Raw genomic sequence first — 56,172 nt, forward strand, 5'->3', positions numbered from 1 at the left:
CAAAATGGAGAAAAAACATTGGATGCTAAACCTGTACATGCCCTCAAACGCTACAAACGCACTTTTTCTACTCATCTAAACTGTCCGAAGTATTGTCAGAAAACAGGCCGAAAACAGAAAGTCAAACCTTCCGCCAACGGCGCAGTTAAAGATAAGAGAACCGTTGCAACACCGCCACGTACCCCGTACCTTCGCTAGACTATGAGTACACCAGACAAACGCCTCTTTCTGCTAGATGCCATGGCGCTCATCTACCGCGCCCACTTCGCGTTCAGCAAGAACCCCAGAATCAACTCCAAAGGCATGAACACCGGTGCCGCGCTGGGTTTCACCAACACGTTGGTAGACCTGCTCAACCGGGAGAAGCCCACCCATATTGGCGTGTGCTATGATGCGCCCAGCAAGACGTTCAGGCATGAGAATTTTGTGGAATACAAGGCCAACCGGCAGGCCATGCCCGAAGATATTGCCATTGCTATTCCGTACGTGAAGAAGATTGTGGAGGCGTTTGGCATACCGGGCATGATGCTGGACGGCTACGAGGCCGATGACATCATTGGCACGCTCTCCTGCAAAGCCGAAAAGGCCGGCTATGACGTGTTCATGATGACCCCAGACAAAGACTACTACCAGCTGGTCACCGACCATGTGTTTGTGTATAAACCGGCGTTTCTGGGCAACGCTATTGAAATCATTGACACGCCCAAAGTGCTGGAGCGCTGGGAGATTGCCAACGTAAAGCAGGTCATTGATATTCTAGGCCTCATGGGCGATGCCGTAGATAACATTCCGGGTATTCCGGGCATTGGTGAGAAAACCGCGAAGACTTTGATTCAGCGGTTTGGGAGCGTGGAGAACCTGATTGCCAATGCCCATGAACTGAAAGGCAAGCAGAAGGAAAACGTGGTGAACTTCGCCGAGCAGGGCTTGATGTCTAAAGAACTGGCCACCATTCACCTGGACGTTCCCATTGATTTTGACGAGGAAGGCCTGCGCTATGACGGCCCGGACACCGAGAAGCTAGCCGCGCTGTTTGACGAGCTGGAGTTCCGGCAACTGGCCACCCGCGTGCTGGGCACCGCCTCGCCGGCCGTTCCCAAGCCCGTGAGCAATAAACCAACCGTGGGCAGAGGCGTAAAATCCAGCGTGCCTACGGGGCAGACGTCGTTGTTTGGGGCGGTAGAGGAGCCGGCAGCGCCGGAAGTGGGTGAAGCTTCTGAAGCGGTCATAGATGACCTCACGCCGCGCGTGCGCAAAACCATTGACACCACGCTGCACGAGTATCACCTGCTCACCACGCCCGAGCAGCGCGCACAGCTCCTAAAATACCTGAAACTCCAGAAGGAAATCTCTTTTGACACCGAGACCACCAGCGTTGACCCCATCACGGCGCGTCTGGTAGGGTTGTCGTTCTGCTATTTGCCCGGCGAGGCGTACTATATTCCGGTTTCGCCGCAGGACGAGGAGGCGGCGTTTGACCTTGTGCAGGAGTTTAAGGAAGTGCTGGAAAGCCCCAGTATTACCAAGATTGGGCAGAACATTAAATATGACCTGGTGGTGCTGCAGCGCTACGGCATTGACGTGCAGGGACCGCTCTATGACACCATGCTGGCCCACTACCTGCTGGAGCCCGACATGAGGCACAACATGGATTTGCTGGCTGAGACGTACCTGAACTACTCGCCCATTTCCATTGAGACGCTGCTGGGCAAAGGCAAGCACCAGCTCACCATGGATAAGTTGCCGCCGCTGCAAGTCTACGAGTACGCCTGCGAAGACGCTGATGTCACCCTGCAACTCAAAAACTACTTTGACCCACTTTTAGAAAAACAAGGCCTAAAACGCCTTTTCCATGACGTGGAGAACCCGTTGCTGGCCGTGCTGGGCCACATGGAGCGGGCCGGCGTAAGTATTGACGCCGAGGCCCTGGCCGAATCTTCTATTTCATTGGAAACCAGCATTAAAGAAATTGAGCAGAAGATTTTTGAGCACGCGGGCATGGAGTTCAACATAGGCTCGCCTAAGCAATTGGGCGAGGTGCTGTTTGACAAAATGCAACTGGGCGGCTCTAAAATCAAGAAGACCAAAACCGGCCAGTACGCCACCGGCGAAGAAATCTTATCAAAGCTGGCCTTTGAGCATGAGATTGTGCAGCTCATTCTGGACCACCGGCAGTTGACCAAGCTCAAGAGCACGTACGTAGATGCGCTGCCGCAGCTGGTGTGTTCAGAAGACAACCGCCTGCACACCTCGTACAACCAAGCCGTGGCGGCCACCGGCCGATTGAGCTCCACCAACCCCAACCTGCAGAACATTCCAATCCGCACGGAGAAAGGCCGCGAGATACGCAAAGCCTTTGTGCCGCGCGACGAGAACCACGTGCTGCTTTCGGCTGACTACTCGCAGATTGAGCTCAGGATCATGGCCCATTTCAGCAATGACGCCACCATGAAAGAGGCGTTCCAGAAGGGGCAGGATATTCACGCGTCTACCGCGGCCAAGGTGTTCCACGTGCCCGTTGACCAGGTGACGTCAGACATGCGCCGGAAGGCCAAGACCATCAACTTTGGCATCATCTACGGCATCTCCGCCTTCGGCCTGGCCGAACGTCTGGCGATCCCGCGCCGCGAGGCCGCCGACATCATTGAGGCCTATTTTGTGGAGTTCCCCGCCGTGAAGCAGTACATGGACAGCGCCATCAACCAGGCCCGTGAGCAGGAATACGTGGAGACGCTGCTGGGCCGCCGCCGCTACTTACGTGACATCAACAGCCGCAACCAGAACATACGCGGCTACGCCGAACGCAACGCCATTAACGCGCCCATTCAAGGCACCGCGGCAGACATCATCAAGATTGCCATGATCAACATTGACCAATGGCTGCGCAACGAGAAACTGGCCACCCGCATGATTCTGCAGGTGCATGATGAACTGGTCTTTGACGTGCCCAAAGAGGAACTGGCAACCGTGCAGCCCAAGATTGAGGAACTCATGAAAACCGCCTTGCCGTTAAGTGTACCCATGGAGATTGGCCTGGGCACCGGTGACAACTGGCTGGCTGCGCACTAGGCGTTTTTGGCCTGTTTTTGGAAAAACAGGCCAAAAACAGAGAGCCATAAAAAGAAGAGGGGGCCTTTGGCCCCCTCTTCTTTTTGATAGTATTTTGTAACTAGAAGTTAATTCTTCCTGAAGGTAATGCGTCCCTCATACGTGTTTCCGCCAAAAGACTCCTTTATGCTAAGAACTAGTTTTGATTTGGTCAGATCTTCAATTGTAAAGGTAACATCGTCATCACCTTCCATGATCAGTTTGTCGCCTTTTACCCGGTAGTCTCCGGTCTCATCTGTCATGCCATCTTCCACAATTTCAAACTCCCCATCGTCAAAAATCCATACAATGTCATCATCTGGATCTAACATCTCCATCTTATTTTCCAGCATAGAGGTCATTTTCCAGGCACCCTCCAGTTCTTTAGAGTTGAATGATTTTTCATCATCATCGCTGCAGCTGCTGAACGCAAATACAAAAGCCGCCAGCAATAGAAGTAAGTAGTTCTTTTTCATACAGATGTTTTCATTAGGTTGTTGAAACTGCTGCAAAAGAACTACATTAAACATAATAGGCAATGCGGGCATAATCCTATTTTATGCCAGAATGCTAAAAATACTCAGAAGTAAGTAGTGGGTTTGGGGAGGGGAAAAAAGGTTGATCTGTACTAAGGGTACCCTCAGCCTTGCTGAGGGCAAAGTACCATCTTTTAAATTTTTGTTAGCGTCTATAGGGCTTTTAGGGCAACCTTGCCTTTCACCGGAGTGCCTTGATAGGTTTCCTGAAAGGTGCCTTTGAGGGTGGTGGCAGAAGATTCAGTCACGGTGAGTTTAATCTCAGAGATGGGTAAGCCTAAGTCAACCCCTGAGAGGGTGAGGGTTGTGCCGCTTATGCTCCAGGCTCCCTGTTCTTGCTGCGCATCATCTGGGTTGCATTTGCTTGGCCCTTCATCCAGGAGCAGTATATTGTTATCTTTGAATTCCAGGGTGTTGTCTTTTTCACAGGTGGTCAGGTCTTCATAGAAGTCTATAGGGAGAGGGCTTGTCACTTTTGCCTCTGCTAACTGCCACTTCTTATTCACCAGATGGGCGGCCGCGTTGTCATCTTCATCATCGCTGCTGCAAGCGGTGAAAGAGAGCATTGAACAGAGTAGAAGAAAGAGAGAAGAGAGATTTTTCATAAGGCTTTTTTTTAAAATATATTCCTGAAACGGCTGTAAAGATATTCTAAACTAGAAAGCTATACGTAACTGGCAAAAAAAGAGGCTCAGGTACTGCCTGAGCCTCTTTTTTAAAGGTATTCCGGTAAGAGGTTACGGGATCAGCACCGTACGGAACTGGGTAACGTCTATGGTTGGAATAGTAGACTTGTAATGGGAGTTAATGGTATTTATTAATTCATTTGCTACAATGGCGTATCCTCGTGGAGTTAAATGGATGCCGTCTAGGGAGAACAAATTACCCGTGATGAAGGCAGGGGAATAATTTACGCCATTCAAACTAAAGCCAGGTTTGATTCTATTAAAATAAGCATTCATGTCTGCAAAAGCTACTTTTTTTGTGGTAGCCGCAGCTGATAACATGCCATTGAAACGCTGTGTAGCCTCCTTTACCGTTTGCGTTTCAGCTTCATCTAGTACCTCTTGGTTCTTAAGCGGATTCAACGGCGAGAAACCGTGAGGAATCTGTTGTGGAACTCCTGTCACAGTCTCTGGCGTGCCCACGGTAGAGGTTAACAATACATAATCGGTTGCTTTCGCTTCCCGTACGGCACCTGCCCCAGTGGTGATATAAAGTTTGGCATTGGCGGCTTGTGCCTGCATCATAATGCCAGCGGTTGCCTTAGTTGTGAAATAAGGTACTGCTGTAACATCTGGTATGTTGATGATAACTCCTTGTGCAGGGAGTACTGCCAGCATGGCGTTTAAGCCCGTCTGGAACTCCTGATCTGTAGAAATAGGGCTCATTCCTCCTGAGGTAGCATAGCCTAAGACGTCATTGTTGCCTAACCACATGGTAAAGAAAGTAGCTTTGGTAACAGACGCTACTTTGTTTACATAAGGCATCAATGCTCCCGTAGGGCTAACCTGGTCAGAAAGCAGCCGCTCATAGTATTGGTTAAACCCTTGCGGGTTGTTGTAGCCATACCCTGGGGTTACTACGTCTTTCATTTTAATGCCAGGAACCCCTAAATTCTGAACTTCATCTGTGAATTTAGTGAGTAGAGGTGTTTTGCCGTCTGCCCCTACGCCCCTTACTGCTAATTTTGTAGTCACTGACTCTGTAAGGGGTAAGCCATTAGAGAAGCCAGTTAACCTCAGATAGCCGGAGCCATTAAACTGCTCGTTTGAGAAAAGAGGCTGCACAAATTGACCTCCTCCCGCATAAGAGAACTGGTAGGCCAGAATATTAGGATAGGAGTTCACCTGCCCTTCTAAGTAAAGGCCTCCGTCCTGAAAACCGGCCGTTAAGGAATTCCCTATGGCCACATACTTAGACAGATCAAGGGGCCCTGCGCTAACCGTAATTTCCTTTTCTTCAAATTCAGGCTCACAGCCTGCAAAGAAGAACGCACTGGAAAGAATGACAGCCGTTCCTATTTTATGTAATATATTTTTCATGATAACTCAGAGAAGAAATTAGAATTTATAATTAACCCCAACACCCGGAATGTAAGCCACAGATTTGAAGGTACCGGGTACCCCACCAGATTTGTCAGCCAGGTCTGTACGCTCCTTTTTATTGATATAGCTGAAGGAGAGGTCAAGGTCTATTTTTTCACTCAACGCCAGGGTCATACCGGCAGACACGCTTCTTGAGTCAGCGTCTGGGGTCTCTGGGGTAAGGTAACCTGTTCTAACGGGAGTTTGGTCATAATACCCGCCTGCCCGCACGGTGAGCATATCAGACACTTTGTATTGGGCACCAATGCGGTAAATGTAAGCGTCTTTGTAGTTGCGCGGCGCGTCACTGACGGTGGTCTCAACTGGTGGCGCTTGCCCTACCCGGCCGTTGAAATCAAAGCGCAGGGATTTGTAAGCCCCCCACCCTACACGCTGCACATCAATACCAATGGTCAGTTTATCTGTAGGCATGATACCAATCCCCAGGGTAATGTTATCTGGCAGCGGAAGCGTGGCGTCAAATTGATTAGCGGTAAACTGAGCCGCTACCGGGGCAGCGCCCGGCGTGATGAAAGTGACATCTCCCCCCTCAACGGTGGCGTCAATCTCTGAGCGGTAAGTCAAACCAATAGAAAGCTTTTCAATGGGCTGCACCAATATGCCCACGTTGAAACCAAGGGCAGTCTTGGCTTTTCCGTCTAACTCAATATGGCCTTCGCGGCCAGAGGCATCAATCAACGGAATGGAGCGCTGCAGGTTCACGCTTCCTGTAGAAATGACCAGACCGGCCCCAATGCCAATCTTGTCAGTGATCTGGTAGCTGACCGTAGGCTGAATAAAAATGGTCTTTAAGGTAAGTTCATTCAACCCAAAGCGGCCCTGCCAGGCATTGCCCCAGGTGACCGTGCTGCCATACGGCGTGTAGACCCCAATCCCGAAGCGCCACGGGCTCTCAGCCGCGCCATAAGAAGCGTACACCTGAAAAGGCGTACCCATAGGATTGTCTGTGCGGGCCTCAGAAATGCCGGGGGAAGGTTCACGGTATGCAATTTTAGACGTCAGGGCGCTGATACCAACTTGTACACCGTTTTGTCTAAGCCGGGCCAAAGCCCCAGGGTTAAAGAAAATGCTGCTTTGGTCTAGCGCAAGTCCGGTGCCCACATGCCCCATGCCTATCTGCTTCTGCCCTTGCAAGTTAACCTGGTAGCCGCCGGCATTGGCGATGCCCACCGTAAGGGCGGCGCTCCCCAATAAGGCTAGTAATTTACTTCTCATGCGTTTGCTTGTTAAAATTGGTGGATTGGGTTTAATGATTTGATAACCAAATATAGAAAAATAGAACAGTTATTCTTATAGTGTTATGCATAAGCACTATTTTTTTTAGAAATATTAACCGCCCCACCTTCCCCTTTTGATTTTCATTACAGGCCTTCAACGCAGAATTCAACCCGGGGGTGGGGCGTTTTCTACTGAAAAATGAAAGAAAGAAGGCAGAGGGGCCACCTCTTTTCTGCGGGTTTCGTTAAGCCATGTCTGGAAAAGAGATAATTGTATGTATGATGTTCTGATAGTGGGCGGTGGCCCCGCGGGGCTAAGCGCCGCCATGTTGCTGGGCCGCTGCATGCGCAAAGTAGCGCTGTTTGATACCGGCGTGTACCGTAACTCCTTCTCTGACGCCATGAACGGCTTTATTACCCGTGACGGCACCCCGCCGCAGGAGTTCCTGCGCTTAGGGAGAAAAGACCTGGAGAAGTATGAGGTAGCCTTTAAGCAGAAGCGCATTGTCAAGATCTCCAAAGAGGGAGACATGTTTGAGGCCACAGATGAAGAAGACCAGGTCTATCTCTCCAGAAAGGTACTCCTGGCCACCGGCCTCTGTGACAGGTGGCCTAAGCTGCCCGGGGCAGAGCCCTTCTATGGGTCCAGCATTCACCACTGCCCCTACTGTGACGGCTATGAGTCTAAGAACAAGCCCTTGGCGGCCTACGGTAAAAACCGCGATGCCATTGGCCTCTCCCTGTCTTTGAAAACGTGGAGCAGTGACGTGATGCTGTTCACAGACGGCACCAACAAACTCACCCGCGAAGACCGCGAGCTCCTGGCCAGGAACGACGTCAAAATCAACACCGCCGGCATTGAGCGGCTAGAGGGCGAAGGCGGACATCTGCAGCGCATTGTACTCAGGAACGGGGAGGTGGAGAACCGGGAGGCCATGTTCTTCTCCACCGGCTCAGACCAGCACTCAGACCTGGCGCAGCAGCTGCACTGTGACTTTACCAGCAAGGGAGTGGTGAAAACCTACAAGCACCAGATGACCAACGTGCCGGGGCTGTACGTGGCGGGAGACGCCGCCCGTGACATGCAGCTCGTGATTGTGGCCGCCGCCGAAGGCACCAAAGCCGCAGTGGCCATCAACATGGAGCTGCAGAAGGAGTTCAGGAAGTAGCTTCTCATGCCTGTCTACAACGGGTGCCTTTTTCTGTTTTAGGGCTGTTTTTCAAAAAACAGCCCTAAAACAGAAAAAGGTATGCAAATGCCAGCAGAGGGCACAGTTATACAGAGCAGCTGCGGGCGGGCCGGTATTTTTTGTGTCGCGAGCCTCACCAACGCGGGTCATTAATTTCTTACTGATGGCTCTGGGCAGTATTTCTGGCCCATGTACGCTTAAGCGGGCAGAGCGGCTGTTTTAGACCTGTTTTTGTGAAATCAGCCCTAAAACAGTAGCGCACGCATCTGCTTGTGCCAGAGTAGAAATGGTTCTCCCCGCCAGAAAGGGTATGCCCGTCAAGGCCCCCAGTCAAGCCATTCCCTGCCGGGGGTGAAAAAGTACCACTTTCCCGTTCGGGGCAATGCTCACGTTGCATAATAGGGAGAGTGTATCCTGTTCTGGAGAAAAGACGGCGGGAGTGCCTACTTGGTCTTTGCCTTCTTCCGCTGCTGCGAAACCTTTCTGAAGCTGCGGTCTTGCAGGCAGTATTCATGGCCTTCTACCAACAGGTGCATGGTCAGGTTTTCAATGGCAATGGGCTCCCCTTCCTCCACCTCATCCAGGTTAGAGTAACGAACGTGCGCGCCGTCAATGATGGTGATGACCCCAGACCCAAAAACCTCTACGTGCCGGTTCTGCTTGATAATAATGCCGGTTTCCTCCCCCAGGCCAATACCCACAAACTCGGGGCGTTTAGAGACTGCGTGCGCCAGCCGCCCAAACCGGCCCCGCTCGGTGAAGTGGGTGTCCAGAAACACATTGCTGATGAAGGAGAGACCGTCTGTGGTCTTGACTTCGCCCTTGAGCAGGGAATAATACCCGTAGCCCTCGTAGATCATGCGGGTAGACATGGCGGCCGCCCCGGCGCTGGTGCCAGAAATAGTGATCTCATCCTGCAGGTACCGCTCCTGCATGAGCCGGTGCAGCTGGGTGCCCCCCAGAAACTCCTTTAGCCGGAGCTGGTTGCCGCCCGTGAAGAAAATAACTTCGGCGTTGCCAATGCGGGTCAGGTTCTCGGGTTTGTCTGCGGCATTGGCTTCGTCTATGTGCATGAACCGCACGTTGCGGCAGCCTAGTTCTTCAAACGCCTCTTTGTACGCCTGCCCGCTCTCCAGCGGCTCCAGGGTGGCCGTGGTGATGACCTCAATGTGCGAGTCTGGGCTGCAGAGCTCAGATTTGATAAGCTCAATCAAGACGTCGTCATCTCCGCCGCCCAGTGCAATCAACGTACCTTTGGGTTCTTGCATATAGTGTTTTTTCTTCTGTTTCACGTGGCGCCTCCGGGCTGCCGCCCCGGCAGAAAAGAGTGGTTGCCGTAAGGCAGGCCCGCGCCAGGCCTGAAAGTAAGCAGGAATCACCGCAGCCACCAAACGCCGGAACCTCTTTACGCAAACGGCCGCCGCCAAAGTTCTGTTTCTGGCCTGTTTTCCTGAAAACAGGCCAGAAACAGAAAAGAGGGAGAACATCTACTTTGCCGTTTTCCCGTTTAAAGGGGCAAAGGCCGTTCTGCCTCTCACCATACCACCCACAGACATTCCTAGATATGAAAATTGAGCAGTTTGAAGACAAAGGGCTTGCCCACTACTCTTACATCATCATGAGTGATGCAGAGATTGCCGTGATAGACCCCGCGCGTAACCCCAAACCCTATGAGGAGTACGCCATGCTGCATGACGCCAGGATTGTGGCCATTATTGAGACGCACCCGCACGCAGACTTCGTGAGCGGGCACCTGGAGCTGTCTGAGGCCAAGCAGACCCCCATCTATGTCAGTGGGTTGGCGGGCGCAGAATACAAACACACGCCCTTTGATGAACCCGCTGAGCTCAAGGTGGGGCAGGTGACGCTGCAGGCCATGAACACCCCCGGCCACTCTCCAGACAGCATCTCTGTTCTGCTGCGCAACGAGGAAGGCAAAGCCCAAGCCGTCTTTACCGGTGACACCCTGTTTATTGGCGATGTGGGCCGGCCCGACCTGAGGGAGACCGTGGGCACCGCCACCGCCACCCGCCAGGAGCTGGCCCGCCAGATGTACCACTCCACCCGTGAGAAGCTCATGGCGCTGCCAGACCATGTAACCGTGTACCCGGCCCACGGCGCCGGCAGCCTCTGCGGGAAAAACCTGAGCAGCGCGCCCTCCAGTACCATAGGCGAGGAGAAACGCACTAACCCGGCCCTGCAGCCCATGAGTGAAGAGGAGTTTGTGGCTTTCCTCACCGCAGACCAGCCTTTTGTGCCCGCCTATTTTGCATACAACGTAGAGCTAAACCGCCAGGGAGCGCCCAAGTTTGATACCGCCGTGAAACAGGTGCCCCTGCTGCAGCCTGACCACAAGCTGAAAGACGAAGTTCTGATTGTTGACACCCGGCCGCAGGAGCAGTTCAAGCAGGGGCACCTGCCCGGGGCCATCAACCTGCAGGACGGGCCCAAGTTTGAGACCTGGCTGGGATCTGTCATGTGGCCAGATGAGCAGTTCTACCTGATTGCCGAAGACGAAGAAAAGCTCAAGGAAATCATCAGGAAAAGCGCCAGCATTGGCTATGAACCCAACATTCTGGGGGCCTTCTGCACGCCGCCGCAGGTCCAGACCATCGCAGAGCCCGCCCTGGACATGGCCGCCTTCAGAGCCAACCCAGACCAGTTCACCATCATAGACATCAGGAACCGGAGTGAGGCCCGCGGGAAACAGGTATTTGCCCACGCCCTGCAACTGCCCCTGCCAGAGCTGCGGGAGCACCTGAGCGAAATTCCCCGGGACAAGCCCATTGTGGTGCACTGCGCCAGCGGGTACCGGTCAGCGGCGGCGGCCAGCATCATTGCCCACGTGGTAGAGGAGGTGCCCGTCTATGACCTCGGCGAAGCCGTGAAAGAATTCAGTTAAGAGATCAGTAAAAGCCTGTTGGCAGTTTACACATAGATAGCCCAACCAGTAAGCGCTGTTTCAGGTTGGTTTTTAGAGGCGAAAACAGGGAGCAAAGGGTGCTTCTATCCCGTTTTCAGAGCAGCCTGGCAGCGCCATGGGGCGAGGCAACCGCCAGGTCAGGTTCTTGTGAGGCCCGTTCGCAGCGCAAAAGACAAAGGTAAACAGGCTCTAGGGGTGAGGTTCTACCCAAGGTGTTTTTGAGCTTTTTGGCAGTGCTGCAAAGGCAATAAAAGCGGGAGGCCAGGTTGCGGTAACGGCCAGTTGCAGCGCAAAAAGTAAACAGTGTCTAAAGACTTGTGCGGTCTGGCAGCACCTTGAACTGCCAGGCTTACCTATGTGGCAGGAGTGGGAAAGCCAGCTGGTTTTACAAAAACAGGCCTAAAACGCCAGCTGAGAGGGCATTGGGCGGCGGCTATTTTTAAAGAAAAGCAATTCTCTGTAACTTCGGGGTTTCTAACGCTGCCTGCACCCCACGCTTTCCCATAGGCGGGGGCGTCAAACAGGTGGCGGCATGTCCACCCCAAAAAAGAGGGGTCTGTTCCTGCGGGGAGCGGCTTTTCACGTGTTGCGTATGTCTTTTTTGCCTAGGGTTCTTTCCCTGTTTTCTGCTGTTGTTTTTCTCGCCGCCACGGCCTCTGCCCAAATCCTGAACGTGGAAAAAGCGCGGGTGGAGCGGGACTCCTCCCACTACTTTACCGGCAAGATAGGGGTGAACCTGAACCTCTTCAACCGCGCTGTGGGCAAGGAGGGCAAAACCGACCATTTCATTGGCTTAAACGGCAGCGGCAGCGGCGGCTACGTCTCTGAGCACAACACCTACCTGCTGCTGGCTTCTTACAACTACGTGCGCCTGAAAGGCGAAACCCAGATTGAGACGGGTTTTGTGCACGGGCGGGTAACGTTTAACCGGCAGAACTGGCTCTCTTATGAAACCTACGGGCAGGTGCAGTATGACTACAACCGGGGGCTGGAACTGCGGGCGCTGGCCGGGGCCGGCCTTAGGTTTGCCGTGGTGCGCAAAGAGAATATCAAGCTGAACCTGGGCACGGGGGGCATGTATGAGCACGAGCGGTGGCACAACCTGGAGGAAGAGCGTTATATCAAAAAGCACATTCCCAAGATGTCTAACTACGTGAGTGTGCGCTTGCCTTTGAACCCGTACCTGGAGATGAGTTCTATTCACTACTGGCAGTTTGGCTATGACCAGCCCAGCGCCATGATGCGGCACCGGTTCAGCGGCGATCTGTCCATCACCATGAAGATCAACAACCGCCTGCAGCTCACCACCAACTTCTCGCACACCTATGAGAACCGGCCCATTGTGCCCATTCCCAACTACCTCTACAGCCTCACCAACGGCATTCAAGTGAGTTTTTAACTGCCTGTTTTTGGCCTGTTTTCTGAAAAACAGGCTAAAAACAGAAACCCAACCGGCTGCGGCTGTTCTGCCAAAATTTTACCGGCTCGCGCCGAAGGAATCAGCTCTGGGAACCGGTTGCGCGTAGCAGGAGCACCAGCGCTCTACGCTCCCGCTGGCCAGCCACCTCCCTGACAGGCAGAACGGGTAAAGCTGCAGATCATAAGATAAAGTTGGTGAAAAGGTCCTCCAGACGCTACGGGGGCTTTTGAGATGACGGTACTGCCCCCTCGGCGGCAGCCGCTTCAGGGAATTTAAAAATCCATGCCGCCCCTTCGGTTGGCCTTCTTCTGCCCCTGCTTCTGTTTAGACTGCAGGCGTCTTTCAATGGCGGCTTTTGATGGTTTGGTGCGTTTGCGGGGCTTGGGGCGGCGCAGGGCCTGGGCCAGGGTCTCATACAGCTTCTGCACTACCCCCTCCTTGTTGTCCAGCTGGCTTCTTGACTCCTGGCTGGCCAGGTGCAGAAAACCGTCCTTGTTCAGGCGCGGGCCCAGTTTCTCCAGCAGCAGGGCTTTCTGGTCAGGGGTGAGCAGCTCTGAGTTCGCAATAGAAAACCACACCTCCACCCGGCTGGCCACCTTGTTCACGTTCTGGCCGCCGGGCCCGCTGCTGCGCGATGTCTGGAAGGTCAATTCTGAGGAAAGGTCTGGTAGCATAAGCAGAAGTACGTAAGCCGGCGGCTTAGGGCGGTGGTGTAACGTCTGGCCAAAGGTAATAGCAACGGGCGAAGAGCACAGCCCCGGGCCCCAGGATTGCCCCGGCCCCGGCGCAGGCGGAAAAGCCTCACGCGGCGGGTACTTTGCGTTTTGGAGCTGTTTTGGCCAAAACGGCTCCAAAACGCAAAGTACATCTTTCTGGGGCCAATGCCTTATTTCTTCTTCTTGTTCTTGCCGCCGCCAAAGATACCCTTGATGATCTCCATGGGCCCCGGGGGCTTCTCTTTGACCAGCACGTACCTGATAGAGAAGGCGCCGCCCAGGTTGAACCATGTCTCATGCCGCAGGTGGAACGCCGGTTTAATGTCTCCCGAGAGCAGGAACGGCAGCCCGTTGATCTTGTACTCAATGCCGGCTATGCCGTCAAAGCCGTAGATGGCGCCGTAGTCTTTCATGTTGCCGGCGTGCACGCCCCCGCCCAGGTAATAGTTGAAGCGCTGCCCCAGCATGGGGAAGTGGCGCTCAGCCAGAGCGGTGACGGTGACTTCGCGCGGAGCGGCCGTGACCAGCCCCTCCAGGGTGGTTTTCTCCAGAATCTTCTGCTGTACCGTTAGTCCCACCTCTTCACTGCCTAAGCGCAGGCCGGCCGCGGTTTTGTACCGCTGCGCCCACGCAGGTGTGCAAAAATAGAGGGAGAGGCCCAGCACCGCCAGTAATAGCTTTTTCATAGGGTAAGGTACGCAAGTAATCAGAAATCTGCTGCGCCTGAGGCGGCATCTTTCACTACAACGTCTTAACGCAGACGGCGGTGTGGCTGGTAGAGAATTTCTTGCGTCCTTTTACTTTCGTGTATGTTCTCTGGCTGCTGTTTTCGGGCTGTTTTCCTGAAAACAAGCCAAAAACAGACACTGCTGCGTGCGCCAGGGCAGCGGGATTTCTGGGCCAGCCCGCCTCCAATATGCACGGCCGGTGCAGGAAAATTGGTGGGCTGAGGGTTGGCGGCAACTGTCTGTCGGGGTTGTTTTTATGTTTGTACGAAAAAAGTCGTAGTAAATATTTTCTTTTTACGAAAGTGTTCGTATAATTGCCTACGAAATAGATCGTAGTACAGCTGCCGCCTTACATATGCCCGAAAACAAAGCACCCCTGAAACCCACTGATACTGAACTGGAGATTCTGCAGATTCTGTGGCAGAACGGCCCCAGCACCGTGCGGTTGGTGAATGAAGAACAGAACAAAACCAAAGAGACCGGCTACACCACCACGCTTAAACTCCTGCAGATCATGTTTGAGAAGAACCTGGTCACCCGTGATGAGGAAAGCCGCTCCCACCTCTACCAGGCGGCCGTGACCGAAGAGGAAACCCAGCAGAGCCTGCTCAACCGCTTTTTAGACACCACGTTCCGGGGATCTGCCATGAAGCTGGTCATGCAAGCCCTGGGAAACCGCAAAACCTCCCCAGAAGAACTAGATCAAATCCGTCACCTTTTAAAGAAACTGGAAGATGAATCCTCAGCATCTGATTCATGATGTACTGCCCCAGGAGGTATTACACGCCCTGGGCTGGACGCTCCTGCACTCACTCTGGCAGGGTGCTCTTATTGCCCTGTTGCTGGCCGCCCTGCTGGGGCTCATGCACCGCCATACCGCCGCCACCCGCTACCACGTGGCATGGGCGGGGCTGGTAGCGCTGCTGCTGGTCTCCGGGGTGACCTTCTTTCAGCTGTATGAGCCGGCTAAGGGTGCCGCCGCCGCCCCGGCAACGGTAGGCGCCACAGCTGGGGCGGCATTTTCTCAACCCGTTGCTCAGGCGCAGCCCATGGGGATATTGGAGAAGGTTTGGGCGCAGGGGCAGGCGTACTTTGACCAGTATCTGCCGCTGGTGGTCACGCTGTGGCTGCTGGGCATGCTCATCATGGGCCTGAAAGTGTTGGGGGGCTGGGTGTATGTGCAGCGGCTCAGGTCTTACCGCACCCGTGCCGTCTCTGAGGTGTGGCAGCAGAAGACGCGGGAGCTGGGCCGGCAACTGGGCATTGGCCAGCTGGTGACGGTGGCTGAGTCTGCCATGGTGCAGGTGCCTATGGTCATTGGCCATTTTAAGCCGCTTATCCTGTTTCCGCTGGGGGCCCTGACTGGCCTCTCTACCGCTCAGGTAGAAGCCATTCTGGCGCATGAACTGGCGCACGTGCGCCGCAAAGATTACCTGCTCAACCTGCTGCAGACCATGGTGGAGACCCTGTTTTTCTTCCACCCGGCCGTGTGGTGGATCTCTGACTGTGTGCGCACCGAGCGCGAACACGCCTGTGATGACCTGGCCCTGGCCCTCTGCGGTGACTCGCTCACTTACGCTTACGCCTTAACCCACTTAGAAGAAATGATGATGAAAAAGAATGGAGCCTCTCCCCGCCTGGCCGTGGCATTTTCTGGCCGCCGGAGATCCTTGTTAAGCCGCATCACCCGTCTGGTGCAGAAATCTACCCTAAGGCCTACTTTCTCAGAAGGCTTCCTGGCCAGTTGCGCTGTAATTGCCGGGGTGCTGGTGTTCTCCGCCAGCGCGTGGGCCAATGAGCCCGTCCAGAACACGCAGGCCCAGGGGCAAGCCCGTGAAGAAGCGCCTGCCGTGCCCCAGGGTACCACTGCCACGGCGGCTTCTGCCATGGTTGAGCAGATGGAGGAAGGGTTTACCCTGCAGCAACTGGCAGACGGCCTCATCATTGTGCAAAACAAGAAAGGCAAAGTGGTGGAGGTGTACGTGAACGGCCAGCGGGTGCCTAAAGATGAGCTGGGCAAGTACCAGGACCGCATTGAACGGCAGCTGGCCGTGGCCAGGCAGGGCAAAACCCTGAGAAATGAAGCCGAGGTGGAGCAGGCGTTGCAGCACGTAGAAGCTTCACTGGGCGCGCTGGAGGAGAACACCAGTATGCCACCTGCTCCCTCTGCGCCCCTGCCGCCTGTTCCCGGCGTGGCCATGGCCCCTGCTCCGCCCACCCCGCCGGGCGCACATGCCATCAGCCTCCTGCGCGCACCGGTTCCCCCTGTGCCTCCTGTGCCGCCGGTAGCTCCGCTGCCAGATGATGAGGAAGCCAACCGGCGCTACCAGCAGTCAATGAAGAAGTACGAGGGGCGCATGAAGGAGTACCATGCCAAAATGGAGGAGTACCATGCGCGCCAGCAGGAGTTCGCCGCTAAGCTGGAAGCCAGCCAGGCCAGTCGCTCAGGGGAGCACAAGCAGCGGTTAGCCGAACACAATGAGCGCATGAAAGACCACAACAAACGCATGGCTGAACACGCTGCGCGCATGAAAGAGCACGAGGAGCGCATGAAAAAGCACAACGCCATGGTGGAGGCGCTGAAGGCTGCCCTGGTAGAAGACGGCCTGATCAAGTCAGCCGACGACAACTACGAGTTCACCATGGATAAAACGGGCCTCACCGTCAATGGCCAGAAGCAACCAGACGCCACATTTGAGAAGTACAAGAAGATCATGCAGCAGGCAACCGGGGAAGACGTGGAGAAAATGTTCAAAAAAGACGGCGCCAGCTTTAAGATCAACTCTAAGCACACCCTAGACAAGAAGTAGCCACCGCGTGGTTGGTTACCACCATGTTTTGGAGCCTTCCTGTCTGTTTCCGGCCTGTTGTCCGTTATTTCTGTTAGTCTTTTTTAGTCTGTTTTTGGGCTGTTTTTCTAAAATCAGCCCAAAAACAGACTAACGGGAGACCTCCTGCCATTTTCTGACAATTTCCTGATTTTCTTCCCAGCGCTTGTCTACAGTTTGACTTTGCAGGTGAAAGCCGGGGCAAAAGGTTCCTCTATCCCGTTTTTAGAGCCGTAAACGGCCCGCAGTAGGGCGAGGCAACCGCGAGGTCAGGTTCTTTGGGGCCCGCTTGCCAGGGCAAAAGAAGAATATCAAACATGCACTCAGGCACCTGTAAATCTGGTGTCTCTGGAGGTGCTGTGTCTATGCCTTTTTTGAAAGCTATGAAGAATTTACCAGACGCTTTTTTGCGCCACTACTGCAAGGCGTACGCGAATTTCAAAGTGAAAGACTATGCCCAGGCAGAGCGGGAACTGCTCTTAGCCAAGGCGGCGGTTGGCAAAGGGGCCGGTGCGCCCCCCAATGGGTATAAGCCAGCTGCCAAAAGTAAAAGCGGGCATGCAGCCTTTGCGCAGAAAAAGAGTCATAGAAGCAGCGGCAATCCTGTGTGATTCAATGCCCTGAAACAACTTGTCCTGCTGTTGGCCCTGGCGGTGGTGGGCACCGCTGCTTTGGCGCAGAAACCTGCCCCTGCCCCACCCGCAAAGAAGTCCAAAATGCCCAAGCGTTTGGCAAAAGCTGCCTGTACGGGATCTGCCAAAACAACTCATTCAGGAAGAGCTTGTCTCTGATGCCGCCCGCTGGAAAGCTGTTCCCAACAAAAAGATCAACCAGGCAAGCCTGAAACTGCTAGGCAAAACAGAACAAGCGCTAACCACCAGAAGGCAGGAGCTGCTACTATGACAGAAGCTGTCAAATACTATTCCTGTTTTGGGGCTGTTTTCCTGAAAACAGCCTCAAAACAGGAGTTCCCCCTGAGCACAATCCATTAAAAGAACTTCTGAACTTACCATTGCTACTATGTTTTCCCTTAAAAGAAACCTCCTGCTGGGGGTATGCCTGCTCCTGTCCTGTGTGACCCAGGCCCAGCTGTCAAAGAAAGAGAAGCAGGAAGCCGTAGAGGCTGTCTGTAAAGTGCTGAAGGAAAACTACGTGTTCCCGGAGGTGGCGGCGCAGATGGAGCGGCAGGTGCGGCAACAGATGGCGAAGGGCCGCTATGACACCATTGCCTCTGGTCAGGAATTTGCCTTTCAGCTCACTAGAGACTTGCGGCTGGTGTCTAAAGACCAGCATCTGGGGGTAAGCTATGCTCCGCTTCGGCCTGCGGCCGAAAAAAGAGGACAGGAGGGGCAGGGCTACGGGGCATGGCTTACTAGAACCTTGAAAGAGGGTAGCTACGGGGTAAAGAAAAAAGAGATACTGCCCGGCAATATTGGCTACCTGAACCTGCCCATGTTCGGGCCGCTAGACAAGTGCGCTGACACCCTGATTGCCGCCATGCAGTTTGTAGCCCACACAGATGCCCTGATCCTGGACCTGCGGGAATGCCGGGGCAGTTTAGATCCCAACACTATCCCGTTTCTGTGTGGCTACTTCTTCCCAGAGCCCGTGCATCTGCTGGATATCTATTACAGAAGCACCAACAGCACCCGCCAGTTCTGGACACCCGCGTGGGTGCCCGGCCCCCGGTACCTGGAGAAACCTCTTTACCTCTTAACCAGTGGCCGTACTTTTTCAGGGGGCGAGGAGCTGGCCTATGACCTGCAGCATCTCAAGCGGGCCACCGTGGTGGGCGAGGTGACCAGGGGCGGTGCCAATCCTGCTGAACTGGTGAGAGCCAATGCCCAGTTTGAGGTCACAGTGCCCAACAGCCGCTCTGTGAACCCTGTCACCCAAACCAACTGGGAGCAGGTGGGGGTAAAGCCAGACACCTTGGTGCCGTCTATCATGGCTTTATACGCTGGTCAGTTGCTGGCTTTGCGCGCACTAGCTGCTGCCACCGCAGATGCGGCCAGGAAACAGGCGCTGCTGGCTCAAGGGCAGAGGCTGCGGGACAACCCACCCCAGCTGCGCATGGTCACCTTCAGCCTCGCAGGGTTTGCTGAGGCCAAAGAAGTGGCAGTGGCGGGCTCTTTCAACTCCTTCGCCAGAAAAAGCCTGCTCCTGAAAAGACAGGGTGACCGCTGGGTGGGGCAGGCACAGGTGGAGCCGGGTAAAATAAGCTACTCTTTTATTGTAGACGGAAAATGGATGAGGGACCCCGCCAACCCGGAGACCGTGCAGGAAAACGGCAACGTCAACTCCCTGCTGGTGGTTAAGTGAGCGCTTGTTAACACGTTGCTTTTGCAGGCGATAACCGGGATTGCAAGGTGCTTCTCTCCCTTTTTCAGAGCCGCAAACGCCCCGCTATGGGGCGGGGCAACCGGCTTGTCAGGTTCTTTTGAGGCCTGTTTGCAGCGCAAAAGACAAATGGGGAAAGGCTCTAAAAAATCTTGCGCAGGCGGGCACCGCCGGGCTTTCTGTTTTGGGCCTCTTTTCAAGAAAACGGCCAGGAAACGCGCGCGGGCAATGCAGCGAAACCCGTACCTTTGCGGCAGTTTTACAAAGCACCTATGAGCGAGAAGATTTTTCAGGAGTTGCAGCACCTGCCGGGGCTGCCGTTAACCAAGGCTACCCGGCTGGGGCATGTGCAGTTCTTCCATTTTGGGAAGGCGCAGGTGACCAATGCCTACGGGTTGATCCTGGATGTGGGCGCCTGGACCCTGGAAGTGGCCTGTTACTGGCAACTGGAGCAGCCCGGCGAGACGGGTATCCAGTTTCACGAGGTGGAACTGCCGCGTGATGCCCGGGCCCTGGCAGATCCCGCCTTTGACCCGCAGGTACCCGGCAGCAACCTGCGCGACCGTAAACTGCAGGAGCTGGTGCGGCAGCCGTCTGAGCAGTTGCGGGTGCAGCAGGTTACCGTTTCCCCTGACGGCGAGTTGACGATTGCGCTGGGCGGAAACCAGGTGCTCCTCGTTTCACCCGCCAAAGGGGTGCTGGAGGAGGCTGGCCATTTCTGGCGGCTGTTCAGCAACACCGGTGACCGGCAGGCGGTGGCGTTTGGGCGCGCGGGAGTAGAGAGAAGCCAAGGGTAAAGAAGTGACGGCCTTCCCTGTTTCTGTTTTCGGCCTGTTTTTCAGAAAGTAGGCCTAAAACAGCTGCGGGCGGCACATGCCCTGCCGCCCTGGTGAAGCCGGTATGCTAGCTAAAATTTACCTCTGGGGGAACAGGGCAGGCAACCTTTGCCAGAAACCTGCATCTATAGGAGAAAGAACAGAACTGCCTCTAACCCAAACTCCCATGAAAAAGTCATTCCCCTTGCTGCTGCTGCTGGTAGCGTTGATGAGCCTGCTGCAGGTTGCCCAGGCGCAGACCGTGAACGGAAACGGTAAAATCCAGACCCAGACCCGCTCAGTGGGCTCCTTTACCGGGCTGGCCGTGAGCGGTGGCTTTGAGATTGTGCTCACCCAGGGTGCTACTGAAAGCCTTAAACTGGAAGCCGATGAAAACATTCTCCCCTTGATTGAGACCGAGGTGGAAAATGGCGTGCTCACCATCAGGACCAAGGCTAACCGGGTGCGCAATGCCAAGAAACTGAAAGCGTACGTGACCGTGCAGAACCTTAAAAGCCTGGAACTAGCCGGGGGCATCAAACTAACCTCTACCAACACCATCACCGGCTCTGCCCTGAGAATGGAGATGGCGGGCGGTATCAACGTAGAGATGGCCCTGCAGGTGAAAGAGCTGCAGGCAGACGTGGCGGGCGGCACCAGTGTTACCCTCAGCGGCCGCGCCGACAAGGTAGACCTGGATATGGCCGGCGCCTCCAGCCTGAAAGCCGCAGACTTAAAGACGAATTATTTTTCCATTGACGCCGCCGGGGTCAGCCATGCCGAGGTAAATGTTGCCAAAGAGCTGAACGTAGACGGCGCGGGTATTGTGAGTGTAGATTACAAAGGCTCCCCTAAGGTGAAGCATACAGGCATGGGCAAAGTAAGACCCATGTAAGTTTTTTTTGTTTTAGCAGGTGATAAGTGCCCGGGCAGATTCTCTTCTGCCCGGGCGCTTTCTGTATGGAGAAGGGTGTTTCTGGGGCCAGGCAAAAAAGGACACCGCCCGCACAGGCTGAAAAGAGCCCGCGGCCAATGTGAATTTGCCTTGGTGCTGCAGAGGGCCAGAACCTGCCTTCCCGCTTTTACCGCCCTGGCCACGCCGCTAATAAGCTAACGGCTATGTAGAGCCTCCCGCTGAGGCTCCTCGCTTCCAAACCCAATGGTAAACAGGCTCCAGGTTGCTGCCATTCTGGAAAGGGGAGACCGCAGCAGTGAGGGACTTCAGGAGCTGAAGGAATACCTGCTTAGAAGCCCTGCTCCTGGAAGCTTTGGGAAAGCCTGGGTATTGTTTTTTCGTTTATGCCAGAAGAGGCGGGAGAGAACCATTTCAGCCGCTGTCAGAGACAGAAGAACACGGGAGCCTGTTTTTGGCCTGTTTTCAGAAAAACAGGCCAAAAACAGGCTGGTGCCTTACGCGGCGGGCTTACCTTTTCACGGGCTTCAGTACTTTCATCTGAACCGGGGCCACCCCGCTCTTCACCAGATCCAGCTTGCGCGCCGCAGACATAGAAAGGTCTAAGATGCGGCCAGAGACAAACGGCCCCCGGTCTGTGATGCGCACTTTCACAGATTTGCCGGTGGTGGGGTTGGTTACTTTCACTTTAGTGCCAAACGGAAGCTTTTTATGGGCGGCCGTGCGTTTGCCGGGGCGGTAGCGCTGCCCGTTGGCCATCTTGTTGCCCGCAAGCTTGTTGGAGTAATAAGACGCTTTGCCGCTTTCTGTGTAGCCTTTCTGGCCAAACCCGGGCTTGCCAGAGGAGCAGCCTGTGGTGAACAGAACGGCAAAAGAGAACAGCAGGGGCAGCAGGTGCCTAAAAGCAGGTGTGAAATCACGCATAAGCAAAATACTGGTTCAGGGCCTGCGCCAGCAGGGGCAGGGATACTTGTTCTAACGGATGCCGGGTGTCTGGTAGTACCTGTAGCTGGGCGCTGGGCAGGCTTCGGTACGCGGCAACCGTCTCTTCTACGGTCACCATCTGGTCGCGGTCGCCCACGGCCACGCGTACCGGCACCTGTATCTGGCCTAATTTTTCTGAGGTGAGCAGCGGCTGCTGGCCAAGGGCCCGCATCATGTCTGCTGTCTGGTGCAGCAGCTGGGCCCAGTCTTGCGGGGCGTGGCGCTGTTGCAGCGTCTGGGCAAAGGCGGGTACCTTTTTTTGAATGGCCTCCGGCCGAAGGCGTGCCGTCTCATGTGCGGCGGTTTCAGGGGCCCAGGCAAACTTGGTGGCCAGCGTAAAGATCTTCCGGAACCGCTGGGGCTGCTGCCTGGCCGCTTCTAGTGCCACATAGCCGCCCATGCTGTAGCCAAACACCTGCACCGGCCCTAGCTGCCGGGCCGCCAGCCACTCCAACAGCTGCTGCACAAACGATTCCATCCTGAACGGCTGGTCAGAAAAAGGTTCTCCGCCGTGGCCTGCCAAATTAAAGGAATACACCGGCAGGGCGGCGGGCAGCAACGGGAGCAGGGGCTTGAACTGGCTGTCGGCGCCCAGCGCGCCGTGCAGTAGTAGAAGTGGGGTCATGGCCAAAGATAACCTTTCAGGTGAGGTGGGGCAACTTCTGTTTTGGGGCTGTTTTCAGCAAAACAGCCCCAAAACAGACGGCTGTGCCTGCCGGGCTAAGAGGCGGTGCGGTTTACTTTCTAAGGCGCTTCAGAAAATGGAAGCCTTTGATGGCAAAGCCTTCGCGCAGGTAAAACTTATGGGCGGCATTGTTCACCACGTAGGCGTCTAGCATCATGGTTTCACAGCCCTGGCGCCCGGCTTCAGAGGTGAGCCAGTCCAGCAGGAGCTTGCCCACGCCCTGGGAACGGTACTGCTCATCTACCACAAAGTTGTCTACCTCCAGGTATTTCCCGCTATACAGCTTGGTGCCAATCCAGTAACCGGAGAGGCCAATGCACATTTCGCGGTCAAAGACACCTACCATCTGGTAGTTGTTGGGCAGCATCTGGTGCAGCAGCTGCTCATAGCGCGAAAACTCCATGTGCGGGTTCAGGTGCTGAATGAGCCGGTGCTGCTGCAGCATTTCAGGGAGTTGGGTAATAGGCCTGATGTGGAAGGGAGGAATCATGGTCTCAACAGTGGTGGTCACAAATGTAGAAAGACAGGAAAAGAAACCAGCATTTAAAGAACTGTTAAGAAAGTGTTATAAAATCACGGCAGAGGTTAAATATTTGTTAATCAACGGGGTAGGTGTTGCAGGGGCTTTGGCGGCCTTCTACCTTTGCCCTGACTTTATGAAACCAGGAGGGCAAAAGAACCGCCAGCAAAGCCGGCGGGGCAGCTGCAAAACGGCTCCGGTGTCCGGATCTGAATAGTTGGTGTTCATAAGCGGGCAGTTGGGTGAGAATAGTTGTCTTGTAAGTTATTGTAAATTAGCTGTTTGCAAGTTTGGCATAGGTGTTGCCATAGTAGAGCTGCAGAGACGGAAGCCGCTTAACGCGGAGAGGGAAAATGCAAAGAAGCGGCTTGTGGAACAGAGAAGGTTGGGCGGGAGGAAAGGAAGTTGAAAATTTTTTTAAAATTTTAAAAACCTGAAGCAACCATCTCCCAGAATCTGCATCTATAAAGTTGTAAGCAATTAAGGAGCAATAGTTTAGTAAAAAGAATGGCAGAGATTCTGCCCCTGCCCCCTATGCTCTTTCCTGAGCGGGAGTGTAGGAATAATGAAAAGAAACTACTTCAAAATAATAGAAACATTCACCACTTTAAAACCCCATTTAAAATTATGAAACGTATTATCCTTCTTTCCGCCGTTTTCCTGATGCAAGTATTTGTTGTATTTGCCCAAGAGCCCACTTCACATGTGAACAGCAAAAAGGTACGCATGTTCCGCCAACCCACCTTGGGCACCGAGGTGATGCGGGTGCTGACCCCAGAAGACCAGATCACTGTTGTGAGACAGGTTAATACCGAGTGGTCCCTGGTTCAGATTGACGGCGAAGGCGGCTATGTGCTGAATTCTTACCTGAAAGAAAGAAAAGGCAAAAAAGCCACCGCTGTGAAAGCCGCCCGTACGGCCCCCAGTGCCGCTAATTTCTAAGAACCGCATGTTGAAATCTGGGTTTTACGCTGCAAAACGCCCTGAAAAGAACCTGTGTTCACCCTTTTCTGGCCCTGTAGCACTGCTGCGTTGCTCCAAAAGTGCTTCTGCAGAACCTTTTTCTGGTGCTTTTAGGCCGTAAAATCAAAATTCAAACATGCTTTAAGCGCCCTGCTGCAAAAGAAGTAAAACATGAAAAAGCAAGAAGGCCTGCTGTACAGCAGGCCTTCTTGCTTTTTTAGCAACAGCGCAGGTTTCTATTCAACCGGGGTGTAGTTGTACAGCTCAATAGCCTGGGCCAGTTGGTCTTTCTTTACCAGCTTGATAATCTGCGGAAGCAAGCTCACCCCCAGGCCTACAAAAAGTAACGGGGAGTAGCCTGAGTTCCGGCCGCTGTTGAACTGCTGCTGCAGCCCGGCAATGATGAGCCCGGCGCCTACTACATACATGCCCGTGCGTATGTTCTGGCCGCGTTTGTACTGTTGCAGGGTCTCTATGCTGCCCGGGTTGTCAGACAAGGCTACCCGTAAATTCTTATAGGTGAGGGGCTCTAAGGGCCCATTGTCTTTTGAGAAATAATAGACACGCCGCTGCGTAGGGTAGCCATAGCCGTATCCGCCCATACCCATGCCTCCCATGCCTACGCCAATGCCGGGGCTGTAGGAACTGTAGTCTGTGCGGTACACAAAGTAGGTAGAAACCCGGCCCGGCTGCTCCCGCTGGGCAAAGTCACTGTACCGGCGCCCCGCGTTAAGACGCGCAAAAAAGCCGTCTGGGCTCTGGAAGTACTTCACCGTTTCTGGGGCGTACCGGAGCGAGTCATCCAGCAGGAAGTAATTCTGTTTGAACACCGGGCTTTTATACTGCAGCCTGCGCGCATACACCCTCTCCCCGGTGTGCAGCTCAATAAAGTACGGTTGCCCTGAAGAGGTTTGCTGGGCGGCGGCACCCTCTGCCACCGCCCAGCAGAAGAAGAACAGGAAATATAATTTTTTGATCATAGCTCTCTTATAACGGAAAGTTCACCTCTCTATGATAAAATCTGAGCATAAAATACTGAAATACGCCTGTTTCAGGCAGATACCGCCGCCCCCGCGAAACAGCAGAGCCTAAACGCCAGTAAAAGAAAGGGAAGTGTATTGTTCCACTTAACTTAGAAGACCATGGTAGTTGCAATTGTTATTTTAGTAGTCATAGCTTTTTTTGTGAGCATGTATTTTTATAGGGCCAACAACCCCAGACCCGTGGAGTCAGGAAACGCTACCCGTATCTCTGGCGGCGGCCACAATGCCCCCGTTACCCCCGGGCAGACCAGTAAGGTGTCTCCTACCAACCCCGGAAGTATTCCTGACGGGACCGGGCGTGACAAAGGGAACGGCAATGCAGCCATGAGCAGCGGCATGCAGGGGTAATCTCTGCTGGCCTACTTAAAGCGAAAGGGCAGGTAGTTCTAAAACCACCTGCCCTTCCTTTTTTTAGGTAAGTAACTTAATGGGTGCCGTTTTCATGGGCCAGGCTTGGCTGCTTCTTTTTGGGAGCAGCGGCTTTCACCGGGTTCTGGTTCCCTGTGCCTGAACTCTCTTCTAATTGCACCGGCTGAGCGGCCCCATCCCGCACTTGAATGCGGTGGCGGGCGGTTTTACGCTCATCTTTTGGCACTGTCACCCGCAGAATACCGTTCTCAAAAACGGCTTCAATTTTCTCATGGTCTATGGTGTCTGGCAGCCTGAAAGAGCGGCTGAAGGTACCATAATGGTTTTCCACCAGATGGTACTGCTTCTCTTTTTGCTCTTTCTGCAGGGTGCGCTCGCCAGAGATGGTCAGCTGCCCCTCATGGAAATCCAGCTGGATGTCTTCTTTGGCAAGCCCGGGGAGCGTTGCCTCTATCTGGTAGCTCTGGTCTGTCTCACAAATGTCTACCAGTGGGCTAAAGCGGTTCAACCGCTCACGGTTGTTCACAGAATCATTAAAGAAGCGGTCAAGCATGCTGCTGAATGTCTGCGGCATGAAGTCTTCAAAGCCGCTTCTGCTACCTTGAATGGCCATCATTACTCCTTTCTTTTTTAAACATGTGATGCAACAAAATGTAACAGTCTAGTAGACACGGGGGCCGTTGAAGCCAGGTACAAAGGCATGGAACGGTTCTGGCCGTTACCGTTGCTCAATCTCTAGCAGCCTGGGGCCCTGCGGCAGGTAAGGCACACGTACCTGAAGCTCGTGGTCTTCATGCACTACCGTAACCTGGCCGAAGTCCACAAAAGGGGGCAACGTCACCTGGTGCTGGAACAGCGGGATCTGCATGGCCGGGTTCAGCTCACTTTGGTGCAGCGCCATCAGGGTCAGCTGGTTTTTGTCCAGCAGCACCTGGCACTGGCTCAGGTCAATGCCCGGCAGGGTCACCCGGAGCACCAATCCTTTCTTGAGTTTGTCAATCCTTAACTGCGGCTGACTTACCCCACCGCCCAGGGTATTGGTCAGGTCAATGTAATGGGCTATATTCTGTAAGAACTTTTTATCTTTTATCAGTTTCATATCACTTCCTCCTCTTCAACACGTTGATAGTTAACGGGTCAATAGCAAAGGCTGTACCACAGCCCGGCACGCATGTGCTTGCCCTCTGGTAAAGACACTTTGTCAAGGAGAAGAAGAATGAAAATGGCATTATGTCAGGATTCTTACAAACGGGTTAGCAGCTTGTTTTCCTGCTGCCCTGACAAAATCAGGCGGCTTGGAGGCTGCTATGCCGAGGGAAAGCAGGGGCAGGCGGGCAATTTTCAATAATTTGTCACTCAAAGCACCTGTTTTCCGTACCAGTCCTAAATTTGTCCTTACATCTGTTACTTCCCCGGGTATGGTACTCACCTACTTTCAGAACCATGTGGTTACAATTAGCTATGATGACGAAGCTCAGCTAGGAATAGCTGAATGGAATGGCTTTCTCAATACCCACGAGTTCAGAGAGGCAATTACGGCCTGCCTTGCTTTAATGGAAGAACACAAGCCTTTGCGCTGGCTGGGCGATAACAGAAAAATGAAGGCTATTCGGCAGGTAGACCAGGAGTGGTTTGTGGAGGAAGTACTGCCCCGGCTATACGCCAGTTCCCTGCGTAGAAACGCGACGCTGGTCTCTGAAGATTTCTTCAACAAAACTGCGGTAGAGCAGATGTACAAACGTGCCGAGGGGTTGGGAGACTTGGTCACCAAAGAGTTTGGCAATAAGCCCCACGCCATGGCCTGGCTGCTGGAGCCTGTTTCCAGCGCCCTGCAACAGCAAGGGTAAAATCTCTTTCACTCGCCAGGGCAGTAGGGGCTACAGTAAAAGCCATAAATAAGAGCTTGATTAAATTTTGGTTTTGCGAGCGAAAATGGGGAGCGAAAGGTTCTGACGAAGCGTTTCTATGGTGGGAGAAAAATGCGATGTCAGGTTCTTTTGATACCCGTTTGCAGCAGAAAAGACAAATTTAAACCTGCTCTAAGGCTGAAGAACATGGCCTTTGCTTTCTTTCACTCCTCCAGGGTCCACACCAACCGCTGAGTTGTCTGATCAGGCCGTCTTGCCTGTGGAATAAAATACAGCTCATCCCTTTGCTGGCTGGAGCACGCTTCTAACTAGAACCACAGGCGCTGCTGCTGATAAACGAGAAGAGGGCAGTGATAAAGTATAAAGGCTTCAGCAATACGGTCTAGCACAGGTCAGAACGCCTGTGCAGACGGTTTTATTCAGGTTCGCCCTGCTGTTTTGGAGCTGTTTTTCAGAAAACAGCTCCAAAACAGCAGGAGGTGTTGCCGCTAAAGAAAATGTCTGGATGCATACAGAGGAATAATAGTAACCCGGGAAAGTTCTCCCCTGGTATTTTTAAGCCGATGGATAGCTCTGTCAGGTGCCAAAAGCATGAATGCAGGCTTCTGGTGACTTTGCGGCAAAATCGTTAAAATTTCACCATGTTTTGGGGCACAACCTGCATTTCAATACTTATCTTTGAAATAGCTTCGAGCGGCTCAACCTAAGTACTTAGACAGAATACATATTCCCTTTCCCTGGGTGTCCTTTTGCAAGAATCTCTGTGGCGAACGGCAGCTGTGGTCACTAAGCGCTTCACTCATTTGCTGCCAAGTTCCTTTGCAGAGAGGATAAAATAGATAACGAAAGCTGTTTAGAGTTGTCAAGTGTATTGGGTGCAAGCGGCAAGGGGAGGCTAGCATTCTGTTTTAGGGCTGTTTTTTGAAAAGTAGCCCTAAAACGGCGGCTCAGGCAAGTACTGGCGCCCTACACACTTCCAGAGAGAAAAGGGGGAAACACTAGACAGGTGCACTATTAAATTTCTGATCCTACACCTCAGGGTCTACTATTCAATACTATATTTTATATACTTCTTATTTATTGATACATGCTGCAAAGTTTGCCCAAGGTTTACTTTCAAAGTGATGCTGTGACCATTCAGTATGACGAAGAGCAACGGCTGGGGATGGCCATTTGGCGGGGGCATTTCAACAGTGCTGATCTGCGGGAAGCCATTCTGTTGTGTGGCTATATCATTGAGCGGTTTGGGCTGACCCGCTGGTTGGCAGACAACAGAAGAATGCGGGCCTTCAGTGACGAAGACAAGCTCTGGATGCTGGAGCACATGGTGCCTAAACTAATGACCAGCGCCCTGTGCCGCATGGCTACCCTGGTTTCTGCTGATGAGAAGCAGGCGGCGGCTATCAAGTACATTGAGAAGCACGCCGGAGACCTGGGGAAGCTGCTGATCCGGGATTTTCAAGACGAAGAAGAGGCCCTGGAATGGCTTCTGCAGGAGACAGACCCAGCCCCTAATCAGTAGCCCCATTGCTTTCCCGGCCCAGAGAAGCTGTAAGCGTGAAGATTCTCCCTTTGCCTACCAGATACTCCTCCCCAGAGGCATGTGAGGCGGGTTTCTGTTTTAGGCCTGTTTTGGCCAAAACAGGCCTAAAACAGAAACTTGTGGCGCTCCCTACGCCCGTGTTGATGTGAACGCGGCCATGCCTTGGGCAGCACAAGTTCCCCAAGAGGCGTTTACACACCACAAGCTGCTGGCCTTTTTCTGTTCAGAGAGGGGAGATTTACTAGCCGACTTAAGGAGACGTCTCCTTGACAATGCTCTGCTCCAGGGCGAGTTTCACCAGCTCAGCGGTATTCTTGACTTTTAGTTTGACGTGAATGTTGCGGCGGTGTGTTTCTACCGTGAATATTGAGAGGAACAGTTTGTCAGCGATTTCTGCGCTGGAAAGCCCTTGAACCACCAGGTGCAGAATCTCTACTTCGCGTTTAGACAGCTTGTGCATGTTCACAAAATTATCTTTAAACGCCTCTGACGGGTTTTTTAAGCTGACAGACTTGCTGTTCAGTTTATAGGTGCCGGCCGCCACCTGTTTGATGGTGGCCACCACCGTCTCCGGTTCGGCGTCTTTCAGGAGGTAGGCGTCTATGCCCAGGGTGATGCAGTTGTGGAGCAGGGCTTCATCTGCGTACATGGTAATGACAATTTTCTTGCAGCTGATCCCGTACTCCTTCATTCGGGCTAGGGTGCTCTCGCCGTTAAAGAAGGGCATGTTCAGGTCAATGAGCGCCACGTGTGCCTGCTGGTTACGGAGGTAGTCAATCATGGACCGCCCGTCATTGAAGATCGCTTTTACCGCCAGCTCAGGGTCTTTGCCTAAAATGGTGGCCAATCCTTGTGCAAAGAGGCGGTGATCATCTGCAATTACAATCTCAACCATAGTGCTTTATTTTAAAAGGCCAGGAGCGTAAGGCTGGCGGGGGAACTTCAACTCAATACGGGTGCCGCTTTCAAGGCGCGAAGAGATGTCTGCCTGCCCATGAATGGCCTCCATGCGTTTTTTGATGTTGCTGAGGCCAGAGCCTTGTGCCGCGCCGGTTATGTCAAAGCCAACGCCGTTGTCTGCTATCTCTAAGGTACAGGTATTCTGGTCTTCTGCCAAATGTAAATTCACGGTGACCAAGGTGGCGTTGGCGTGCTTTAAAATGTTGTTCAGGCTCTCCTGAAAAGTTCTGAAGACAATGAGCTTGTTTTTGCTGTCTATGGTGCAGTCACATTCTTCGTGCACAAACTCGGTCTGGAGGTTACTGCTGCGCTCCACTTTGTCCAGTTCCGTCTGGATCAGGTGGGGGAGCGGTACCTCGTCAGCCCAGTCAGTGTTCAATGACTTTGAAAGGGTGCGCACGTCTCTGATAGCCCCCGCAACCAGTTCTTTGGCAAAGGTGACCTGTTCCGGGTTGTGCGCATCATGCAGGTTGAGCTTGACCAGTGACAGGATCTGGCCCAGGTTGTCATGCAGTTCCCGGCCTACATACTTCAGGGTTTCGTCCTGTATCTCCAGCCTTGAGTCTGTGATGGCTTTCTCATATGCCGCCTTGAGCTTCTGGGTCTCTTTCAGGTGTTGAAGCTGCTTTTTCTGGTAGGCAAAAAGGAAGGAGATGATAAAGAAGACCAGGACCAGCAGAATAGCCGAACCGGCTACAATAACGGTGATGATATCTGACGGGGTCTCAAACATGACAGAGCTACTCCAAACAAGGTATACAGCATGATATTCATGAGCTGCAGAATAAGGGTGACCTGCATAAGCCAGCCGTGGTCAAACTGGCTCAGGTAGTTCAGAAACCCAAAGTACAGCAAAGTGCCCGGGAAATACATCAGCAAACCGGTGGCCACCCAGAACCGCCAGCTCTTTAGCAGGTTTTCCTGCGGATTCTGGAACCGGCTTTTGAAGTACAGCAGGCTGAACAGCACCAGCAGCGCCGCCCCCAGCATGAGGGTAAAGTGGTTGAACCGCTGTAGGCCCTGGATAAAAAACAGGTTTACCAACCCAAGCACCATAAAGCCCCCCGCCACATACAGCACCGCCTTTCTGCTGAAGGCCGAGAAGCTGTCTTTTAAAATGAGCAGATAGACCGGAATGATCAGGATTGTGTACAGGTTGAAGATCCAGGTGGCGTGGTTGCCTATGCCTTTGTACCGGGCCCCCAAGCCTAACAACTCAACCAAAGAAGTCACCGCCAGCACCAGCACCAACAAGGTTCCGCCAAACTGTCTGATGTCTTTCAAGGCAAACAGGCTGTAGACGGTGAGTGAAAACAAGACAGCGTAATAAATGTACCTAAGTGTCTCTAACATTCAATATTTAGTTTCTTTGGTTGAAGTATGTACTAGAGCAAGTTTAGAGCATGCTTGAATCTGTCTTCTGCGCTGCCAACGGGCCTCAAAAGAACCTGACCTGGCGGTTGCCTCGCACCAGCGCGCGGCTATGCCGCTCAAAAAAACAGGATAGAAGAAACTTTTCACTCCCCGTTTTCGCCTGCAATACCAAAAGTTAAACAAGCGCTTAAAAGGTGTCTCTGTGCTGCAAAGAGCCACAGCAAAAGCCGGGCTCCCTGCTTTTATCATGGTTGTAGCGTTGCTGCCCGGCTTTAAGGCCGCCTCAGCAGAGCTTCCAACCTGATATTCTCCGCTTGCAATCTAACCTGTAAACCTGCCCTAACTGGTGTAGGGAAATCTCTGTTTTAGGCCTGTTTTCAGAAAAACAAGCCTAAAGCAGCCCCAGAACCCTATTGGCAGCACAATAGCCGACAGGGCGCTCTCCTCTTTTCCCGGTACGTTCTGCCGGTGAATGGCAGGTACTGGAAAGGTATGTTTAAAATTTGTCTTTGTCGCCGCCTTGCACTGTTGCCCAACCCTGCCCCGGTGATGGTGCTGCGTAGGGCACAGGCTGTACATTCTACAAACGGCTCCTGCTGCATCTTCCCCTTTCAGGGTGCCAGGGCATCTTGCTTACCTGCAGAAGCTGAGGCCACAGGTAAACGGCTTTACCTGTGGCCTGAGAGCTATAAGATAGTACTGCTCTTCTTGCTGGACTGCTTAGCCCTGCTCCTCCTGGTCTAGCTGGTCTGCTTCAGCCAAAAGCGTGTCAATGGCGCAGCCTTCGCCCGGAGGGCAGAGGGAACCCCATTCATAGATAGTCCCGTCATCATCTGCAGGGTTGCTGGCAATGGCTACATAGTCATTGTCTGTGAGGGCGTCTTTTCTGTTTCTGGTGCCAACCAGAATGATGGTGTGGTACCGCTTCTTATCGCTGGGCTCAGTCCTGATGCCGTAGTACGTTCTAATGCCATCACACTGGGCTTCAACTAAAATCTTCTCGTAGATCGCTTTTGAGAAATAGCAGGCACGGCTGTCATTGCGGTTGTTGCCGTGCTGGGCAATGACGTCAGTGCGTTCGCGCTTGTAGTCTCTGACCATTTGCATCATTTCTTTTTTATCAATCTGGCGCTCTTCAATGGCGCCCTCTCCTTGAAGGTTGATAAGTTTTGGCATAGGGTTTTCGTTTATGAATGGTTGGTAAGGACTTGTTCAGATTCTGGGTCAGGAGATTCTGCTGCGCGCGTTCTTGCTCTGCCCGGTTGCCGCACAAAAAACAAAACTCAAACACGCTCCTAAAGATGCAAGCGCTTAGGCAACAAAACAATACCTGAATATAAGTAGATTCTGCCACTCTCATAGACCTTGCCTGCTTTGCATTTGTAGATAGTGTTCCCTGGCCGGAAACCAAGCCCAGTCAACCGCGTCTGGCAACAGTAACTTTTGCAGATGGATGCACGTTTCTGGGGCATGATGGAGCTGTTAGATACAATCTTAGGAATAGGAGTTGAAAAACTGAACTGGTGGCAGATGGGGCTGCGGGCGGTGATTGTTTTCTTTGTTGGGCTCCTCTACATACGGGTGGCCAACAAACGCATTTTTGGGCGTCACAGCGCCTTTGACATTGTGCTGGGGGTGATGTTTGGCTCTATTATGAGCCGTGCCATTACCGGGAACTCCCCTTTCTTTCCCACGTTGGTGGCGGGGCTTGTGCTCATCCTGCTGCACCGGCTGCTGGCGGCGGCGGCATACCGCACCGGCTCGGGTGTCAGCAACTTCCTGAAGGGGCACACGGTCACGCTGGTGCGGAACGGGGAGCTGCAGCGGGAGGTCATGCAGGCGCATAACATCACTGAGAATGATATTCATGAAGCCATCAGGAGCAGCGGCAAGCCAGAGGAGCTGGAGAAGGTGAAGTCTGCCTGTCTGGAACGCAGCGGAAGCATTAGTGTGGTCATGGAAGACTGACAGCGGTTAAAAGTGGGGGTAGAGGCCAGTGGTTGTCACAGCAGGAATCATCAACCCAGATGCAACCTTTTGCCCGGCCGGGGACTCTCCAGTATAAGAACCCGGCAGTACTTCCACCCCTTTTTACCCATGACACCATCTTTTTTTAAAGTACCTTTTCTGATCCTGATTGCCTTTCTGGTAGTGGGCTGCGGCATAGAGGAGCCTGAACCCAGCAACACGCCCCTTGTCAGGCTGGCCAAAGTGACCACCAGCCAGGGCGCCCTGCGTGAGTTCACCTATGGCCCCAGCGGGGAGCTTACCCGCATTAAAGGAACCGGTGAGCTGGCTCTGCACAGTTTAACGGCCTCAGACAGCGAGGTGCTGTACGGCGCCAACGGGCGCATAGGGCTCATTAAGAACACCGGGGGGCAGGTAACCAAAGAGAGCGCGTACACTTACAACGGCTTAGGGCAACTCACTAAGCTAGAGGAGAAAATAAATGGGCAGGTGGAGAGCTACTACACCTTTGAGTATGACAATGCCGGCCGCTTGGCCGTACGCTACTCCTATTTCAAAGACACCAACGCCTCTTCAGAAGAGCTGGTGGCCACCCATAAACACAGCTATGTGTATAATGCCCGGGGGAATGTGAGTGACATCACCGTTTTCCAGCGAAGCGCCCCCACTGCCGGCTGGACCGCCTCTTACACCGTCAAGTACGAGAATTATGATGACAGCCCCTGTGTTCAGCACCTGGCCAGTACCCCCTTCACACCCGGCATCGTTCTGCAGTGGAACAACCCCGGTAAAGTAACCACTACCTTTCAGGAAGATGGCCGACAGTTGGCGGCTACCTACACCTATGAGTATGATGCGCAGAAGCTCCCAGTGAAAAAAACAACCACGCCTACTACGGGAGACGCCGTGGTGACCATGTACAGCTATTCTTATTAATACCACAGTACTTGAGCAGCCAAAGCCCCCTTCCAGTCCCTCTGGAGGGGCTTTGGCATATAGAAGCTGCCGGTGACAAGCCGTTGCGCTGGCGCAGGGGTTGGCCTGCGCCTGATAGAATCCCCTTTCTGTTTTCGGGCTGTTTTTCTGAAAACAGCCCGAAAACGGCTTCTCATTCTTGGCCTATGGCTGCGGCCGGAAGCGTGGCGCCAGCAGCTGGTTGATCTGGGCATACGGCAGTAACAGCTGCGTAGGGCCAAAGGCGTAGGCGTTCACCTCGTAGGCGTTGTAGTACAGCAGCAGGCCTTTTGGGGTGAGCGCCGCATTCTGCGGAAACGGCAGATGGCCATTCTGGGTATAGAATCCCTGCTGCTCAAAAGACTCAGCGCCCAACTGCCTCACATTTCTGAACTCCTGCTCCACCAGTTTTCTGAGCTGAACAGTATCAGGGGCCAGCTCGTGCAGCCGGAGGGCATGGCCGGTGCTGTCAAAGCTTTGCAGGGTGGTCACCGCATAGCCGTGCGCCCCGCCGCTGTAGCCTTCGCTCTGCAGTTGCAGGGAAACCAGGGCAGGTGTCTGGTGCACGGGCTCCATGGCCACCTTCAGGTACCAACCGGCCCGCGCGCCCGCGTCTGGAAACTCTTTCCTGAAAGCGGCCTGCTCCTGCAGGAAGACGGTGGCCACGGCTTCGGCGGCATTTTCTTGGGGTGACAAATCTGCGTCTGGGTTGTTGGTGAGCTGCAGCCGAAGCAGAAAATCCTGCACGTATTGGTTCAGGGAATCGCGCAGCGGGGTTGGGCCGCCCCGGGCTACCAGGTACTGCAGGTCAACAGTGGCGCAGGAGTCGCCCGGGCAGTTTTCTTGCCGCCTTACCACGCTTTGCGGCTGAAAGGCGAGGGCCTGGGAGGTGCCTGCCTGCGGGGCAGGTGTTTCTGCTGCCCCCGTAGCGTTGGCGCCTTGCTTAGATTGGCAGGAAAACATGAGGCCGCCCACCAGCAGGAGCAGCACCGAAAGATATTTGGTCATCATACCAGGTAAACGTTTAAAACCAGACGTTGCCTATGCAAATACCGTGTCAACTACAGTGAAAAACTGAATTTACTGCCTGGGCTGGTAAAGAAATGCGGCGAGTGGGGCTGTTCTTCCGGGTAACATAAGTGGGGAAAGGCGGGTTGTGTGCTGGTAAATAACTCATTGCCTGTAGTATAGGCAAAGCAGAATATTCTTACTACCTTAAACAGATGAACAGCCAAACACTTCCGCTGTGCGGACAAAAGAAACTGATCTTCTGGCTGGTGGGGCTGCTGTTGCTGGCGGGCTGCACTCAAAAGCAAGTCTTCTACTTTTCAGCACCTGCGGCCAGGGCCGGCAGCAAGCCGGTTTCTTCCCCTCCTGATGATTCTGTTCAGGCCCGGCAGGTTAGGCCCCCGGTAGAACCAGCTGCTGCTGCGTCTCTTTCTGCGTCTGCAAATGAACCCGTGCCTGCCGCCACGCCGCCAGTCTATGCGGTAGCGCCGCCGGGGGCACCGGTAGGTGTTTACCCCAGCGCGCAGGTGCCGGTTCTGGCGCCCCCGGGGCAACAACAGCAAGGGAGCAGGCCACGGGTGGGGCAAGCGGAGCCGGGAAAACCTAAAGCCGGAGTGGCGCGCACCGGGCTTCTCTTAGGGGTGGCGTCTTTGGTGCTGGGCGTGGCCGGGCTGTCTAGCCTTACGCGGGGCGGAGGCGTTCTGCTGCCTTTTTCTCTGCTCCTTGCCTTGGGCGGAATGGTGTTCAGCAAGAAAGCCTTGTCCTGGAACCGGAAGCACCCAGATGACTTAGCCAATGCCAACGGTGCCAAAACGGGGCTGGTTTTTAGCATATTCGCCCTTGGCCTCCTGCTTTTTTTCGGTGCCCTGGTTCTGGTGATTTTTTAACGCCCGCAGATGGAACTGCCGTTTTCTGTTTTTGGCCTGTTTTTCTGAAAATAGGCCAAAAACAGAACGGCCAGCTTGTGTGCCCAAACATGACGCCTATGGCTCGCTCCTGCGGGTGCTATGCTTGGTCTCAGGCTTTCTGATGCAGGTTAGCCGGAAGCAGAAAGGTGGTTGACCTGCCTTGGTGCTGGAGACTACTTCATGACGCTCCGGCTTTTGTCATTGTGGAAGGATCTTGCGGGCGAACTAGATATGCTCATACGCTACTGCCGCTGGCCACCAAGATCCTTAAGGAGGACAGGGAGGTGAGGGTGTTTTCGTGCTCCTGGTCTAGTTGATACATATCTAAGAACTCCGTCTCATCTTTCTCCAGTTGGGTCAAGCCTTGCTTCGGGTTTAATGCCGTGGCAGAAGTGGCGGCTTTTTTTGTGTTAGACTGGCAGGCCAACAGGAGGCTCCCCTGGAGCGGCAGGAAAAGAGAGGAATAGTGGGTGTGCGGGCAGCCGGCCGGCTGATGTGTCATTTGTAAGGGGGTATGGTAACGGTTCAGCAGAGAGTATCTGCTGGGCTATCTTACGGTTCCCGTCTAGCTTAAAGTTGTACGGCAGGCCCAAAATCTGGGCAAGAATGGGAAAGACGTGCACATTTTCAAACACAGGCAGGGTCAGGCCCTGCTTTACGTCGGGTCCCCAGGCGATAAAGGCGGCGTTTAGATCCTGGGTCTGCGAGGGGTCATAGCCGTGGTGGCCGGGGCTTGGTGCGGAGGCGGCACTGTGAAAGATCTTCGGCCATTGGGCCAACAGAATAATATCGCCAATGCGGCGCAGGGAATCATCTTGGGGGCGGTAATGCAGGTGCTTGGGCATGTTCTGTTTCAGGTACACCTTGTACCCGGGTGAGCTGCCCTTGCGGAGCCGTTTGTACGCCTGCTTGAGGGCCGCGCGGTTCTGCTGTTTGGCGTACAGCTCTATCATGATGTCGTTGCCTGACACTACAAACTGGGCGGTATCAATAGGCGGGGCACGTAAAACCTGCTCCTGGTCAACGGTGGCCATGCCGTGGTCAGCGGTAAACACAAAATTGACGGGTAAGCCGGTAGCCGCCACGGCTTGGGTGAGTTTGCCAATGCTGGCGTCAATGAACTGCACGGCGGCTTCGGTTTCTGGGGAGTCTGGACCGTAGGTGTGCCCGGCATGGTCCACTTCAGGAAAGTAGAACGTGATCAGGTGCGGCCTGCGCTCTGCGGGCAGCTGCAGCCACTCCACCACGGTGTTAATGCGCTGGTCAATGGCAATCTTCTCTGAATACCGGTAATGGTAGGTAGGCAAGAAGCCCTGGATGGGTGCCTCTGAACCGGGCCAGTAAAAGCTGGCCGACAGCATCTGCTGCCGCTCGGCCAGGACCCAGAGCGGGGTGCCGCCGTACCATTTGGGGTCTTGCACCTCTTGGGGTTTGCTGTTGGCGTAAAAAGCCTTAAAGTTGGGGTCGTAGAACTTGTTGTTGATCAGGCCGTGGTGGGCCGGGTACAGCCCCGTCACCAGACTATAGTGGTTAGGGAACGTCTTTGACGGAAACGCTGGTTGCAGCCCCTTCGCCTGTACGCCCTGCTGGGCCAGTTGGCGTAGGTTCTGGCAGTTGTATTTGCGTACGTAGTCATGCCTGAACCCATCTGCCGAAATCAGGATCACATACGGTTTCTGCTGCTGCGCGGGGCTGTTGCGCCTGTTGGGCACCACCTGCTGCGTGGTATCTGGTTGCGCCTGTACCCAGCTAAGGCAGGAAAACAGGAGACAAATAAGAAGGGGAAGCTGCTTCATGCTACAAAAATAATGCTTCCGCCTACAGGCATTGGGTTGTTGCCGCACATTTCATGAAAGCTTAACCTTGGGTTGGGGTGGTTTTCTGTTTTTAGCCTGTTTTTGGGAAAACAGGCTAAAAACGGGAATAGAGATTTCTGTTTCTTGACGCAGATTGCTTTAAAGAAGGTAAGGCCTTCACCCCTTCCCGCTTTGTCAACCTGGAAGGATCTTGTGGGCGAGCTAGAAAGGCTTTGTTTATACGTTACTACTGCTGGCCACCAAGATCCTTTCAGGAGGACAGGGAGGTGAGGTTTCCGTTTTTGGGCTCGTTTCTGGAAATGGGGCTGAAAACAGGAAGTATGTCTTTACCTCCAATTCTCTTCATACTTCACAAACCCAAATACTTCCATCTCTTCTTTTTGCTAATTCCTGCCCTTGTTGGTGTTCTCTCCAACAAGATGGGGGTGGTTGCCTTCGCATTTCACCGGCACTCCTAAAATTGTATGAAAGTTTTAGTTGGTACCGCAGTATGGCTTGTTGGTGAGAACACCAACAAGGGGAAAAGAGCTTCTGCGCGAATTTTCTCAAAGTTGAACGCCACCCACTTTTGTCATCTTGAAAAGATCTTGTGGTCGAACTAGAAATGCCTTGGCTCCTGTGCTATTACCGCTTGCCCACATGTTCCTTTCAGGAGAATAGGGAGGCGAGGGTGTTTTCAAGGTCCTGATCTAGTTGGTTAATATTTAGAAATTCTGCTTAGCCGGTTTCTATTTGAGCTAAGTCTTGTTTCAGTTCCTTTTGTGCATTTGAGAAGGCAGCATCTTCTTCTATCATCTCAATTCCTCTTTGGTGAACTTGCGTAGAAACCACATCAAATGCTGGTACACTTTCTCGTTCACCCGTAGCCGTGTAGTTTGCATAGCCCTTCTGTTTAAGCCTTGACAGTAGATAAAGTTATGATTCTAGTTCGTTTTTGGCCTGTTTTTCTGAAAGCAGGCCGAAAACGGAACTTAGCTAGAAATGCGAATCATTTCTTCAATACACTTTTCTGCTTCTTCTTTGCTGATGCCGTGGTAGAAGTCTTGTACCAGCGGATGGTCAAAATCTTCATGCGGGAAAACTGCTGGTCTTTTGTTGTCTGCTTGGGTAACCACTGTTGATGGAACCTGCATCACGTCTTCTTCATAGCCCATTAAATGATTACAGACATACCCGAAGTAAGACGCCTCATGCTCCTCATTGTGGTAATTCTTCTGATAATCAAGGAAGGTCTTTTCACTCACTGACACCCACAGTCCATAATCTAAATCCTCACAGTGGTCATTCACGGGAATGGTCATGACTACTCTAATGAACCGATCTGTCTGGTCCTCATAAGTAATTGTGCAGAAGTCTCCTTCCAGCCAGCCTATGGTTTCTTTCTTTTCTTCAGTGAGGTTGTTGTAGTGCCACGGCGAAGAATAAGCTAAGGCTGGCCAGTTGTCATGTTCTTGGCCGCAGGTGGAACAGGTGTAGGGCATCGATAGAGCCGATAACTATTTATTAATTTGAAATTCTAAGAGGCTTTTATTACAAGTAAGTATAGGAATATCTGGGAAAGCAAAGTCGCCATCATGAGTAACTATTGCATATTGATTGATAATACAAAAGTTATAATAAATGGTATCATTAAAATCAGAATCAGGAGTTATGTTCATTAGAGTTTGCATAGAGTCAATCTGCTCTAGCCCACTATCATTAAACTCTATGTAGGAAGCATATGCAGCTAAGTCATCTTTAAAGCTTTCCAGTGAATTTTGATAGTCTTGAGTAGTTCGGTAATCTTTTTTAAAATCTAGTTTGTTAATCCCCTTTTCGTCAAGTTTCCTACTCTCCAAAAGTTCGTTTTTATAAACTACGAATCTTATTCTTAGATACCTATTGAGAATCTCAGAAAGTAGCAATGTATTAACTACTGCCACCTTCTTGTCTGTAGTCTTCTCAATTAGTATCCTCCAAAAGTTGAGATATGCTTCTTCGTAATACTTTGGTTGGAGTGGAGGGTTTAATATCCATAGCCACACATTAGCATCAAAAAAATAAAGCCGGTTGCCCGGCTTAGATTTTCTTATGTCAAAAATTTTAAATTTACTCATGTATCCCTAACTCTTGATTTCGAGCATTTTCTCTGATTTCTCTTGCTTTTGGGTCTAAAGCAAGTTTATAAATTTCATTTACTTTATTCAGAATAGCTCTATTATCAATACCATTTAATTCGATAGCGGATTTTGCCTCTTCTGGTTGAGGAGTAGATAATAAAAATCTACCAAGTGCAGCATTCAAGAAAGCAGATGTAACGTGACGCAATCCTTCAAATGAAAGCACAATCTTCTCATGTGGCTTATAAGACTCTTGAAGCTTTTCATAAACTTTCAAGCCGTCTACATCCAGTACAGCAATTTGTTTGCCTATAATTTGAGCAATGCTTAACTGCATAACTTTCTTAATAAATGGTGGTTGGGGGTTATGAGAAGGTTTGCAAACCTAATCAAAATTGATATACGAAGCAATACTACCCACAGTTGTATATAAGATGTATCGTAGTGCCAACAAATTCAGGTACATCTCTTGTTCCCATTTCTCCTAAGTTGTTTCCCCAGTACGCACCTCCAGTTATAATGTTGAAGGCACCACCTGCATTCTTGCAATGTTCCAACAAGTGATACAGCCCCAATCCTCCTGTCTGCATTTCACCTTTTGTCGTGTGCCCATAACCTAAGGACCATTCAATCGCATCTTTTGCATTGGAAATAGCTCCATTAGTAAATGTTTGAATTGGAGGTAAGAATCCTTGGCCTAAATCTACTATAGTAAAATTAAGCTTCGCTTTGCTTGGATAATATTGCCCACAAGCGAATACAGGGTCAGTTGTGGCTGCATGTTTTTGAATGTTGGAGAATAACTCAAGAAATTGTTCATCTAAACCTTCGCATTTTAAGCTAGCCATCTGAGGATGGTTTAACAAATCTCCTTCAATGTATTCATAGAATTTGACATCATCACATGGATGAAAAAGTTCAGACCTTACTGTAGAGCGGGCATTATCAGATAAGGTCAAGAGACTAGACAGAAAGCCGTTCCTGAATAGAATTGGACATTTGCCTTTTACAAGTTCAACATCAAGGCTAAATGTTAGGTTGTTTTCTATGCTAAGTCTGTAGAGGATAGCTTGAAGAAGTGCACACAGATTTGCATCAAACCAATACAAAGGTTCGAAGTCAATAAAAATATTGATATTTTGATAGGAAGCACATTTTTGATAAAAGTTGATTAAGCTCCAATAGCCGGCAGGGGAAGTTGTTATCTTTCCTGCAAGGGCAATTGAAACAGTGTTAGCAACTTCCACAACTTCTAAATTTGATAAGATTTTGAATATATATAAAAGGAGGCCGTTTCCAGCCTCCTTTTTCCATTTATAAGCAAAACTAGCTGCTTAAGACCCGCACGCCTCACACGCATCAGGATTATCCAGGCTACACGCCATGTCGCTTTGGTTTTGCTCTACGCTGCTGTACATAGGCGCCAGGGTTTCGGCGGCTTGTTTCTCAACGGTGAACTTGATGGCGTCTGCGGCGGCTTTGGTGCGCAGGTAGTACATACCGGTTTTGAGGCCGCGCTTCCAGCTGTGGAAGTGCATAGACGTCAGCTTCCCGAAGTTCACGTTAGACACGTGCAGGTTCAGGCTCTGGCTTTGGCAGATGTACGCGCCGCGGTCGGCAGACATGTCAATGATGGTGCGCTGGCTGATTTCCCACACCGTCTTGTACAGGTCTTTGATGTTCTGCGGAATGTTAGGAATGCCCTGCACTGAGCCGTTGGCGGCAATGATGGCGTTCTTCATCTGATCGTTCCAGAGGTTGAGGGCAATCAGGTCGTTTAGCAAGTGTTTGTTCACCACCATGAACTCCCCGCTCAACACGCGGCGCACGTAGATGTTAGAGGTGTAAGGCTCAAAGCCTTCGTTGTTCCCCAGAATCTGCGAGGTAGAAGCGGTGGGCATAGGGGCAACCAACAGAGAGTTGCGCACGCCGTGCTCCATCACTTCGTTGCGAAGCGCTTCCCAGTCCCAGCGGCCGCTGTCTGGTTTCACGCCCCACATGTCAAACTGGAAGATACCCCGGCTGATAGGCGAACCTTCAAAGGTCTCATACGCACCGTCTACTTTGGCCAGATCCTTAGAAGCCGTCATGGCGGCAAAGTAAATGGTCTCAAAGATCTCCTTGTTCAGGCGGGCCGCCTCTTCGCTCTCAAACGGCATGCGCAGCTGCAGGAACGCATCGGCCAGACCCTGCACACCCAAGCCAATTGGCCGGTGGCGCATGTTTGATTTCTTGGCTTCGGGAACCGGGTAATAGTTGATGTCAATGACCTTGTTCAGGTTCTTGGTGACGGTATACGTTACCTCGTAAAGTTTTTCGTGGTCAAATTTCTTAACCCCGTTCTCTTCTTTGATGTAGCGTGGCAACGCCAGAGAGGCCAGGTTACACACCGCAATCTCGTCTGGGTCTGTGTACTCAATAATCTCAGTACACAGGTTGGAACTCTTGATGGTACCCAGGTTCTGCTGGTTTGACTTGCCGTTGGCGTGGTCTTTGAACAGCATGTACGGCGTACCGGTCTCAGTCTGTGCTTCCAGAATAGCGAACCACAGTTCCTGCGCTTTGATGGTCTTGCGGGCCTTGCCTTCTTTCTCGTATTTCTCATACAGGCGCTCAAAGTCCTTGCCCCAGGTCTCAGAAAGGCCTGGGCACTCGTTCGGGCACATCAGGCTCCAGTCGCCGTTGGCTTCTACGCGCTTCATGAACAGGTCTGGGGTCCAGAGGGCCAGGAACAGGTCACGGGTACGCATTTCCTCTTTCCCGTGGTTCTTACGCAGATCCAGGAACTCAAAGATATCAGCGTGCCACGGCTCCAGATAGATGGCGAACGCGCCTTTGCGCTTTCCGCCGCCCTGGTCTACGTAACGGGCTGTGTCATTGAACACCTTCAACATGGGCACAAGTCCGTTAGACGTACCGTTGGTGCCTTTGATGTAAGAACCCGTAGCTCTGATGTTGTGAGCAGCCAAACCAATACCACCCGCGCTCTGCGAGATCAAGGCACAGTTCTTCAGGGTGTCATAGATGCCCGGAATGCTGTCTTCCTTCATGGTCAACAAGAAGCACGAAGACAACTGAGGTTTAGGCGTGCCGGCGTTGAAAAGGGTGGGTGTGGCGTGCGTGAACCACTTCTCAGACATGAGGTTGTAGGTATTGATGGCCGCGTCAATGTCTGTTTTGTGAATACCCACGGCCACCCGCATGAGCATGTGCTGCGGACGCTCCACTACCTTGCCGTGCACGCGCAACAAATACGAGCGCTCCAGGGTCTTGTACCCGAAGTAGTCATAGTTGTAGTCGCGGTCATAGATGATGCTGGAGTCCAGCACGGCCGCGTTCTTCTTGATCACGTCAAACACGTCTTTCGCGATCAATGAAGCATTCTCGCCGGTTTTAGGGTCTACGTAGGTGTAGAGCTGCTTCATGGTGTTGAAGAACGACTTCTGCGTCACCTTGTGCAGGCTGGAGATGGCAATACGCGCCGCCAGAATAGCATAGTCTGGGTGCTTGGTGGTCATAGACGCTGAGGTCTCTGCCGCCAGGTTGTCCAGCTCTACCGTGGTCACGCCATCATAGATCCCGTCAATCACCTTCTTGGCCACCTCAATGGGGCTCACGAACGTCATGTTCAGGCCGTAGCACAGTTTCTCTATGCGGGCCGTGATCTTATCAAACTTGACCGACTCCCGGCGGCCATCTCTTTTTACAACTAACATACGCTTCTATCTATATTGGTGACAGATGGGGGTGAGCCATCCAGATATTTCTTGCCACGCGCGTTGGCGCCAGGCAATAGTGAATTTCAATGTTGGGGGCAAAGGCATCGGCCCGCGGCCGAAACTGGTTTTGCCTTGTTTTGAGAAAAACAGCCCAAAAACGCATCTGGGTTGATTATAATGTTACACAACTCTTTCGTCCCCCCCCCCCCCTTGAAGGCCCGGGAGGATTACTCGTGCTGATTTACATATGGAGATCACGCATTCCCGAGAATCATTTTTTCATTTCGCTCAGCTGAAGCAGTTGGCTCTTCAACGGCCTTGGTCATCCCCCTACCCCCCCTTCAAAGGGGGACGGAAGGTGATTTCTGTTTCTCTTGGTATTGCCCAGCCGGTTGCCGGGCGTTTTGGAGCTGTTTTTTCAAAAACAGCCCAAAAACAGGTTTGGGCTGTTTGGGTGAGGTTAAAAGTCTTCGTCCAGGGAGAACACGTTGGAGTCGCGGTCGCTCATCACGCCAGACTTCTGGTATTCGCCCACGCGTTTCTCAAAGAAGTTGGTCTTGCCTTGCAGGGAGATCATCTCCATGAAGTCAAACGGGTTGGTGGCATTGTAGATTTTGCTGTAGCCCAGCGCCACCAGAAGGCGGTCGGCCACAAACTCAATGTATTGTGTCATGAGTTTGGCGTTCATCCCTATGAGGTCCACGGGCAGGGCACTGGTCACAAACTCCTGCTCAATGCTCACCGCGTCTCTAATGATGGTTTGTACGCGCTCCTCTGGTAACTTGTTCACTAACATAGAGTATAGCAGGCAGGCAAAGTCTGTGTGCAACCCTTCGTCACGGGAGATCAGCTCATTGGAGAAGGTGAGGCCCGGCATGAGGCCGCGCTTCTTGAGCCAGAACAGGGAGCAGAAAGAGCCGGAGAAGAAAATACCCTCTACGGCGGCAAAGGCAATCAAACGCTCAGTGAAGTTCTCAGAGTTGATCCATTTCAGGGCCCACTCGCCTTTTTTCTTCACGCAGTCAATGGTGTCCAGGGCGTTGAACAGGCGGTCTTTCTCCTGCGGGTCTTTAATATAGGTGTCAATGAGGAGCGAATAGGTCTCAGAGTGAATGTTCTCCATCATGATCTGGAACCCGTAGAAGCAGCGGGCCTCTGGCAGCTGCACCTCCTGCATGAAGTTGATGGCCAGGTTCTCGTTCACAATCCCGTCTGAGGCGGCAAAGAAGGCCAGTACGTGCGAGATGAAGTGACGCTCCCCGTCGTTCAGTTTCTCCCAGTCTTTCAGGTCTGGCGACAGGTCAATCTCCTCTGCCGTCCAGAAGCTGGCTTCGGCTTTCTTGTACATCTGCCACACAGCGTCATTCTGTATGGGGAACAGGACAAAGCGGTTAGGGTTCTCTTGTAATATTGGCTCCATAAAACAATACAGTTAGTTACTCTATACTAATAGACCAGATAGTGCCGCGCAGGTGCCTGTGAACCAAGCCCCGAAGCCGGTAAGCCCCTGAAAAGAAGGTGTGACCTATCTGGTTGAGATTTCAAATATAGGGACAATTACGTAGTTCCCCTGAATTGGACAGGCGAATTTACTAACTTCTTATACAGTCACTTGTCCACATTTTATAATACTATAAATCAACATCTTGTGTAAATTATCAAAATTAGAAACCCTGAATATAGACTTTTTTGTATAACTAAGGGAAAGCCTATAACTGCCTGTTTTCACCGGTGTGCACAGGCGCGGGCCCTGCTTTGATACAGCAGGGCATGAAGATATTGAGTAGTCTCTACAACTCCACTATCAGTGCCGAAAACTTAACATTGGCCCCTCCCAAATTGGCGCTGGCGGCAATGCTTGGGAGATATACTTCTGGTAACCTTTGGCCCGCGCCCACCGGTAAAATTTTTGCTATGTTTTGCCGCGGCGGCGGTTGTCCGGCAGGTGCCGCTTAAGAGGAAAATTTAGGAGGCTTTTTGCTTGACATTTTATCTCCAGAACTGTAGGTTTACCTTACTTGTGCGGGCTGGGTCTGTGTGTTCTTTTCCCTTCTTGGTTTCTCCCCCTTTTTTCAACCCGTCTCAGGGTTGGCGGCTATCGCTTTGACTTATCCACTTGTAACTCGCTGGTTATCAATAGGGTTTGATTTATCCACAGAAGTAATCCACATGTTGGGGGATAACTCACAAGTCACTTAAAACCAATTACGTAGGCACCGGGAGTTCTATCAAAAATAAAAGCTGGAGGTTTGCAAATTAGCGCGGCCCGTCTTACCTTTGCGGTTCAATTTTTTAAAATAATCGTAAGCTGATGTACGCAATTGTTGAAATCGCTGGTATCCAGACGAAAGTAGAGAGCGGTAAGTTCTTCTACACTAACAAGCTTTCCGGCAATGAGGGTGACGCCGTAGAGTTCGCCAATGTTCTTCTTGTTGACAATAATGGTTCTTTAACCGTGGGTGCTCCTTTTGTAGACGGAGTAAAAGTGACTGGTACCATCCAGGGCCACGCCAAAGGTGACAAAGTGATCGTTTTCAAAAAGAAAAGAAGAAAAGGCTACAAGAAGAAAAACGGTCACCGCCAACAATACACCAAGGTGTTGATCAACGCTATTGGTTAATTTTTAGGGACAGGAAATTATTGTTGAATCATCTCCGGGTTTTCCCGGGAATAAATAGAATACAGAAATGGCACACAAAAAAGGTGTAGGTAGTTCTAACAACGGCCGTGAATCACATTCCAAGAGACTAGGTGTTAAAATCTTTGGTGGCCAGGCGATCATTGCCGGTAACATCATCGTGCGTCAGCGCGGTACTGCGCACCACCCGGGCGCCAACGTAGGTATTGGCAAAGACCACACCCTGTTTGCATTGACAGATGGTGTAGTATCTTTCAAAAAAGGTGCTAAAAACCGTTCCTACGTATCTGTTCTTCCAGTAGCTGAGACTGCTGAAGCACAAGCATAAGGTTTTCTCTTTTCGGCTCAGGCCGGAGAGTAATTGAAAAAGGCTGCCTTTGGGCAGCCTTTTTCTGTTTATGCGTTTCCGGGCTGTTTTTAGAAAAACAGCCCGGAAACGGCTTTTGGCGCAGACCCCCGCAGTCCCTCCAGACGCTACGGGGGCTGGTGGGAATGCTGAGGCTTGAGTTCTAAGTCAACGATGTGATTTTAGCTTCGGTTGGGGAAGGTACTTGTCATGCGTAATGGAGCCCACCCAACAGGAGTTTCAGGCTTGCGTAGGGCAAATGGCGGGTGACCGTACCTCAACAATGCGTGGACCGGCAGGTGTCAACATCCCCCTTCGCCCCCTTCAAAGGGGGAGTATTGGAGTGAGTGCTGAGTTCTGAGTCTTGAGTTCAGAGTCCTTTCTTTTCATCTTAGGGAATTCAGCAGGAATGAAGCAGCAATGGCTGCCCTCGCAGCTGCGCCGGCAGCCGGAGACTACCCATCATCTGTAGGCACGACTCTGGAGACTCGCGCCAGCGCAGGGAGTATCAGGTAGTGTTAGAAGGCACGGAAGTAACTTCCGCGCCATAGAGGGGCAGAAGAGGGCAGAGGTAATGTGAGGCTGCCGCCCCATGGAAGCTGAAAGCTTCCGCCATTATAGGTCCAAGTTGGAAACTTGAACCAGAGATTGTGACAAACAAGCAGCAATAAGTAACCAACAAACAACAATGAACAATCAACACTTCTGCTAGTGGCACCTGGGTTAATTAGCACTTCTGCCTCTGGCTGATGTGCGCAGCACGGGCTCGCCACAGGCTAGCGGATCAGCAGCGGTGACGTGCAGAGGCAGACATAACAGCACAAGCAGCTACAGTAAAGGAACCGAAACCAGTCCTGGCGGTGAGCGCCTCTGTTCATACGGTGCCGAAGGCAACGCCAAAGGCGTAGTATTAACAGCAGTGCGAACCGGCAGGACGGGGCCCCGCGGCCGTGAGCGCTTACCGGAAAAGATGAAACAACACAGTGTGTGAGGCATTGTCAACAGCGGACCAACCAAGGGAACACCAAACTACGCATTCCCCCTGCAGCAGCAAAGAAAGGGCATCAGACCGCGCCTTTCTGCGGCGGCGGCAATGAAAAGCCCCAGCCGCATTGGACTAGAACACAAACCTTTGAAACAGTAGCCGAAGGGAAGCCTTTGCAACCGCGAACCATTCCTTAAGTAAAACAACCGCCACTTATCTTTCGGCGAGAGCCGCTTCAAATAAAAGCCGTTGCTGGTCAAAATACCCCGGCGGGTACTCCACCCGGTGCAAAAACAAACCTTCGGCGGGAGCCGCGCCACTGGCCAGGGCTCGGTTTTGGCGCTCAACGGCTTCCCTGAAACCGGGCACAGTCAGTTTCCCCTTGCCTACATCTAGCAGGGTGCCCACCACCAGGCGCACCATTCCGCGCAGGAAACGGTTTGCCTGAATGGTAAAGATGAGCAGATGGCCCTCCTGCCGCCAAGAGGCGTACGTGATGGTGCAGCGGTAATGTTGGGTGTCTCCTTTTACTTTTGAGAAGGTGGTAAAATCCTCCTGTTCAAGCAGGACCTGCGCCGCCTTATTCATCTGGGCCACGTCTGGTATTCTGGAAAGGTAGTAGGTGTGCCGCACCAGGAACGGGTTCTTCTCTAGCGTGATGCGGTATTCATAGGTGCGGCTTACGGCATCAAAGCGGGTGTGGGCCTCTGGCCCCACCGGGAATACCTGTCCCACGGCTATGTCTGGTGGCAGAATGCGGTTGAGCTTGTATTGGATCTCTTCTGGGGCAAAGACCGCCGGCAGGTCTACGTGCACCCACTGCTGCGTGGCATGGACCCCGGTATCTGTGCGGCCGCTGCCAATGGTCTCCACGTCAGGCAACCTGAACACCTTGCGCAGGCAGTCATTCAACACCTCCTGCACGCTCAGCGCATTGGGTTGCACCTGCCAACCATGGAAACGGGTTCCGTCATACGCCACTTCTAGAAAATACCGCATGGCACAAAGATAAGCATTTGGGCGGGAGTGCCGGGAGGTGTGTTTTGGCCTAAGCAGAAATAGGATCTTGTTTTCGGGCTGTTTTCTGAAAAACAGCCCGAAAACAGAATTCTCACGTTCTTTAGACGGCAAGGGTAGAAATTATACACCTAAAAAGGCCTCCAGGGAAACCAGTCAGTGACTAAATAGAAAGGGCAGGAAGTACGGCCTCCTGCCCTTTCTATCATAGGCATATTGTGGATTTCCCCTTTTTCAATTGTGATGGATTATGTCTAACGTTGGCATGGCGCACGCTGGTGTCTGCGTTTTGGAGCTACTTTTAGCAAAACAGCCCTGAAACAGAATACCTTATTCTTAAAGGCGCAAGTGCACGCTGGAGTCAGAGATGTGAAAGAAAACCTAGGCAGGTCCTAAATATTATTTCATGCTTACCAATGAATACGATTGGCGTTGTTTCTGCCAGGCCAGCTGCCGTTCATCGCGCTTGCGCTCATATTTCTGCTGCAGGTTTTGCTTGTCCAGCTCATATTCTGCTTTGAGCTGGGCCATCTCCTGCTCAAACTGCAGGGCGCTGTACCGGTCTTTGGTGAAACGGTCATTGAGCTTATGCTGGCGGCGGTTGTAGTCTTCCTTGAGGTTGGCCTGGTCCCGCTCGTACTTGTCTTTGTCTTTGGCAAGCTGGCGTTGATACTTCTCGTCTTGTTTCACGGCTTTGGCCATGGCCTTGGCGCGGCTCTTTTCGGCTTTGGCGGTTTGCTTATCCTGGCTGTAGACCCGGCTGTAGTTCAAGCCCTGTGCCATGGCGCCCTCTCCTCCCAAAAGGAACAGCCCTAAGAAAACGATCAGTAGCAACTTTTTCATAATTCTGAGATTTAGATATACCTCAGCCATTGCAACGTTTGTGCCAAAAAAACAAGATGGACATGGCCAGACCGGAGCAATTGTTTAAACCATTGATTCACAAGTAATAAAAATCCCGCTAGCAAGTAGCGGGATTTTGCCTGCAATGGGGTAGCTGGCTTAGCACTTCTCATACACAATGGCCAGCCCCTGGCCTACCCCTATGCACATGGTTGCCAGGCCGTATTTTGCCTCAGGGCGGCGCTTCATCTCATGCAAAAGGGTGGCGGTGACACGGGTACCGCTGGCCCCCAGCGGATGGCCAATGGCAATGGAGCCGCCGTTGACATTTACTTTCTCCTGGTCCAGCCCCAGTTCCTGCACACAGGCCACCGCCTGCGCCGCAAAAGCTTCATTCAGCTCTATCAGGTCCAGGTCCTTTACCTCCAGGCCGGCCCGCTGCAAAGCTTTGCGGGTGGCCGGTACCGGTCCCATGCCCATGTGAGCAGGGTCTACCCCCGCTACCGCCGATGCCACAACTCTGGCCAGGGGTTTCAGGTTATGCTTTTTCAGGTACTCACCGCTCACAATAAGGGCGGCGGCGGCCCCGTCATTAATGCCCGACGAGTTTCCGGCGGTGACTGAGCCCTTCTCTTTCGCAAAAGCAGGTTTCAGCTCCGCCAGTTTCTCTAACGGCGACAGGCGCGGGTGTTCATCTGCCTGGAACAGCACAGGCTCCCCTTTTTTCTGCGGCACGGGCACCGGCACTATCTCCTCTTTAAACTTTCCGGCCCGGGCCGCAGCCTGGTACCGCTCCTGCGACTGCCATGCAAACTGATCCTGCGCCTCCCTGGAGATGTTCCATTGCTGGGCCACGTTCTCGGCGGTTTCGCCCATGGCGTAGGGGTGGTACAGCTTAGACAGCGCGGGGTTGGTGAAGCGCCAGCCAATGGTAGTGTCATAGATTTCTGGGGTGCGGCTCCACGCGGTTTCGGCCTTGGCCATGACAAACGGGGCGCGGGTCATGCTCTCTACGCCTCCGGCAATGTATACCTCGCCCTCCCCGGCTTTGATGGCGCGGGAGGCATCTGCAATAGACTGAAGGCCTGAGGCGCAGAGACGGTTCACCGTGACGCCGCCCACTTCCTGGGGCAGCCCCGCCAGCAGGGCTGCCATGCGGGCTACGTTGCGGTTGTCTTCGCCGGCCTGGTTGGCGGCGCCAAAGATCACGTCTTCCACGTCATTGGGCTGCACGCCTGGGTTGCGGGCCATGAGCTCTTTGATCACGTGCGCCGCCAGGTCATCTGGGCGCACGGTGCTTAACGTACCGCCAAACTTGCCCACCGGGGTACGAATGATGTCTAGGATATATGCTTCTTGCGCCATGATTACCAAGTTTTGTGTAGTTTTGTAAACTATCTGCAAGTTAACTAACCCTATTATGATACAAAGAATTCAAAGCGTGTTTCTGTTCCTGCTCGTGATAGCCATGGTGGCTCTGTTTTTTGTGCCCATCTGGTCTAAGACCAATCCCGCCAACGGCCAGGAATACGTGTTGACCGCTTTTAGTTTAGGCCCTGCTGCTGCCACTACCGCTGCCGAGGCGTCTACCAGCACCATTTTCATTGCCATTTTAGCGGGTCTGGCCGCCTTGATTGCATTGTACGAGATCTTTCAGTACAAAAACCGGCTTACCCAGATGAAACTGGGCTTGCTGAACTCTTTGGTGATGGCCGCCTTGATGGGGTGCGCCTTCTATTTCTCTTCTTATGTGGGCGAAGACCTGGTGAAGACGGCCCAGCAGGGCGAATACATGGCGGGTTTTTACTTGCCTGCTGTAGGCTTGCTGATGAACGTGCTGGCCAACCGGTTTATCAAGCGGGATGAGGATTTGGTGCGGTCTATGGATCGGCTTCGGTAACAGATCTTCTATATAAAGCTGAGACTCTGTTTTTGGCCTGGTTTTTAGAAAACAGGCCGAAAACAGAGTTTTTTATTTGCTCCATGGGTAGTGCGCGGTGGGAATGGCTTGGCGCTTGTTGCTGCTGGAATGCCGGGTCTGCTAGTCGCTCATCAGGTAAGTTTTTCTATTGTCTTGGCTCAGGGCTTACTCTACGGCCGATAGGTGTTGTCTGCTGTTCTACTGGCTGTGCTGTTGGAAACAGTGCCTCAATGGCATAAATGTTTCATCAATGATGCAATGCGTAGTCTGCTGTTCCCCTTGGCTGCGGCAGCTGATTTTATATTTATTTCATTGGCAATGAGTAAATTGCTGCTCCCCTTGCTGTGTTGCGGCAGGGGCAATGCTTAGTCTGTTGCTCCCTTGGCTGCGGCAGGAAGGTGAAGTTCGTTAATCCCTTGGCTTTGGCGGTTGACGCAATGCCTCACTCACTGTGTTGTTTCATCTTTTCTGCTAAGCGCTCACGGCCGCGGGGCCCCGTCCTGCCGGTTCGCACTGCTGTTAAAACTACGCCTTTGGCGTTGCCTTCGGCACCGTATTAACAGAGGCGCTCACCCCCAGGACTGGTTTAGGTTCCTCTCCTTCTATTGCTTTTCTTGATGTAGATTGTTTGCAGGTAAATGCTGTAGTTCCGCTAGCCTGAGACGAGCCCGTGCTGCGCACATCAGACAGGGGCAGAAGTGCTAATTTACAGAGGTGCCACCAGCAGAAGTGTTGATTGTTCATTGTTGTTTGTTTACTTACATATTGCTGCTTGTTTGCCGCTTTCTCTGGTTCAAGTTTCCAACTTGGACCTATAATAGCGGAAGCTTTCTGCTTCCATGAGGCGGCAGCCTCACATTACTTCTGCTTCTTCTGCCCCTCTATGGCGCGGAAGTTACTTCCGTGCCTTCTAACGCTACCTGATACTCCCGCGCTGGCGCGAGTCTCCAGACGCGTGCCTACAGCTGACGGGCGGTCTCTGGCTGCCCCCGCGGCACGGCAGCGAGAGCAGGCATTGCTGCTTCATTCGTTCTGAATTGCCTAGGGGAAAATGAAAGGACTCAAGACTCAGGACTCAGAACTCAGAACTCACTTTGATGCCCCCCCTTTGAAGGGGGCGAACGGGGATGTTGGCACCTGCCGGTCCACACATTGCTGAGGTACGGTCACCCGCCATTTGTCCTACGCATTCCAGATCACTCCCCTCCCGGGAGGGGCAGGGGTGGGTTGTACGCATGGCTGATCTCCTTGCTGTTCCCGCCAGGCAGGAGGATCGCCCCATCCCAAGGTACGAAGTCCCGCGCAGTTCCATCCTCCAACCATCAGCAAATCATCAGACCTTATGGCGTCCATGAGACCTGCGGACGTCTGTGCCAACTTCCGTTTTTGGGCTGTTTTTCTGAAAACAGCTCCAAAGCGGAAAATATTACGGCTGCTTCTGTTCGGCCAGGGTTAAAAACTTTTCGTGGAGCTGCACTACCTGGGGCACTACCAGTTGCACATCATCATTGTACAGAACAAACTGGGCGCGGCGTATGCGTTCTTCTTCTGGGAGTTGTTTGCTTATGATAGCGTCAACGTCTGCGGGGCTGCGGTGGGAATCCCGCAGGAGGGTGCGGGCTTTGCGAAGGCCAATGGGGGCTGAAACGGTGAGCACATGGTCAACCTGCGTGTAAGCGTTTGATTCAAACATGAGGGCGGCCTCTTTCAACACGTATGGGGCCTGGGCGTGCGCCTCTAACCAGCGGTAAAAATCCTTCCGCACCTGAGGGTGTACCAATTTGTTCAGCCTGGCCAGCTGTTCTGCATCATGAAATACTTTTTGGGCGAGATAGGGGCGGTTCAGGTGGTGGTGTGCATCAAAGGTCTCTGGCCCGAAGGCAGCCATCAAGCCTTGCCGAAGCTCCGGGTCATGGTTCATCACCCACTTGGCTCTGCTATCTGAGTCATAGACGGGGACTCCCAGCAGCTGGAAGCATCTGCAGACAATGCTCTTGCCAGAACCAATTCCGCCGGTGATGCCAATTTTGAGCATGAGGTTATTGTGGTGTGAGGGAGATGTGCACCCGCGCCGGCAGAACGGCCACCTGCCTCACCAAAGGGGGTTTGTGGCTTACCACCGGCACAATGGTTGAGTCTGCGGCATTGAATTTCTGGTAGTCTAGCACCACCTGGAACAGCTCTGGCTGTATTTGCTCCCTGTGTTTAGGCAGGAAGGCGTATTGTACCCGAACCGGGCCATTTACCAGCCGCAACCTATACCCCGGCGGGAAATTCTGCAACAAAGGCGGCACCGCCACCTCCTGCCGCTCCAGCGCCAGTACGTTGAACTCAACTTCGGCCTCACTCACATCTGCTTTCACCAGTTTGGTAAAGTCATGGGTAAGGCTTAACTCGCCCTTGTAAGGAGCTTTTAAACTGGCGGTGGGCACCGCCAACGGGTAGGGGCTGGGGAATTGCTCAATGATCCGTTCAGGGCCCACAAACGTGACCGAGTCTGGTCTGATCACAATGGGTCCCGCAAAGGCAAAGCCGGAGTCAATCTGGAGTTGGGTGGAGTCTACCGTAATGGGTACTTTCCGGGTGACCAGCCGGTCAAAGTCAAAAGCAATGGAGTCTGTGGCCACAAAATTCAGCGCCAGCCCATCCAGCACACTGGAAATAGCGGGGCGTAAGGCCGTACCCGGCACACTTTTCACGTACGGAAGGCCCCTTATGGTGAGTATGGCGGGCTGCACCTGGAACTGGAGGTTCTTGCGCAGCAGCTTCCAGCCCTTGCCGGTCACACTGATGGTGACCTCCTCCGGGAGCGGTTTTACGGGCACCAGCTGCCTGGGGTCATAGGCAAACTGAATGGGGTAGGAGACCAGGGTGGTGTAATTCTTATTGAGTGCGTTGAGGAGCCAGAAAGTAGCCGCCGTGAAAAAACAAAGCAAGACCACCCTCCAATACTGTTTCTGCTTGGGCGAAAACGGTTTCAGTAACCAGAGGAGGGCTTGCTTTGTTCTGTTAAAAGGCAAGGTGTCTTTTAAGAATTAACGGTTTCTGTAGTGGCAGCCACTTTGCTCGCAGATTCGCGGGCAATGGCTACTTTGTCAAACTTTAATTTGATGCCTTTGTCAATCTCCAGCCAGACAGCATCTTCATCAATGCTGAGAATACGGCCGTGCAGACCTCCTATGGTCACCACCTGCATTCCTCTTTTGAGTTCATCCCTGAACTTTCTCTGGTCCTTGGCCTTCTTCTGCTGCGGACGCATAATGAAGAAGTAGAACACAATAAAGATGGCCCCTATCAAGAGGAACTGAGACATGCCACCGCCCGGGGCGGCAGCCTGTAAAAGAATAGTTAACATACCTGCTTTTGAATTATAATCTAACCGGACCCTCAGCTCCCGCCGTTGGCACAGAACCGGTGATGTTGGTTTTAATGGTCAGGTAGTTTACCTGTGGGTCTGTATTAGCCGTGATAGTGATTTGTTTTGAAGTCTGGCCTGACTTGCCAGCAGGGTCAAACACCACCTTGATAGAACCTGTCTTGCCTGGAGCCACCGGCTCTTTTGGCCACTCTGGCACGGTGCAGCCGCAAGAAGCAGATGCGCTCTCAATCACCAGCGGTGATTTACCGGTGTTGGTGAAGGTGAAGGTATGCTCTACTTTCTTGTCTTGCTTAATAGTCCCAAAGTCATACTCGGTTTCTTTGAACGTCATCACCGGCTTGGGCGCATTAGGGTTCACGGCCTCCTGGCTGGTCACGTTGGGGTTGGTGGCCGGGTCATTGGCGGCAACCGGGGCAGAGCCTTCAGAGGCGTTCTGCTCAGTGGCGGTTGCCTCCTCGGTAGCAGCTTTCTTCTCGCAGCTGGCAGTGAAAAGGCCGCCGGCTATCAACATGGCGAATATAAATTGCTTTTTCATAAATGGTTAGCCTATCTTAAGAATAGGACAAGTTACAAATTAGAAATGATATGCTGGGCAAATTCTGAGGTAGAAGCCGTACCACCCAGGTCACGGGTGCAGCAGTTCTTGTCAATCAGGGTTTTCTCCAGTGCTTTCTCAATTTTGCTAGCATGCTCATGCAAGCCCATGTGCTCCAGCATCATCAAAGCTGAACGCAGCAAGGCGGTGGGGTTAGCCAGGCCCTGCCCGGCAATATCTGGGGCTGAGCCGTGTACTGCCTCAAAAATGGCCATGTCATCGCCAATGTTGGCACCAGACACCACGCCCAGACCGCCCACCAGGCCGGCGCACAGGTCAGACAGGATATCACCAAACAGGTTGGTGGTCACTATCACGTCAAACTGCTCTGGCTTGCTTACCAGCTGCATGCACATGTTGTCAATGATCTTGTCTTCCCACGGCACGCTGGGGAACTCCTTAGACACCTCAGCGGCCGCCTCCAGCATTAACCGGCCGGCGTTTTTCAGGATATTGGCTTTGTGCGCCACCGTTACCTTAGAACGGTTTTGCTTGGCGGCATATTGGAACGCCGCCCTAACAATTTTATGGCAGCCCTCAACCGTCACGCGTGAAATAGAGTCAGCAATGCCCAGCCGCTCGTCATAGATCTCCAGACCCGCGTACAAGCCTTCTGTGTTCTCCCGGAACAACACCAGGTCTACATTGTCAAAGCGGGTTTTCACGCCCGCCGTGGTTTTGGCCGGGCGCACATTGGAGTACAGGTCGTATTTCTGGCGGAGCTGCACGTTAATGCTCTTGAAACCTTTGCCTACCGGGGTGGTGATAGGGCCCTTCAAGGCAATTTTGTTACGCTCCAGCGAGGCAAGCAGGCTCTGCGGAATCAACTCACCCATGCTCTCAAA

The 56,172-nt window shown here is 52.7% G+C and carries 55 protein-coding genes (1 of these 55 only partly in view); 21 read left to right on the forward strand and 34 right to left on the reverse strand.

Features of this window, described 5'->3' with window-relative positions; translation table 11 throughout:
• Window positions 1-198: hypothetical protein (locus FHS90_RS22295; RefSeq protein ID WP_220483076.1), on the forward strand; the 198-nt coding region annotated here is incomplete at its 5' end.
• 3 nt (window positions 199-201) lie between these two features.
• Complete coding sequence (gene polA / locus FHS90_RS14825) at window positions 202-3,069, forward strand: DNA polymerase I (RefSeq protein ID WP_182513637.1); 2,868 nt, start codon at window positions 202-204, stop codon at window positions 3,067-3,069.
• 107 nt (window positions 3,070-3,176) lie between these two features.
• Here the strand turns inward: polA and FHS90_RS14830 are convergent, their stop codons facing one another.
• The 4 genes from FHS90_RS14830 to FHS90_RS14845 all read right to left on the reverse strand — a co-directional run bounded on the left by FHS90_RS14830 (window position 3,177) and on the right by FHS90_RS14845 (window position 6,946).
• Window positions 3,177-3,563, reverse strand: a complete 387-nt coding sequence (locus FHS90_RS14830) for a lipocalin family protein (RefSeq protein ID WP_182513638.1) — start codon at window positions 3,561-3,563, stop codon at window positions 3,177-3,179.
• Between the two features lie 212 nt (window positions 3,564-3,775).
• On the reverse strand, window positions 3,776-4,228 hold the full coding sequence (locus FHS90_RS14835; protein ID WP_182513639.1) for a lipocalin family protein: 453 nt from the start codon (window positions 4,226-4,228) through the stop codon (window positions 3,776-3,778).
• A 132-nt stretch (window positions 4,229-4,360) separates the two neighbouring features.
• Complete coding sequence (locus FHS90_RS14840) at window positions 4,361-5,668, reverse strand: SGNH/GDSL hydrolase family protein (RefSeq protein ID WP_182513640.1); 1,308 nt, start codon at window positions 5,666-5,668, stop codon at window positions 4,361-4,363.
• Window positions 5,669-5,686: 18 nt separating this feature from the next.
• Entirely contained in the window at window positions 5,687-6,946 is a 1,260-nt protein-coding gene (locus FHS90_RS14845; protein ID WP_182513641.1) for an OmpP1/FadL family transporter, read from the reverse strand.
• Window positions 6,947-7,223: 277 nt separating this feature from the next.
• On the opposite strand from FHS90_RS14845, the gene FHS90_RS14850 reads away from it, so the two are divergent.
• Complete coding sequence (locus FHS90_RS14850) at window positions 7,224-8,117, forward strand: NAD(P)/FAD-dependent oxidoreductase (RefSeq protein WP_066830354.1); 894 nt, start codon at window positions 7,224-7,226, stop codon at window positions 8,115-8,117.
• A 464-nt stretch (window positions 8,118-8,581) separates the two neighbouring features.
• Here the strand turns inward: FHS90_RS14850 and FHS90_RS14855 are convergent, their stop codons facing one another.
• Window positions 8,582-9,406: a cyanophycinase gene (locus FHS90_RS14855; RefSeq protein WP_066830356.1), complete on the reverse strand. Its 825-nt coding sequence runs from the start codon at window positions 9,404-9,406 to the stop codon at window positions 8,582-8,584.
• A 296-nt stretch (window positions 9,407-9,702) separates the two neighbouring features.
• Between FHS90_RS14855 and FHS90_RS14860 the strand changes: the two genes are divergently transcribed.
• Together FHS90_RS14860 and FHS90_RS14865 are read left to right on the forward strand one after the other, a co-directional pair.
• Window positions 9,703-11,040, forward strand: a complete 1,338-nt coding sequence (locus tag FHS90_RS14860; protein WP_182513642.1) for an MBL fold metallo-hydrolase — start codon at window positions 9,703-9,705, stop codon at window positions 11,038-11,040.
• Window positions 11,041-11,653: 613 nt separating this feature from the next.
• Complete coding sequence (locus FHS90_RS14865) at window positions 11,654-12,460, forward strand: DUF481 domain-containing protein (protein ID WP_161947683.1); 807 nt, start codon at window positions 11,654-11,656, stop codon at window positions 12,458-12,460.
• Between the two features lie 293 nt (window positions 12,461-12,753).
• Here FHS90_RS14865 and arfB read toward each other — a convergent pair whose 3' ends face one another.
• Together arfB and FHS90_RS14875 are read right to left on the reverse strand one after the other, a co-directional pair.
• A complete protein-coding gene (arfB, locus tag FHS90_RS14870) occupies window positions 12,754-13,155 on the reverse strand; it encodes an alternative ribosome rescue aminoacyl-tRNA hydrolase ArfB (RefSeq protein WP_066830736.1) in 402 nt (133 codons plus the stop codon).
• A 212-nt stretch (window positions 13,156-13,367) separates the two neighbouring features.
• A complete protein-coding gene (locus tag FHS90_RS14875; protein WP_182513643.1) occupies window positions 13,368-13,883 on the reverse strand; it encodes a hypothetical protein in 516 nt (171 codons plus the stop codon).
• A 397-nt stretch (window positions 13,884-14,280) separates the two neighbouring features.
• Between FHS90_RS14875 and FHS90_RS14880 the strand changes: the two genes are divergently transcribed.
• From FHS90_RS14880 to FHS90_RS14905, 6 genes are all read left to right on the forward strand, one after another.
• The gene (locus tag FHS90_RS14880) at window positions 14,281-14,685 is read left to right on the forward strand and encodes a BlaI/MecI/CopY family transcriptional regulator (RefSeq protein ID WP_066830364.1); all 405 of its coding nucleotides are present in this window, start codon (window positions 14,281-14,283) and stop codon (window positions 14,683-14,685) included.
• A complete protein-coding gene (locus FHS90_RS14885) occupies window positions 14,660-16,735 on the forward strand; it encodes a M56 family metallopeptidase (protein ID WP_182513644.1) in 2,076 nt (691 codons plus the stop codon). The genes FHS90_RS14880 and FHS90_RS14885 overlap by 26 nt, the downstream gene beginning before the upstream one ends.
• Before the next feature lie 401 nt (window positions 16,736-17,136).
• Window positions 17,137-17,364, forward strand: coding sequence for a hypothetical protein (locus tag FHS90_RS14890; RefSeq protein WP_182513645.1), 228 nt, complete (start codon window positions 17,137-17,139; stop codon window positions 17,362-17,364).
• Window positions 17,365-17,773: 409 nt separating this feature from the next.
• A complete protein-coding gene (locus tag FHS90_RS14895) occupies window positions 17,774-19,075 on the forward strand; it encodes a S41 family peptidase (protein ID WP_182513646.1) in 1,302 nt (433 codons plus the stop codon).
• 290 nt (window positions 19,076-19,365) lie between these two features.
• On the forward strand, window positions 19,366-19,890 hold the full coding sequence (locus tag FHS90_RS14900) for a hypothetical protein (RefSeq protein ID WP_182513647.1): 525 nt from the start codon (window positions 19,366-19,368) through the stop codon (window positions 19,888-19,890).
• A 205-nt stretch (window positions 19,891-20,095) separates the two neighbouring features.
• On the forward strand, window positions 20,096-20,803 hold the full coding sequence (locus FHS90_RS14905; RefSeq protein ID WP_182513648.1) for a head GIN domain-containing protein: 708 nt from the start codon (window positions 20,096-20,098) through the stop codon (window positions 20,801-20,803).
• Window positions 20,804-21,331: 528 nt separating this feature from the next.
• Here the strand turns inward: FHS90_RS14905 and FHS90_RS14910 are convergent.
• The 3 genes from FHS90_RS14910 to FHS90_RS14920 form a co-directional block, all read right to left on the reverse strand.
• Window positions 21,332-21,745: a septal ring lytic transglycosylase RlpA family protein gene (locus FHS90_RS14910; RefSeq protein ID WP_182513649.1), complete on the reverse strand. Its 414-nt coding sequence runs from the start codon at window positions 21,743-21,745 to the stop codon at window positions 21,332-21,334.
• On the reverse strand, window positions 21,738-22,430 hold the full coding sequence (locus FHS90_RS14915; protein ID WP_182513650.1) for an alpha/beta fold hydrolase: 693 nt from the start codon (window positions 22,428-22,430) through the stop codon (window positions 21,738-21,740). Before FHS90_RS14915 ends, FHS90_RS14910 begins: the two co-directional genes overlap by 8 nt.
• Before the next feature lie 112 nt (window positions 22,431-22,542).
• Window positions 22,543-22,980, reverse strand: a complete 438-nt coding sequence (locus FHS90_RS14920; RefSeq protein WP_182513651.1) for a GNAT family N-acetyltransferase — start codon at window positions 22,978-22,980, stop codon at window positions 22,543-22,545.
• Between the two features lie 657 nt (window positions 22,981-23,637).
• Between FHS90_RS14920 and FHS90_RS14925 the strand changes: the two genes are divergently transcribed.
• A complete protein-coding gene (locus FHS90_RS14925) occupies window positions 23,638-23,952 on the forward strand; it encodes an SH3 domain-containing protein (protein WP_153042558.1) in 315 nt (104 codons plus the stop codon).
• Between the two features lie 257 nt (window positions 23,953-24,209).
• On the opposite strand, the gene FHS90_RS14930 is transcribed toward FHS90_RS14925, so the two are convergent.
• Window positions 24,210-24,953 (reverse strand): hypothetical protein, encoded by a 744-nt coding sequence (locus FHS90_RS14930; protein ID WP_182513652.1) that lies wholly within the window; start codon window positions 24,951-24,953, stop codon window positions 24,210-24,212.
• Window positions 24,954-25,115: 162 nt separating this feature from the next.
• Here FHS90_RS14930 and FHS90_RS14935 point away from each other — a divergent pair, with 162 nt between their 5' ends.
• A complete protein-coding gene (locus tag FHS90_RS14935; RefSeq protein ID WP_066830412.1) occupies window positions 25,116-25,364 on the forward strand; it encodes a hypothetical protein in 249 nt (82 codons plus the stop codon).
• Window positions 25,365-25,440: 76 nt separating this feature from the next.
• Here the strand turns inward: FHS90_RS14935 and FHS90_RS14940 are convergent, their stop codons facing one another.
• Both FHS90_RS14940 and FHS90_RS14945 read right to left on the reverse strand, forming a co-directional pair.
• The gene (locus FHS90_RS14940; protein WP_246387063.1) at window positions 25,441-26,001 is read right to left on the reverse strand and encodes an Hsp20/alpha crystallin family protein; all 561 of its coding nucleotides are present in this window, start codon (window positions 25,999-26,001) and stop codon (window positions 25,441-25,443) included.
• A 102-nt stretch (window positions 26,002-26,103) separates the two neighbouring features.
• Entirely contained in the window at window positions 26,104-26,484 is a 381-nt protein-coding gene (locus FHS90_RS14945) for an Hsp20/alpha crystallin family protein (protein WP_182513653.1), read from the reverse strand.
• 319 nt (window positions 26,485-26,803) lie between these two features.
• Between FHS90_RS14945 and FHS90_RS14950 the strand changes: the two genes are divergently transcribed.
• Complete coding sequence (locus FHS90_RS14950) at window positions 26,804-27,232, forward strand: hypothetical protein (protein ID WP_182513654.1); 429 nt, start codon at window positions 26,804-26,806, stop codon at window positions 27,230-27,232.
• A 1,108-nt stretch (window positions 27,233-28,340) separates the two neighbouring features.
• Window positions 28,341-28,775: an STAS/SEC14 domain-containing protein gene (locus FHS90_RS14955; RefSeq protein ID WP_182513655.1), complete on the forward strand. Its 435-nt coding sequence runs from the start codon at window positions 28,341-28,343 to the stop codon at window positions 28,773-28,775.
• A 271-nt stretch (window positions 28,776-29,046) separates the two neighbouring features.
• Here the strand turns inward: FHS90_RS14955 and FHS90_RS14960 are convergent, their stop codons facing one another.
• From FHS90_RS14960 to FHS90_RS14975, 4 genes are all read right to left on the reverse strand, one after another.
• Window positions 29,047-29,691 (reverse strand): response regulator transcription factor, encoded by a 645-nt coding sequence (locus tag FHS90_RS14960; protein ID WP_182513656.1) that lies wholly within the window; start codon window positions 29,689-29,691, stop codon window positions 29,047-29,049.
• A 6-nt stretch (window positions 29,692-29,697) separates the two neighbouring features.
• Complete coding sequence (locus tag FHS90_RS14965) at window positions 29,698-30,489, reverse strand: sensor histidine kinase (protein ID WP_066830428.1); 792 nt, start codon at window positions 30,487-30,489, stop codon at window positions 29,698-29,700.
• Window positions 30,450-31,109, reverse strand: a complete 660-nt coding sequence (locus FHS90_RS14970) for a hypothetical protein (RefSeq protein WP_066830431.1) — start codon at window positions 31,107-31,109, stop codon at window positions 30,450-30,452. Before FHS90_RS14970 ends, FHS90_RS14965 begins: the two co-directional genes overlap by 40 nt.
• A gap of 741 nt (window positions 31,110-31,850) precedes the next feature.
• On the reverse strand, window positions 31,851-32,306 hold the full coding sequence (locus FHS90_RS14975; protein WP_066830441.1) for a hypothetical protein: 456 nt from the start codon (window positions 32,304-32,306) through the stop codon (window positions 31,851-31,853).
• Window positions 32,307-32,579: 273 nt separating this feature from the next.
• Between FHS90_RS14975 and FHS90_RS14980 the strand changes: the two genes are divergently transcribed.
• Both FHS90_RS14980 and FHS90_RS14985 read left to right on the forward strand, forming a co-directional pair.
• The gene (locus tag FHS90_RS14980) at window positions 32,580-33,098 is read left to right on the forward strand and encodes a DUF421 domain-containing protein (protein ID WP_241498914.1); all 519 of its coding nucleotides are present in this window, start codon (window positions 32,580-32,582) and stop codon (window positions 33,096-33,098) included.
• Window positions 33,099-33,227: 129 nt separating this feature from the next.
• Window positions 33,228-34,034: a hypothetical protein gene (locus FHS90_RS14985; protein WP_182513657.1), complete on the forward strand. Its 807-nt coding sequence runs from the start codon at window positions 33,228-33,230 to the stop codon at window positions 34,032-34,034.
• A 183-nt stretch (window positions 34,035-34,217) separates the two neighbouring features.
• Here the strand turns inward: FHS90_RS14985 and FHS90_RS14990 are convergent, their stop codons facing one another.
• Entirely contained in the window at window positions 34,218-35,063 is an 846-nt protein-coding gene (locus FHS90_RS14990; protein WP_182513658.1) for a PdaC/RsiV family protein, read from the reverse strand.
• A 212-nt stretch (window positions 35,064-35,275) separates the two neighbouring features.
• Here FHS90_RS14990 and FHS90_RS14995 point away from each other — a divergent pair, with 212 nt between their 5' ends.
• Window positions 35,276-35,947: a hypothetical protein gene (locus FHS90_RS14995; RefSeq protein WP_182513659.1), complete on the forward strand. Its 672-nt coding sequence runs from the start codon at window positions 35,276-35,278 to the stop codon at window positions 35,945-35,947.
• Between the two features lie 256 nt (window positions 35,948-36,203).
• Here the strand turns inward: FHS90_RS14995 and FHS90_RS22635 are convergent, their stop codons facing one another.
• From FHS90_RS22635 to FHS90_RS15030, 8 genes are all read right to left on the reverse strand, one after another.
• Complete coding sequence (locus FHS90_RS22635) at window positions 36,204-36,329, reverse strand: hypothetical protein (protein WP_281367913.1); 126 nt, start codon at window positions 36,327-36,329, stop codon at window positions 36,204-36,206.
• A gap of 49 nt (window positions 36,330-36,378) precedes the next feature.
• Window positions 36,379-37,764: an alkaline phosphatase family protein gene (locus FHS90_RS15000; protein ID WP_182513660.1), complete on the reverse strand. Its 1,386-nt coding sequence runs from the start codon at window positions 37,762-37,764 to the stop codon at window positions 36,379-36,381.
• A gap of 992 nt (window positions 37,765-38,756) precedes the next feature.
• Complete coding sequence (locus FHS90_RS15005) at window positions 38,757-39,266, reverse strand: DUF2199 domain-containing protein (RefSeq protein WP_066830456.1); 510 nt, start codon at window positions 39,264-39,266, stop codon at window positions 38,757-38,759.
• A 15-nt stretch (window positions 39,267-39,281) separates the two neighbouring features.
• Entirely contained in the window at window positions 39,282-39,881 is a 600-nt protein-coding gene (locus tag FHS90_RS15010) for a hypothetical protein (protein WP_182513661.1), read from the reverse strand.
• Complete coding sequence (locus tag FHS90_RS15015; RefSeq protein ID WP_066830462.1) at window positions 39,874-40,221, reverse strand: STAS-like domain-containing protein; 348 nt, start codon at window positions 40,219-40,221, stop codon at window positions 39,874-39,876. The genes FHS90_RS15010 and FHS90_RS15015 overlap by 8 nt, the downstream gene beginning before the upstream one ends.
• 76 nt (window positions 40,222-40,297) lie before the next feature.
• On the reverse strand, window positions 40,298-41,131 hold the full coding sequence (locus tag FHS90_RS15020; RefSeq protein ID WP_182513662.1) for a hypothetical protein: 834 nt from the start codon (window positions 41,129-41,131) through the stop codon (window positions 40,298-40,300).
• An 87-nt stretch (window positions 41,132-41,218) separates the two neighbouring features.
• On the reverse strand, window positions 41,219-43,600 hold the full coding sequence (locus FHS90_RS15025) for a ribonucleoside-diphosphate reductase subunit alpha (RefSeq protein WP_066830468.1): 2,382 nt from the start codon (window positions 43,598-43,600) through the stop codon (window positions 41,219-41,221).
• Window positions 43,601-44,063: 463 nt separating this feature from the next.
• A complete protein-coding gene (locus FHS90_RS15030) occupies window positions 44,064-45,023 on the reverse strand; it encodes a ribonucleoside-diphosphate reductase small subunit (RefSeq protein WP_066830470.1) in 960 nt (319 codons plus the stop codon).
• A gap of 891 nt (window positions 45,024-45,914) precedes the next feature.
• Between FHS90_RS15030 and rplU the strand changes: the two genes are divergently transcribed.
• Together rplU and rpmA are read left to right on the forward strand one after the other, a co-directional pair.
• Window positions 45,915-46,223, forward strand: a complete 309-nt coding sequence (rplU, locus tag FHS90_RS15035; protein WP_066830472.1) for a 50S ribosomal protein L21 — start codon at window positions 45,915-45,917, stop codon at window positions 46,221-46,223.
• Window positions 46,224-46,290: 67 nt separating this feature from the next.
• Complete coding sequence (rpmA, locus tag FHS90_RS15040) at window positions 46,291-46,569, forward strand: 50S ribosomal protein L27 (RefSeq protein WP_074987928.1); 279 nt, start codon at window positions 46,291-46,293, stop codon at window positions 46,567-46,569.
• 1,216 nt (window positions 46,570-47,785) lie between these two features.
• Here rpmA and truA read toward each other — a convergent pair.
• The 3 genes from truA to FHS90_RS15055 form a co-directional block, all read right to left on the reverse strand.
• Window positions 47,786-48,571 (reverse strand): tRNA pseudouridine(38-40) synthase TruA, encoded by a 786-nt coding sequence (truA, locus tag FHS90_RS15045; protein ID WP_182513663.1) that lies wholly within the window; start codon window positions 48,569-48,571, stop codon window positions 47,786-47,788.
• A gap of 417 nt (window positions 48,572-48,988) precedes the next feature.
• Complete coding sequence (locus FHS90_RS15050; RefSeq protein ID WP_066830481.1) at window positions 48,989-49,432, reverse strand: hypothetical protein; 444 nt, start codon at window positions 49,430-49,432, stop codon at window positions 48,989-48,991.
• A gap of 159 nt (window positions 49,433-49,591) precedes the next feature.
• Window positions 49,592-50,797 carry a thiolase family protein gene (locus FHS90_RS15055; protein ID WP_066830484.1) on the reverse strand — a complete coding sequence of 402 codons (1,206 nt, stop codon included), beginning with the start codon at window positions 50,795-50,797 and terminating at the stop codon, window positions 49,592-49,594.
• Window positions 50,798-50,852: 55 nt separating this feature from the next.
• On the opposite strand from FHS90_RS15055, the gene FHS90_RS15060 reads away from it, so the two are divergent.
• Window positions 50,853-51,332 (forward strand): DUF4293 domain-containing protein, encoded by a 480-nt coding sequence (locus FHS90_RS15060; RefSeq protein WP_066830487.1) that lies wholly within the window; start codon window positions 50,853-50,855, stop codon window positions 51,330-51,332.
• A 1,447-nt stretch (window positions 51,333-52,779) separates the two neighbouring features.
• Here FHS90_RS15060 and coaE read toward each other — a convergent pair.
• The 5 genes from coaE to FHS90_RS15085 all read right to left on the reverse strand — a co-directional run.
• A complete protein-coding gene (gene coaE, locus FHS90_RS15065; RefSeq protein ID WP_182513664.1) occupies window positions 52,780-53,388 on the reverse strand; it encodes a dephospho-CoA kinase in 609 nt (202 codons plus the stop codon).
• Window positions 53,389-53,392: 4 nt separating this feature from the next.
• The gene (locus tag FHS90_RS15070) at window positions 53,393-54,289 is read right to left on the reverse strand and encodes a YbbR-like domain-containing protein (protein ID WP_182513665.1); all 897 of its coding nucleotides are present in this window, start codon (window positions 54,287-54,289) and stop codon (window positions 53,393-53,395) included.
• A 92-nt stretch (window positions 54,290-54,381) separates the two neighbouring features.
• Window positions 54,382-54,708, reverse strand: a complete 327-nt coding sequence (gene yajC / locus FHS90_RS15075; RefSeq protein WP_066830493.1) for a preprotein translocase subunit YajC — start codon at window positions 54,706-54,708, stop codon at window positions 54,382-54,384.
• A 13-nt stretch (window positions 54,709-54,721) separates the two neighbouring features.
• Complete coding sequence (locus FHS90_RS15080; protein WP_066830496.1) at window positions 54,722-55,267, reverse strand: DUF1573 domain-containing protein; 546 nt, start codon at window positions 55,265-55,267, stop codon at window positions 54,722-54,724.
• 32 nt (window positions 55,268-55,299) lie between these two features.
• Window positions 55,300-56,172, reverse strand: the 3' portion of a protein-coding gene (locus FHS90_RS15085; protein ID WP_066830500.1) for an isocitrate/isopropylmalate dehydrogenase family protein. It continues 126 nt past the right edge of the window; the window shows 873 of its 999 coding nt (coding positions 127-999); its start codon lies beyond the right edge, outside the window — the gene reads right to left on this strand; the stop codon is at window positions 55,300-55,302.

The organism is Rufibacter ruber, assembly GCF_014138425.1.
Classification (GTDB): Bacteria; Bacteroidota; Bacteroidia; order Cytophagales; family Hymenobacteraceae; genus Nibribacter; species Nibribacter ruber_C.

Bases quoted from the DNA above. Each gene is read 5' to 3' on its own strand.
- FHS90_RS14950 (WP_182513654.1), top strand. From the start codon at position 26,804: ATGGTACTCACCTACTTTCAGAACCATGTGGTTACAATTAGCTATGAT.
- FHS90_RS14960 (WP_182513656.1), bottom strand. From the start codon at position 29,691: ATGGTTGAGATTGTAATTGCAGATGATCACCGCCTCTTTGCACAAGGA.
- coaE (WP_182513664.1), bottom strand. From the start codon at position 53,388: ATGCTCAAAATTGGCATCACCGGCGGAATTGGTTCTGGCAAGAGCATT.
- FHS90_RS14875 (WP_182513643.1), bottom strand. From the start codon at position 13,883: ATGAAAAAGCTATTACTGGCGGTGCTGGGCCTCTCCCTCTATTTTTGC.
- FHS90_RS15010 (WP_182513661.1), bottom strand. From the start codon at position 39,881: ATGAGTAAATTTAAAATTTTTGACATAAGAAAATCTAAGCCGGGCAAC.
- FHS90_RS14930 (WP_182513652.1), bottom strand. From the start codon at position 24,953: ATGATCAAAAAATTATATTTCCTGTTCTTCTTCTGCTGGGCGGTGGCA.
- FHS90_RS14915 (WP_182513650.1), bottom strand. From the start codon at position 22,430: ATGACCCCACTTCTACTACTGCACGGCGCGCTGGGCGCCGACAGCCAG.
- FHS90_RS14835 (WP_182513639.1), bottom strand. From the start codon at position 4,228: ATGAAAAATCTCTCTTCTCTCTTTCTTCTACTCTGTTCAATGCTCTCT.
- FHS90_RS15050 (WP_066830481.1), bottom strand. From the start codon at position 49,432: ATGAAAAAGTTGCTACTGATCGTTTTCTTAGGGCTGTTCCTTTTGGGA.
- FHS90_RS14975 (WP_066830441.1), bottom strand. From the start codon at position 32,306: ATGCCAAAACTTATCAACCTTCAAGGAGAGGGCGCCATTGAAGAGCGC.
- FHS90_RS14955 (WP_182513655.1), top strand. From the start codon at position 28,341: ATGCTGCAAAGTTTGCCCAAGGTTTACTTTCAAAGTGATGCTGTGACC.
- FHS90_RS14940 (WP_246387063.1), bottom strand. From the start codon at position 26,001: ATGATGGCCATTCAAGGTAGCAGAAGCGGCTTTGAAGACTTCATGCCG.
- FHS90_RS14995 (WP_182513659.1), top strand. From the start codon at position 35,276: ATGAACAGCCAAACACTTCCGCTGTGCGGACAAAAGAAACTGATCTTC.
- FHS90_RS15005 (WP_066830456.1), bottom strand. From the start codon at position 39,266: ATGCCCTACACCTGTTCCACCTGCGGCCAAGAACATGACAACTGGCCA.
- FHS90_RS14985 (WP_182513657.1), top strand. From the start codon at position 33,228: ATGACACCATCTTTTTTTAAAGTACCTTTTCTGATCCTGATTGCCTTT.
- FHS90_RS14880 (WP_066830364.1), top strand. From the start codon at position 14,281: ATGCCCGAAAACAAAGCACCCCTGAAACCCACTGATACTGAACTGGAG.
- FHS90_RS14990 (WP_182513658.1), bottom strand. From the start codon at position 35,063: ATGATGACCAAATATCTTTCGGTGCTGCTCCTGCTGGTGGGCGGCCTC.
- FHS90_RS14885 (WP_182513644.1), top strand. From the start codon at position 14,660: ATGAATCCTCAGCATCTGATTCATGATGTACTGCCCCAGGAGGTATTA.
- polA (WP_182513637.1), top strand. From the start codon at position 202: ATGAGTACACCAGACAAACGCCTCTTTCTGCTAGATGCCATGGCGCTC.
- FHS90_RS14935 (WP_066830412.1), top strand. From the start codon at position 25,116: ATGGTAGTTGCAATTGTTATTTTAGTAGTCATAGCTTTTTTTGTGAGC.
- FHS90_RS14830 (WP_182513638.1), bottom strand. From the start codon at position 3,563: ATGAAAAAGAACTACTTACTTCTATTGCTGGCGGCTTTTGTATTTGCG.
- FHS90_RS14865 (WP_161947683.1), top strand. From the start codon at position 11,654: ATGTCTTTTTTGCCTAGGGTTCTTTCCCTGTTTTCTGCTGTTGTTTTT.
- truA (WP_182513663.1), bottom strand. From the start codon at position 48,571: ATGCGGTATTTTCTAGAAGTGGCGTATGACGGAACCCGTTTCCATGGT.
- FHS90_RS14860 (WP_182513642.1), top strand. From the start codon at position 9,703: ATGAAAATTGAGCAGTTTGAAGACAAAGGGCTTGCCCACTACTCTTAC.
- FHS90_RS15015 (WP_066830462.1), bottom strand. From the start codon at position 40,221: ATGCAGTTAAGCATTGCTCAAATTATAGGCAAACAAATTGCTGTACTG.
- rplU (WP_066830472.1), top strand. From the start codon at position 45,915: ATGTACGCAATTGTTGAAATCGCTGGTATCCAGACGAAAGTAGAGAGC.
- FHS90_RS15000 (WP_182513660.1), bottom strand. From the start codon at position 37,764: ATGAAGCAGCTTCCCCTTCTTATTTGTCTCCTGTTTTCCTGCCTTAGC.
- FHS90_RS15080 (WP_066830496.1), bottom strand. From the start codon at position 55,267: ATGAAAAAGCAATTTATATTCGCCATGTTGATAGCCGGCGGCCTTTTC.
- rpmA (WP_074987928.1), top strand. From the start codon at position 46,291: ATGGCACACAAAAAAGGTGTAGGTAGTTCTAACAACGGCCGTGAATCA.
- FHS90_RS14890 (WP_182513645.1), top strand. From the start codon at position 17,137: ATGAAGAATTTACCAGACGCTTTTTTGCGCCACTACTGCAAGGCGTAC.
- FHS90_RS14840 (WP_182513640.1), bottom strand. From the start codon at position 5,668: ATGAAAAATATATTACATAAAATAGGAACGGCTGTCATTCTTTCCAGT.
- FHS90_RS14980 (WP_241498914.1), top strand. From the start codon at position 32,580: ATGGATGCACGTTTCTGGGGCATGATGGAGCTGTTAGATACAATCTTA.
- FHS90_RS14925 (WP_153042558.1), top strand. From the start codon at position 23,638: ATGAAACGTATTATCCTTCTTTCCGCCGTTTTCCTGATGCAAGTATTT.
- FHS90_RS14855 (WP_066830356.1), bottom strand. From the start codon at position 9,406: ATGCAAGAACCCAAAGGTACGTTGATTGCACTGGGCGGCGGAGATGAC.
- FHS90_RS15060 (WP_066830487.1), top strand. From the start codon at position 50,853: ATGATACAAAGAATTCAAAGCGTGTTTCTGTTCCTGCTCGTGATAGCC.
- FHS90_RS14920 (WP_182513651.1), bottom strand. From the start codon at position 22,980: ATGATTCCTCCCTTCCACATCAGGCCTATTACCCAACTCCCTGAAATG.
- FHS90_RS14945 (WP_182513653.1), bottom strand. From the start codon at position 26,484: ATGAAACTGATAAAAGATAAAAAGTTCTTACAGAATATAGCCCATTAC.
- FHS90_RS14910 (WP_182513649.1), bottom strand. From the start codon at position 21,745: ATGCGTGATTTCACACCTGCTTTTAGGCACCTGCTGCCCCTGCTGTTC.
- FHS90_RS14965 (WP_066830428.1), bottom strand. From the start codon at position 30,489: ATGTTTGAGACCCCGTCAGATATCATCACCGTTATTGTAGCCGGTTCG.
- arfB (WP_066830736.1), bottom strand. From the start codon at position 13,155: ATGCTACCAGACCTTTCCTCAGAATTGACCTTCCAGACATCGCGCAGC.
- FHS90_RS14970 (WP_066830431.1), bottom strand. From the start codon at position 31,109: ATGTTAGAGACACTTAGGTACATTTATTACGCTGTCTTGTTTTCACTC.
- FHS90_RS14850 (WP_066830354.1), top strand. From the start codon at position 7,224: ATGTATGATGTTCTGATAGTGGGCGGTGGCCCCGCGGGGCTAAGCGCC.
- FHS90_RS14900 (WP_182513647.1), top strand. From the start codon at position 19,366: ATGAGCGAGAAGATTTTTCAGGAGTTGCAGCACCTGCCGGGGCTGCCG.
- FHS90_RS14895 (WP_182513646.1), top strand. From the start codon at position 17,774: ATGTTTTCCCTTAAAAGAAACCTCCTGCTGGGGGTATGCCTGCTCCTG.
- yajC (WP_066830493.1), bottom strand. From the start codon at position 54,708: ATGTTAACTATTCTTTTACAGGCTGCCGCCCCGGGCGGTGGCATGTCT.
- FHS90_RS14905 (WP_182513648.1), top strand. From the start codon at position 20,096: ATGAAAAAGTCATTCCCCTTGCTGCTGCTGCTGGTAGCGTTGATGAGC.
- FHS90_RS15055 (WP_066830484.1), bottom strand. From the start codon at position 50,797: ATGGCGCAAGAAGCATATATCCTAGACATCATTCGTACCCCGGTGGGC.
- FHS90_RS14845 (WP_182513641.1), bottom strand. From the start codon at position 6,946: ATGAGAAGTAAATTACTAGCCTTATTGGGGAGCGCCGCCCTTACGGTG.
- FHS90_RS15025 (WP_066830468.1), bottom strand. From the start codon at position 43,600: ATGTTAGTTGTAAAAAGAGATGGCCGCCGGGAGTCGGTCAAGTTTGAT.
- FHS90_RS15030 (WP_066830470.1), bottom strand. From the start codon at position 45,023: ATGGAGCCAATATTACAAGAGAACCCTAACCGCTTTGTCCTGTTCCCC.